Source organism: Rhizobium sp. 25PS6, assembly GCF_032464655.1.
GTDB lineage: Bacteria > Pseudomonadota > Alphaproteobacteria > Rhizobiales > Rhizobiaceae > Rhizobium > Rhizobium laguerreae.
This window is the reverse complement of the sequence record NZ_JAWDIV010000006.1, coordinates 1-57369: the sequence shown is the minus strand read 5'-3', so window position 1 is coordinate 57369 and position 57369 is coordinate 1. Positions and strand designations below refer to the sequence as shown.

Here is a 57369-nt window from a genome sequence, read left to right as displayed (position 1 = left end):
ACGATGGCGCGGCTTGCCGGCATCGTCGCGATCGAAGAGCTCGGCCGCGGCAAGACGGACGCGCGTCGGGATCTGTTCCGACTGGCGGAAATAGACGCCGGCAATTTCTTCCAGCGTAGTGCCGTCGAGCGCGACAATGCCTTGGTAGGGCTGGCTGAACTTGCCCTGGTCGATGGTGAAGGCGAGAATGCCTTTGCCGAGCAGTTGCTCCGGCTCGGTTTCGCCTGACTCGATCGCCTTGTTGAGCAGCGCCTGATCGAAACGGGCATAGGCGCGGACGTTTTCCGGCGTCGAGAAATCGGCGACGAGAAGATCGACCGGGCCGTCGCCCTTGGTCTGCACCGTGAACTTGCCGTCGAACTTCAGCGAGGTGCCGAGCAGCACCGTCAGCACGACGACTTCGGCAAGCAGCCGGGCAACGGGTGCGGGATAATGATGGCGCTCGAGGATCGCATCGAGCATAGGGCCGAGCTGGACGGCGCGGCCGCGCACATCCAGCCCCTCCACCTGGAAAGGGACGACATGGTCATCGCCGGCGAAATCGAACTGGCCGAGGGCGGCTGCAGCTTCTGCCATGGCTTTCACTCCTAGTTTCCGAGCGATGGGCCAGCGTGCCCTTCGCTCGCGCGGTCGCGAGTTTGTGACTCGCGACGTCCGATTATGGTTCAGATCGCGCCCAGGCACCAAGCAAGAATCGACTTCTGCGCATGAAGACGGTTTTCCGCCTCATCGAAGACTACGGATTGCGGACCGTCGATCACATCATCAGTCACTTCCTCACCGCGATGGGCGGGCAGGCAATGCATGAACAATGCATCATTGCCGGCTTTCGCCATCAAGGCCGCGTTGACCTGATAAGGCTGGAAGACATTGTGACCCCGGGCCCGATGTTCCTGATTCATGGAGACCCAGGTATCGGTCACCACGCAATCGACGCCGGCGACCGCACGGTCGGCATCATGGCAAAGCATGATTTCGGCGCCCTCATTGCGGGCCCAGTTCAGATAGTGATCCTTTGGCTCCGAGCCAAGGGGCACGGCCATGTTCATGCGATAGCCGAAACGCGCGGCACCCTCGACCAGCGAATGCAGCACATTGTTGCCGTCGCCGGTCCAGGCGATGGTCTTGCCCTTGATCGGGCCGCGATGCTCTTCGAAGGTCATGATATCGGCCATGATCTGGCAGGGATGGGTGTCATCCGTCAGCGCATTGATCACAGGCACGGTCGCATGCTGGGCAAGCTCCAGCAGCCTGGAATGCTCGGTGGTGCGGATCATGATCGCATCGACATAGCGCGACAGCACCTTGGCGGTGTCGCCGATCGTCTCGGCGCGGCCGAGCTGCATCTCGGTGCCGGACAGGAAGAGCGTTTCGCCGCCGAGCTGGCGCATGCCGACGTCGAAGGAGACGCGGGTGCGCGTCGACGGCTTCTCGAAGATCATCGCCAGCATCTTGCCCGCGAGCGGCTTGTCGCCCGTGCCTGCCTTGAAGGCCTGCTTGCGGGTGAGCGCATCGTTCATGATCGTTCTGAGATCGGCGGATGTGACCGCCGAAAGATCGAGGAAGTGTTTAGGGCTCATATCGTCTACTTACCTGTACCTGTGCTGCGCCCGAAGCGGCAATTTCTTCAAGCCGTCTTCTTGACCTTGGAAGCGCGGATGCTCTCGGCGGCGCGCTCGACGCGGGCAAGGCCCTCGCGGGCTTCCTCGGCGGTGACCACGAGCGGCGGAAGAAGGCGGATGACGTTGTCGCCGGCGGGCACGCCGAGCAGATGGGCGGCGCGGATCGCCTGCAGCAGTTCGGCTGAGGGAACGGCAGCCTTGATGCCGAGCAAAAGCCCCTCGCCGCGCACGTCTTCGATCACATCGGGATAACGATCCTTCAGCGAGGCGAGACCCTGGCGGAAGACGAGTGCTACGTCGCGCACCTGCTGGAGGAAGCCATCGGCAAGGATGATGTCGAGCACGGCGCTGCCGACGGCCATGGCAAGCGGATTGCCGCCATAGGTCGAGCCATGCGTACCGGCCTTCATGCCGGAGGCGGCCTCTGATGTGGCAAGGCAGGCGCCGAGCGGGAAACCGCCGCCGATGCCCTTGGCGACCGCCATGATGTCGGGTGTGATGCCCGACCATTCATGGGCGAAGAGCTTGCCGGTGCGGCCGACGCCGGTCTGGACCTCGTCGAGAATCAGCAGCAGGCCGTTGTCGTCGCAGAGCTGGCGAAGCGCCTTCATGAACTCAGGCGTGGCGGGACGGACGCCGCCCTCGCCCTGCACGGGCTCGATGAGGATGCCAGCCGTCGCCTCGGTGATCGCGGCGCGGACCGCTTCGATGTCGCCGAAAGCCACCTGATCGAAACCTGGCGCCTTGGGGCCGAAGCCTTCGAGATATTTCTCCTGGCCGCCGGCGGCGATCGTCGCCAGCGTCCGTCCGTGGAAGGCGCCTTCGAAGGTGATGATATGGAAGCGCTCGGGATGGCCCTTGGAAAACTGATAGCGGCGCGCCGTCTTGATCGCGCATTCGAGTGCCTCCGCACCCGAATTGGTGAAGAACACCTTATCGGCGAAGGTGGCGTCCGTCAGGCGTTTTGCCAGACGCTCCTGTCCGGGGATCTCATAGATGTTCGACAGGTGCCAGACCTTGTCGGCCTGCTCCTTGAGTGCACCGACCACATGCGGATTGCTGTGGCCGACGGACGTGACGGCGACGCCGGCGCCGAAATCGAGATATCGCTCGCCACTTTCGGTGATCAGCCATACGCCCTCGCCTCGCTCGAACCGCAGCGGGGCACGAGAATAGGTGTCATAAAGCGGCGCGGCTTCAGCCATGGCGCGATCTCCATCAAAGTTGCCGGGCAATGACTCCGGCTAAGGAAACCAAGCCCGAAAAATCAAAAATGCCGCCTTGCGGCGGCGAGTGGCACTATTTCCTTTTCGCGCTGCAATGTCAACAAAACGGCGCCCTTAGCGCATGCAGCAAGGGTGTACAGCGGCATTTTCAGTCATCAACAGGCATTATTGCAGAAATGACACGCAGGGGCAGCAAGTTGGGGAAAACTACGAATTCGATTCATCCGGATTCATGCGACTCTTGTCACGGAGTCAGCCTCACACTAGGTTAAAGATCAATTACTAGACTGCATGCGGCGGAACTAGTCACCAAAATTGATCAAGCGTTTCTTGTTTCGGAGCTCCCGGGACAACGGTGAGGGATTCTGCCATCACCAACGCAAAAGGTGGAGACAGGGCATGAACTGGACAGACGAGCGGGTCGAGAAACTCAAGAAGCTTTGGGCCGAAGGACTGAGCGCCAGCCAGATTGCTGCGCAGCTTGGCGGGGTCAGCAGAAACGCGGTCATCGGCAAGGTGCACCGACTGTGCCTTCCCGGCCGTGCCAAGGCCGGCGGCACCAACACTGCGGCGCGAACGCCGAAGCGCAACACATCGGCGCCGCGCGCGCCGAACTACGCCTCCCGGATCACGACCCGCACCGTCACCCGCCAGCAGGGCGCGACGATGCTGAAGGAAGAGATCGAGATCGAAACGATCGAGGAAATGGAATACGTGCCGAGAGGCAATGTGGTGGTGCCGATTTCGCGCCGCCTCGGCCTGACGGAACTGACCGAACGCACCTGCAAGTGGCCGGTCGGCGATCCGCTGAAGGACGACTTCCATTTCTGCGGCTGCGAATCCCCCGACAATTCGCCTTATTGCGGCTATCACCAGAAGCTCGCCTACCAGCCGGTCAACGAACGCCGCCGGGCAGCGGCGCGGGCCAGCTGAACGCGGGCAACCATCGCCAGAATGTGGAAAACGGGCCGAGAGGCCCGTTTTTTTATGCGAGTGGATGGGAGCGCTCGGGCATCCGGATTGCTGGTAAGGTGTCCTCCGTCATGCTCGGCCTTGTGCCGAGCATCTGACCACCCCTACTACTTTTACCAAAAATCCTTTATTTTCAGATGCTTAATTTGGCGTACGCAGATCCTCGGCACAAGGCCGAGGATGACGTCGCAGGTTTTGCCAGGGCTTTGTCAGCAGGCTCAGAACGGAAGCCCTCAGGCTTCCATCGAGTAACCGGCGCCGCGGACTGTGCGGATGACGTCCTGCATGTTGGAAAAATTCAGCGCCTTGCGCAGGCGGCCGACATGGACGTCGACGGTGCGCTCGTCGACATAGATATCGTGGCCCCAGACGCCATCGAGAAGCTGCGAGCGGGAGAAGACCCGGCCCGGCGACGACATCAGGAATTCCAGCAGGCGGAATTCGGTGGGGCCGAGGCGGACTTCGCGGCTCTTGCGATGGACGCGATGGGTTTCGCGGTCAAGCTCGATATCGCCGCATTTCAGCACGGTCGACAGCACCTCGGGACGGGCGCGGCGCAGCATCGCCTTGACGCGGGCAACAAGTTCCGGGGTCGAGAAGGGCTTGACGACATAATCGTCGGCACCCGTCGATAATCCGCGGACACGCTCGCTCTCCTCACCGCGCGCCGTCAGCATGATGATCGGCAGTCGCTCGGTTTCCGGCCGCATGCGCAGGCGCCGGCAGAGCTCGATGCCGGAAACACCAGGCAGCATCCAATCGAGGATGAGAAGATCGGGCGTGCGCTCCTGAAGCCTCATCTCGGCTTCGTCGCCACGAAGGATGGTATCGACCTCGAAGCCTTCCGCTTCGAGATTGTAGCGAAGAAGCACGCTGAGGGCTTCCTCGTCTTCAACAACTGCAACTCTCGGGATCATGCGTGTCGGTCTCCTCGCGCATCATCCTTAAATCAGGGGTGATTTAAGCAATTCATCCTGCGCAAATTCAGAAATTGGCTGCGACCTCTTTGCGCGCCCCGGACGGGCGCGCACGCAATTGACTGGTCCGGCGACTGGCCCGGGCAGTTATTCCGTCACCGCGCCGACGGTGTTGGCGCTGTCGTCCTTCGGACGATCGCCTTCCGGCTGTGCGCCGGTCGTCATGTAAAAGATCGTCTCGGCGATGTTGGTGGCATGGTCGCCGATGCGCTCGATGTTCTTGGCGCAGAAGAGAAGATGCGTGCAGCTAGTGATGTTACGTGGATCCTCCATCATATAGGTCAGGAGTTCGCGGAACAGCGAGGTGTACATCGCGTCGATCTCGTTGTCGCGTTCACGGATCGCATTCGCCTTGTCGGCTGAACGATTGGTGTAGACATCGAGCACTTCCTTGAGCTGGACGAGCGCCAGCTCGGACAGATGCTCGAGGCCGCGGGCGAGCTTACGGGGAACGCCGGTGCTTTGGACGGCGATGACGCGCTTGGCGGTGTTTTTGCCGAGGTCGCCGACGCGTTCGAGATCGGCGGCGATGCGGATCGAACCCATGATTTCACGCAGGTCCGAGGCCATCGGCTGACGGCGGGCGATGGTCACGATCGCCTTGTCGCCGATTTCGCGTTCGGCGTGATCCAAGATCACATCGTCGGAGATGACCTTCTGCGCCAGCGCGGTATCGCCGTTGACGAGGGCGCGGACGGCTTCGCTGACCATCTGCTCGGCCAGGCCGCCCATTTCGGAAATCCGCCTGGACAGGAACTTCAGATCATCATCGTAGGCAGAAAAAATATGTGTCGATGCCATGGGGCTTTATCCTCGAATAACGGGAAGGCTTGGTGTCGCCAAAATCAACCGAAGCGACCCATGATGTAGTCCTGGGTGCGCGGATCGTCGGGATTGGTGAACATCTTGTCGGTGTCGTTCTCCTCGACGAGATTGCCGAGGTGGAACATGGCGGTGCGCTGCGAGACACGCGCGGCCTGCTGCATAGAGTGGGTGACGATGACGATCGTGTAGTTCTCGCGCAGCTCGTGGATCAGTTCCTCGACCTTGGCGGTGGCGATCGGGTCGAGCGCCGAGCAGGGCTCGTCCATCAGGATGACTTCAGGGCTGACGGCGACGGCACGCGCAATGCAGAGGCGCTGCTGCTGACCGCCCGACAGGCCGGTGCCGGATTCATGCACGCGATCCTTGACCTCGTTCCAGAGGCCGGCGCGCTGCAGGCTGGTCTCGACGATCTGGTCGAGATCGGCCTTCGACTTGGCAAGGCCATGGATGCGCGGGCCGTAGGAGACGTTTTCATAGATCGTCTTCGGGAACGGGTTCGGCTTCTGGAAGACCATGCCGACGCGGGCGCGAAGTTCGACGACGTCGATATCGGGATCATAGACATCGTCGGTATCAAGCGTGATCTTGCCGGTGACGCGGCAGCCGTCGATCGTGTCGTTCATGCGGTTGAGGCACCGCAGGAAGGTCGACTTGCCGCAGCCGGACGGGCCGATCAGGGCGGTTACGGTGTTTTCGCGGACGTTCAGGTTCACATCGAAAAGCGCGCGCTTCTCGCCGTAGTAAACCGAGACATCCTTTCCGATCATCTTATAAGGGACGTTGCTCATCTTCTGATCCAGCGCCTTTTCAACTGCAGCTTCCGTCAGCATATTCATGATGTTTAACTCCGTTTACCAGCGGCGCTCGAAGCGACGACGCAAGAGGATGGCGCCCATGTTCATGACGATCAGGAACAGGAGCAGGACGATGATGGCACCCGAAGTACGCTCAACGAAGGCACGTTCTGCCTCGTTGGCCCACATATAGACCTGTACGGGCAGAGCCGTCGAGGGATCGAGCGGTGTCGTCGGCGCGTTGGCGACGAAGGCGACCATGCCGATCAGGAGCAGCGGCGCGGTTTCGCCGAGCGCGTGCGCCAGGCCGATGATCGTGCCGGTCAGGATGCCCGGCATGGCGAGCGGCAGCACATGGTGGAACACCATCTGCATCTTCGAGGCGCCAAGACCGAGTGCTGCGGCGCGGATCGACGGCGGCACGGCGCGCAGTGCCGCACGCGTCGCGATGATGATCGTCGGCAGGGTCATCAGCGTCAGCACCAGGCCGCCGACCAACGAGGCCGAGCGCGGCAGGCCGATGAAGTTGATGAAGACGGAAAGACCGAGCAGACCGTAGACAATCGAAGGGACCGCGGCGAGGTTGTTGATATTGACCTCGATCAGGTCCGTCAGCTTGTTCTTCGGCGCGAACTCCTCGAGATAGATCGAGGCGGCGACGCCGATCGGCAGAGCGAGCACGAGCACAATCAGCATCAGGTAGAGCGAGCCGATCAGGGCGACGCCGAGGCCTGCGGCCTCCGGACGGCTGGAATTGCCGTTGACGAAAAGGCCGGTGTTGAACTGCTTGTGGAGAGCGCCGCTCGCCTTCAGCTCGTTTATCCAGCCGATCTGCTTGTCGTTGACCTTGCGGTTCTTCTCATCGACCGAGAGGTCGATCTGGCCCTTGTTGGCGCTGTCGACATTGGCGTCGGCGAGAACCGTGACATTGACCGTCTTGCCGATGATCGACGGATCGGCCATCACCATATCGCGCAGCTGGATCGGCGCGCTCTTCGACAGCATGGCGGATGCATCGCGCACGTCGGGACGGCTCGAGGCATTGATGTTCAGCTGCTTGACGATCGCGTCACGCAGGAGAACCGGATAGTTGGCGGCGATCAGCGCCGAGGGATCGGTCGCACGCTTATTGTCGGGGTCGATCGTCTTCTCGACGAATTCGATCGGCAGGGTGATCGCCGTCTGCTGGAAGGCGGTGTAGCCTTTGCCGATCACCGTCCACAGCAGGATGAAGAGGAAGACGAGACCGAAGGTGATGGCGGCGATGCCATAGGCCTGGAACCGGCGCTCGGCGGCATAGCGGCGCTTGATGCCGATATCGCGGCGCGCTGGCGCCTTGGAAACGGTGGCGCCTGATGTGGGAGAAACAATATCCGTCATTCGTACTGCTCCCGGTATTTGCGCACGATGTAGAGCGCATAGATATTGAGGCAAAGCGTGATGCAGAACAGGGTGATGCCAAGGGCAAAGGCAACCAGCGTCTGCGGCGAGGTGAACTCTAGGTCGCCAGTCAGCTGATTGACGATCTTGACCGTCACCGTCGTCATCGGCTCGAAGGGATTGATCTGGATGCGGGCGGCCACACCGGCGGCCAGCACGACGATCATGGTTTCGCCAACGGCGCGCGAGGCAGTCATTAGCAATGCGCCGACGATGCCGGGAAGGGCTGCGGGCAAGACCACCTTCTTGATGGTTTCGGAGCGTGTGGCACCAAGACCGAGCGAACCGTCACGCAGTGACCGCGGCACGGCGGTGATGATATCGTCCGACAGCGAGGACACGTAGGGGATCAGCATGATGCCCATGACGATACCGGCCGTCAGAACGCTCTGCGCCTGAATGAAATTGCTGTAGTTGCCGGACAGAAGGCCGCTGACCTGGGCGGAAAAGTCGCGCAGGAACGGACCGACGGTGACGAGCGCGAAGAAGCCGTAGACGATCGTCGGAATGCCGGCGAGCACTTCCAAGAGCGGCTTGGCGACCCCGCGCACCTTCGGCGAGGCGTATTCGGCCATGTAGATGGCGGCAAACAGGCCGACCGGCACGGCGACCAGCATGGCGACCAGGCCGATATACATCGTGCCCAGCAGCAGCGGGATCAGGCCGAACTGACCGAAGGACGAGCTGCCGGCGCCGGCAAAGCGCGGATCCCAGACGGTGCCGAAGAAGAAGTCCATGGCGGGAACGGCCGCAAAGAAGCGGGCGGCTTCCGACAGCATGGAGAGCACGATGCCGATCGTCGTCAGAATGGCGATCGAGGAGGCGAGCAGCAGGCCCCAGAGCATGACGCGCTCGACCCGGTTGCGGGCGCGGAAGCGCGGAGCGATGGAGCGCAGCGCATAGAAGGCGCCGGCAACGGCCAGGATGAAGACGACCGCCGTCATGGCGATGCGGCTCGTCATGCTCATGGCGTTGAGCGTCCTGGCGGCGTCGACCATGTAAGGCAGCGGCTGGCCGGCGAGCGGCACGCCCTTTTCGAGGAGCTTGGCCTGCAGCGCAGCCGGATCGTTGCCGACCGCCGCAGTTTCATCCGAGGTCAGCATCGTCAGGCCGCGGGCGACCGTCGCCACCGTCGAATAGCCAAGATCCTGCTCGACCGAGACTTGAGCCTTGATGTCGTCAGGGAAAGTGCTGCGAACCGAAGACTGGATGATGCCGGGGCTGATGGAGAGCCAGAGGCCAAGGACGATGAGGGCGGGAAGAACTGCCCAGATCGCCGCATAGGCGCCGTAATAGGCCGGCCGTGAATGCAATGCGGAAGACCGGCCTCCGGCAAGCGCCGTGGCACGGTTGCGCGCGACCAGATAGGCGGCGACTCCGATCACCACAAGGCACAAAAGTATGATGGATGTGCTCATTCGTTACGTCCCCAGGCCCATAGCCCCAAAAAGCCCGGCAGCTTCGTCAGCTGCCTTCAGCTTCCAATCATGGAGAAGGAATTCAACCCTGCAGCGGACATGCCGGCGCAGGGACATAAGCAATGCCGGCGCGGGATGAAAGGCACCGCGCCGGCAAAAGTCATTACATAGCCTTACCGGCTTCGACTTCCTTGCGGATCGCTTCACGCTCGGCATCCGGAGCGGCAACGAGGCCGTATTCGGCGAGCGGGCCGTCAGGGCCGATCATCTGGTCGGACACGAAGAAGTTGACGTATTCCTTCAGGCCCGGAACTGCGCCGAGATGTGCCTTCTTGACGTAGAAGAACAGCGGGCGGGAAACCGGGTAGGTGCCGTTGGCGATCGTTTCGGTGGACGGAACGATACCGCTCATGGTCGCAACCTTGAGCTTGTCGGCGTTGTTTTCATAGAAAGAAAGGCCGAATACGCCGACGCCGGTCTTGTTGGCGGCGATGCGAGACAGCGTTTCGGTATAATCGCCGTCGATATCAACAGCAACGCCGTCTTTGCGAACAGCGATGCAAGTCCTGCCTTGAGCCGCCTTGTCCGACACTGCGGCCTTGATGACTTCTACGGCGCCCGATGCTTCGCAGCCCGCTGCCAGGACTTTTTCCTCGAAGACTTCACGGGTGCCGTGCTTTTCGCCCGGGATGTAGGCAGCGATATCAACAGCCGGAAGCTTCGGGTTGACTTCCGACCACTTCTTGTAGGGGTTGGCGACGAGCTTGCCATCAACGACGACCTGGGCTGCGAGGGCCTTGTAGATGTCAGCAGGAACGTAAGCGACGTCAGGGTTGGAAGCGTCGGTTGCGAAGACGATGCCGTCGTAGCCGATCTTGACTTCCTGGATGTCGGTTACGCCGGCAGCCTTGCAAGCGTCGATCTCGCTTTTTTTGATAGCGCGGGAAGAGTTCGCGATGTCAATGGTGTTTTCGCCAACGCCCTTGCAGAATTCCTTCAGGCCGGCGCTTGAGCCGCCAGATTCGATGATTGGCGTCTTGAAGTTGGTGAAGGTTTCGCCGAAGGACTCGGCAACGATCTTTGCGTAAGGCAGGACGGTGGACGAACCAGCGACCTGAACCTGGTCGCGGGCGACGGCAGCGCCAGCGAAAGCAGCGGTTGCAGCGAGCGCGGCAACGGTGAGTTTGAAGGTGTTCATTTGAATCTCCCGGCATTTGGGCTTGTGTGAGTGCGGCCTTAGAGAGGCCCTCGCATTGCCTTTTTTCATCGGCGGGACTCTCTTAGCTCTTGAAGCCTCGTCCTTTTATGTCAAATCGATGAAACATTTGTGACAATATAAGTTATTGATTTAAAACAATAAAATTATGCAACGTAAAAGTGTTGCGACATATCGTCAGAAACGGACGGTAAAATCGGTGCCCTTGCCGACTTCCGACTTGACGATCAGCCGCGCCCGGTGGCGGGTGAGGATGTGTTTGACGATCGCAAGGCCGAGGCCGGTGCCCTTTTTTGAGCGGCTGTCCTCGATGCTGACGCGATAGAAGCGCTCGGTCAGGCGCGGCACATGTTCGGCCGGAATGCCTGGGCCCTTGTCGACGATGCTGACCTCGACCGGCTGGCCGGTGCCGTTCTTCAGCCAGACATCGACGATCTCGCCCTCCTGGCCGTATTTGCAGGCATTTTCCATCAGGTTCTCGAAGACCTGGACGAGTTCGTCGCGGTCGCCCAGCACCTCGACCTTGCCGTCGGGCAGATGCAGTTTGATGTCGACGCCGACATCCCTGGCCAGCGGTACAAGCGCATCTCGGACATGGCCGAGCAGCGGCACCAGATCGATCTTCTCATCCGGCGCGATGTGCGATTTCAGCTCCAGGCGCGAGAGCGACAGCAGGTCATCGACCAGCCGGCTCATGCGCGTCGTCTGGTCGAGCATGATGTTGAGAAAACGCGCCTGCGCCTTCAGATCGTTCTTCGCCGGCCCCTGGATGGTCTCGATGAAGCCGCGCAAAGAGGCAAGCGGTGTGCGCAGCTCATGGCTGGCATTGGCGACGAAATCCGACCGCATGCGGTCGATGCGGCGGACCTCGGAAATATCGCGGAAGGACAGGATGAAATAGCGCTCATGCGGACCGTCATCGGCCGCGAATTCGACGGGCGCGCTACGCACGATATAGACGCGCTCGGACGGCAGCCGCTCGGAATGCTCGATCTGGTTCGGCGCATTGGTGGCGATGGTTTCGCGCACCATGTCGAGCACGCCGGGCGAGCGCATACGGGCCGATATATGGGCGCCGAGCGCCACCTCGCCGAAGGCCTTTTCGGCAGCGCGGTTCTGGAAGAGCACCGAGGCATCGTCCGAGAGCACCATGACGGGGATATCGAGGCCGGCAAGCGTGGCCGAAACTTCAGGCAAGCGGCTTGGCGGCGCCTCCGGCTCGATCTCCACTGGCAGGGCGGGGTCTGCCTTGATGATCGGCGCCTCGTTGAAAAGCGCGGTGAAGATCATGACCAGCAGCAGGACAAGCACCACCCACTTATTCATGCCGGCGGCAAGCGCGGCGAGCGCGCTGAGGATCGCCGCAAGCAGCACTGGCCGCTCGCGCCTTATGCGCGCCAACAGGCTTTTTCTCCACGGAGTTTCGTCTTGCAAGTGCCCTCGCGGCGTCGATTCGTTTTTCTCTATATTGAACTCTGCCTGATAGCGGCAATTCATGACAGAAGTTTTCGGGCTACCGCACCGCAAGCGAAAGGCCGCAGCCGAAACCCACGAAATGATCGGCCGCCCGTGAAAGATTTGATTTTCAACGGTAACTATGTTCGCCTGCGGAAGAGAACAATCAGGCTGAGGAGGACCATATGGGCGAGACCGTCGAAAGCAGGGCCGTGGAGCTGGAGATCCACGGAAAGAAGCGCATCTTCGACGTCGACGATCCGGTCCTGCCAGCATGGGTGGACGAATATTCGCTGGCATCCGGCGATTTTCCCTACAAGAAGAAGCTCAAGGAAGAGGACTATCTGGCGCAGCTGGAAAAGCTGCAGATCGAACTCGTCAAGGTGCAGTTCTGGCTGCAGGCGACCGGCAAGCGGGTGATGGCGCTGTTCGAAGGGCGCGACGCTGCCGGCAAGGGCGGCGCGATCTCGGCCTCCTCGGCGCATATGAACCCACGCCTCGCGCGCGTCGTGGCGCTGACCAAGCCGACCGAGCGCGAGCAGGGGCAATGGTATTTCCAGCGTTATGTCGCGCAGTTTCCGACATCAGGCGAATTCGTGCTGTTCGACCGCTCCTGGTACAACCGCGCCGGCGTCGAGCCGGTCATGGGCTTCTGCACGCCGCAGCAATATGAGGATTTCCTCAAGCAGGCGCCGCAGCTCGAAAAGATCATCGCCCATGAGGGCATCTTCTTCTTCAAATTCTATCTCGATATCGGGCGCGAGATGCAACTGAAGCGCTTCCACGACCGCCGGCACGATCCGCTGAAAGTCTGGAAACTGTCGTCGATGGACATCGCGGCGCTGACGAAATGGGGCGATTACAGCGACAAGCGCAACCGGATGCTGAAGGAAACCCATACGGATTTCGCGCCCTGGACGGTGATCCATGGCAATGACAAGCGGCGGGCGCGCCTCGAACTCATCCGCCATATGCTGAACAAGATGGATTATGACGGCAAGGACAGACAAGCGCTCGGCACGGTCGACGCGGAGATCATCGGCTCAGGGCCCGGCTTTTTGAAATAGAGCTTTCGGAACAGGCTGGCTTGCTGAAATCGAAGCCGGGGTCACCGGCCCCGCCGGGACCGAGGTCACCGGCTCCGCCGGGACCGGCCTTACTGCCCCGGCAGGATGCGGATGGCGAAGAGATTGATGCCGCGCGCCTTGCCGTCGAGATCGCTGTTGATCGTCAGCGTGCCCGGCGAATTCGGCGCGAGCGAGCGGTCGAACTTCACCTGCAGCAGCGCATCCGACTTTTCCCGGGTGACGTTGAAGCGGTGACGGGCGCAATTGCCGAGCGTCTGGAAATTGCATTCGACGGTGATCTGCGTCGGCTCGTCGGTGGTGGATTGCAGCGTCAGCGCGATCGTCGAGGATTTGCCGGCCAACTGCTGCAGCACCGATGGCGGCACGCTGATCGAGACATTGCCATCGGCTGCACCGCTTTCGGAAATCAGCCGGACGGCGGGGCCGTCATTCTCGGCGATTTTTTCGATGCGCGCCCGCGGGCCGCTGCTGATTTTGTCGGCGTCCTCAGGCTTGAACAGCGGGATCCAATCGGCCGAGAAACTGTTCTGCGGATCGATGGTGACCGGCTGGTCGGTGTGAGAGTCCGCATTTGCGGCGCTGTCGTCATTGCCAGTAAAATCCTCGGGCTGGGTGCTTGCCGGCGGATTGGCAACGCTGGTGTCGCGCTCGGCCGCCGTCATCAGCAGGCCCGACGTATGCGCCCACCAGGCGCCGATGCCGATGAAGGCCAGCAGCACGCACCAGACGAGCAGCCGCGAAAAGAATTTGCGCGGCTTGCGGCGGCCTGCCGCCCGCTCCGGGCGGAAATCCATATTGGTGGCGCGCTGACCGCGGGCAAGGCGTTCCTCGCCGACGGGAGCGGCAGCCAGATGATCGGCATTGCCGGCATGCACGTCGTGGAGGCTGGACTCGTCGCCGCGGCTGAAGGCCACCCCGGGGGTGCGGGTTTCGCCCACAGGCACGGGATTGTCGATAAGGCTGTCGATATCGGCCACATCACCGCGCGGAACCGGCGGCGCAGGCATTTCCACGACCGGCGGCACGGGCACTTCCGGCGGTCTCTGGCGGGGGTGAAGACGGTCGCGCTCCTCGCCTTCGATGGCGTGGATGGTGCTTTCGAGGCGATGGCGGTGATGGGCGACGACCTCGGTGTCGGTGATATCCTGCTTGCGCAGACCGGCTTCCAGCGCCTGGCGGGCCGACTGATAGATCCTCGCTCGAACCTCCGGATTGTCGCGATCGGAATTTTCGAGCGCTGTTCTGATGGCCGTTTCTAATCCGCTCACATCCAGTCCTTCACCTTGAACTCGGCATCGGACTGCAATCCCCTGCCGTTCTCCATCAAAATTCGGTAACGGCAAGTGCGGCAAACCGCAAGTCTTGCGAGGGCCGGCCGCGGTCGATCGGCGGGGATATCGGCAGCTTTCACCGCTTGCGGGCCTTATTATATGAGCTTTCTCGGACGTATATATTCGGGCCGAAATCGACGAAGGCATGGCAGCCGGTCTTTTATCGCCTTTTCTTCTCTGTTATGAGATTGACGTTTTCGTAAACGTCAATGGAGGTGATGACCATGGCCCTGCCCCCGATCCTGAGGGATAGATTGAGACTGCCGGTCATCGGCTCGCCGCTCTTCATCATCTCGCATCCGACGCTGACGCTGGCGCAATGCAAGGCGGGCATCGTCGGCGCCTTTCCGGCGCTGAACGCCCGGCCGGAAAGCCAGCTCGACGAATGGCTGGCGGAGATTACCGAGGAGCTCGCCCGCCACGACGCCGCCCATCCCGAGCGGCCGGCCGCGCCCTTTGCCGTCAACCAGATCGTCCATATGTCGAACAAGCGGCTGGAGCACGACCTTACGCTCTGCGTCAAATACAAGGTGCCGATCGTCATCTCCTCGCTCGGCGCCGTGCCGGAGGTCAATGCCGCCGTGCATTCCTATGGCGGCATCGTGCTGCACGACATAATCAACAACCGCCACGCCCATTCGGCAATCCGCAAGGGCGCCGATGGGCTGATTGCGGTGGCGGCCGGCGCCGGCGGCCATGCCGGCACGCTTTCCCCTTTTGCCCTTGTCCAGGAAATCCGCGAATGGTTCGACGGGCCGCTGCTGCTGGCCGGCGCCATCGCCACCGGCGGCGCCATCCTCGCCGCAGAAGCGATGGGCGCCGACATGGCCTATATCGGCTCGCCCTTCATCGCAACGCAAGAAGCCCGCGCCGCGGACGCCTACAAGCAGGCGATCGTCGAAGGTGCCGCCAGCGATATCGTCTATTCCAATTACTTCACCGGTGTGCACGGCAACTATCTCAAGCCCTCGATCGTGGCTGCCGGCATGGACCCCGACAACCTGCCGCTTGCCGATGTCTCGAAGATGGATTTCGAGCAGGCTGTCGGCGGCGCCAAGGCCTGGAAGGACATATGGGGCAGCGGCCAGGGCATCAGCGCCATCAAGGCCGTCGAGCCGGTGGCCAAACTCGTCGCCCGGCTGGAGGCCGAATACAGGGCGGCGCGCGCCCGGCTGACGCTGTGAGGCGCTCTCCCGCGCCTCCCCTCTTTTTTGCCAAAGCCATGACAGGGTGCTTGAAATCTTCCAACAATGCCTGTATCAGCGCCATGCAAATCGCAGGCCGCATGCTTCGGCCGTGAAACGCCGCTTTAGCTCAGGTGGTAGAGCACATCATTCGTAATGATGGGGTCGCAGGTTCGAGTCCTGCAAGCGGCACCATTTATCTTTTCACGACCTTAGATTCTCCGGGAAAACACGCTGTTTCCCTTGGTTTTTGGTAACCACCAATGGGTAACGAGCGACGGTACCTATCTGTCGTTGGCGATGCATTTCGCCCTCTTTGCTCGTCATGGAGTCGACGATAGTTTCAACGGATGTCTGGCACATTGAGCACCGTCGCGAGGTGCTGGAGCTGTACGGTAAGGTTTCCGTGCGATGGGCGGCGCTTGATCTTCTGCTGGTCGGCGTTCTCAGCATAGCTCTCGAAAACCGGCCGGCCGCCCACGACCTGATCTTCAACGCAGCAGGATCTGGAAAAACTCGATTGGATGCGTTCAATCGCGCAATCGGCGCCTCCCGCTTCACACGGGAGGAAAGAGCTGCCTCACTCGAACTCACAAGAAAGGCCGCTGATCTACTTAGCGCGCGGAACGAGATCATTCATGCGCCACTGGTTATCGGCCTCTCTATTGATGGGAGCAAGATTACACCGACGCTGAACAAGCTCGGCAGGCAAGGCAAGGAACAGCCTCTAGCCGTATCGAAGATCGAGAAGCACGTTAAAGCGATCGGTGACATCCTCAGCAAGCTTGAACGTTTGGCGGAGAGCTTGGACTTAAAATACGACCCTATAGACCCTGATGATCTGTAGTTAGCTGAAAGGCAGCCTCACACACGGCCGTGTGTTTCGCCACTCCGAGCTGGTGACGATCACTGTCAAGGCCTTGACGTCAGCATCGCGCATTGGAAGTGACAAGCATCAATATCCGTGGACGGCAAAAAACTACGTGCGGCGTGCGACTGGTACAAGGACCACGCCGGAGAACTTTATAGGGACAGTCAAATGGAATTTCGTCTTGTTTTTGACGGAGACCTCCGTCCACGAAAGCGATCAAACCTTCAAGACATTCATCAGATCCGGATGACAATTCATCCTCAGATGGAGGCGTTGTGGCAACACGAGCCGCTCTCTGACCTTCCCGCGTGGCAAGATGAGAAGAATCCAAGCAATCTGAGCGCTAGAACCGTAATTGACGAACAAGTTTTCATTTCGATCGTCTCAAAAGGCCTCTTCATACAAGCTGAGCTAGATATCCTACTCTTGCGCGCTCAGCCGCCTGGTATGCTCGTCTCAAACGTGGGAGATATAGATAACCGCATCAAGACACTTTTCGACGGCTTGAGAGTGCCAACCAAAAGTGAGGTAAACAACCTCAGGGCAAGCGGTGCGATAACGAAGCAGAAAATCTTCTGCCTGATGGAAGACGATAACCTAATCAGCAAACTCAGTGTTTCCACTGATCGTCTGCTCGGGGAATCGAAAGACACTAATCGCACCCTTGCGATCATAAATGTGAAGCTTCGTCCGACACGAGTCACTATGGGGAACTTGGCCTTGATCGCATGACACAGGTTGACTTCTTTGAGACTCCAGCAGGGCAGGTCTTGGCGGGCGCGCATCGCTATTTATGCGCTGCGAAGGAACTCCGTGATTCCCTCACATGGACGGAACGAGCGAAACTTCTGCAGGCGCCAACGATCCATCTACTGGCGCACGGCGTAGAGCTCCTACTGAAATACTCATTGCTCTCATCAGGTTTGTCACCTGACGACGTCCGAAAGCAATACGGCCACGACCTGGTGAAGCTCTGGAACCACGATGCGAACAAAGTTGTGCGTCCGATGGTGCTCGCAAGAGCCGACGAAGCGTGGGAAGAGGCTCGCGTATCAGGAAGATGGCAGGCTGATAACTTTGACCGCGATCCGAAGGCAGAGCTGAACTCCGCGCTTGATCAGTTAAATTTCTTGCACGGACGGGACAGCGGTTTTGCACTCCGGTACCTCGTTGCGCCAAACACCCGGGCGCCCAGGCCGGCATTTCTGATTGACGTTTTCGGCGCTGTCGCCGAGAGGGGAGCCAAAAGCCCGCGGTCTCTCACAGAGACTTGGTAATAATCATCAATCAAAAGCAGTTCGCACTACGACATGAAAGTGGATCAATGAACGTTTGGCAAACCGGTTTTCTGAGGACATCCTGCTCTCGGTCGCGAAATCATTTGGTGATACGAAGTTTTCCACCTTGGATAGGGAACTCGAATCAGTGGAAATGCAGGATCGATGGATGAAGATCACGGCCTGGCCCTCAATTCAGCGAGGCGGATTTCAAGGAACTCGATCTGATCTCTGATCGGAAAAGCGTCCCAATCAAACGACCGTGAAAACCGCAACCCCGCCAGGAACAATGCCACCCCCGTGCCGGTTTCCTCCCGTGAGACAACAAGCATGGAGAAAAACATGTCCTGCAAGTTCAGCGCGATATCACTGCTTTCGATCGGTCTGGCCGGCTCGGCGCTGGCGCAGACGGCTGGGGGTGCGGATGCCAATGGGCGGCTTTCGGTGGCGCCTGTAATCGGCGGATCGGGGAGTTCGGGCGCCGGTTCCGCAGGCGCCGGGTCAACTGGCACTGGTTCTGTCGGCGGCGGTGCAACGGGCACCGGGTCTGTCGACACCGATTCCGGCACCACCGGCAGCACGACCGGCACTGGCGGCGTCAATCTCAACAGCGGCCGCAGCACGATCAACCCCGGCGGGGTCAATCCCAACCTGCAGCAGACACCGGGTTGCACCAGCGGCAGCGCGGATACCGGCTCGCTCGGCGAGGCATGCCCGCAATGAGGATGAGGTGATTGTTCACCTTACCTTCTGACAAAACGAAGGCCCGGAGCGGAATGGCGCCGGGCCTTTGCTTTCGGCCGAAACTTCCCTGACATCACGCGAAAACAACAGGTGCTGTCAGAAACCGATCGCGGCCTGCTTTACCGGCGGGGCTTGAGGTCGTAAAAGGACGGCATCACTCCGCAAGCGGCACATCGCCCCACATCTCGCCAGCCTGCCGATATTTCCGGCATCTGCGGAGCACCCGAAGAGGATCGTCATGTCGAATGCAGCGCAACGCTCGAACCGCGTGCTTATCGTCGCCACTATCATGCTCGCGACCTTCATGGTGGCGATCGAGGCGACGATCGTGGCGACCGCGATGCCGCGCATCGTCGGGGAGCTCGGCGGATTTTCCTATTACAGCTGGGTGTTTTCGGCCTTCCTCTTGGCGCAGTCGACGACGACTGTTATCTACGGCAAGCTTTCCGATATTTTTGGGCGCAAGCCGGTGGTGATCGGCGGCATCCTGATCTTCCTCGTCGGCTCGCTGCTCTGCGGGCTTGCCTGGTCGATGATGTCGCTGGTGCTGTTCCGACTGCTGCAGGGGCTCGGCGCCGGCGCCATCCAGCCGGTGACGATGACGATCATCGGCGATCTCTTCAAGCTAGAGGAGCGCGGCCGCGTGCAGGGCGCGATGGCGACCGTCTGGGCGACCTCGGCCGTCGTCGGGCCGCTTGCCGGCGGCATCATCGTCGACAATATCTCCTGGGCCTGGATCTTCTGGATCAACCTGCCGATCGGCGTCATCTCGATCATCGCCTTCATGGTCTTCCTGAAGGAGGACGTGGCGCACAAGCAGGTAGAGATCGATTACCTCGGATCGGTGCTGTTTTCGATCTCGATCGTGGCACTTCTCGTCATCCTGACGGAAACCGATGCGAGCGCCTGGATCCTGCTTTCGCTTTTCGCCGTTTTCGTGGTCACGGGCCTGCTCTTTCTCGCCCAGGAGAAGCGGGCGCCGGAGCCGATCATTTCGATCCCGCTCTGGAGCCGAAGGCTGATTGCGACCAGCAATGCGGCGACGCTGCTGGCCGGCATGGCGCTGATCGGGCTTTCGACAATCCTGCCGCTCTATGTGCAGGGCGTGCTCGGCCGCTCGCCTCTTGTCGCGGGGTTCACGCTCACCATGCTCGTCGTCGGCTGGCCCTTGGCAGTGATGCTCTCCAGCCGCTTCTACAGGGCCTTCGGCATCCGCCGCACGCTACGCGTCGGCAGCCTGATGTTTCCTTTCGGCGCCTGTTTCCTGTTGTTCCTGACCCCTGAGAGTTCGCCGGTCGTTGCCGGCGCCGGCTCCTTCTTCATGGGCTTCGGCATGGGTCTCATCAGCCTCACCAGCCTCGTGCTGGTGCAGGACAGCGTCGAATGGTCGATGCGCGGCAGCGCCACGGCCTCGATCATCTTTGCCCGCAGCCTCGGCAATACGCTCGGCGCCACCGTGCTCGGCGCCATCCTCAATGCCGGCATCAATCACTATGCGAACGGCGAGGCGGCAGCGGGCCTGCACGAGGTGCTGAACCAGCCGACCGGGCTTTCAGCACTCGCCGGCGATCCGGCGATCCGCGCCGTCTTCAATGCGGCCCTGCACTGGAGCTTCTGGGGCGTGGTCGTCGTCGCGGTGCTGACCTTCTTCACCACCTGGCTGATCCCGGTCGGGCCAAGCCAGAAGCGCGAGGCGGCAGTCGTCGCCAGCGAGGCGGCTTCACATTAAAGCGGTTCAGCCGTTCGGCGCGACTTAGGTATGAGGCTCTGATGGTTTACGATCTTCACATCACCCGTAAAGTAAATTGGTTCGACGCGTCTCCGTCGATCACTCTCGACGATTGGCTCGAATTCGTCGCCAATGATCCGGAAATTCAGCGCCGCGGCTTTGCTGAAACTCCTACCGCCGATGGAGGTGTTCTACGGGTGGAACAGGCGGGCATGTGCGTCTGGAACGGATATTCACCCGGCAAAAATCGGGAAAACGCCGCATGGCTTTGGTGGAGCGGAGGCAACATCGTTGTCAAAAATCCTGATCAAGAAATCCGGCGGAAAATGTGGCTTATCGCCCAATCTCTCGAAGCCGAAGTCCAGGGAGAAGAGGGAGAATATTATGGCCGTGATGGCGAGAGCATCGTGACGCCGGCGAAAGCCATACTCGCGCCTAAGCCTTCGATGCCTTCCGATCCGAAGCGTCCACGGTGGAAATTCTGGTAGATTTGGAACGACGCTGTTCTGCGCTGCGTTGCTCCACCGGTGGATTGTGTTGGGAGAGTTGTCGAACGATGAGTGTTTTCGTTTTGCTCCTCAACAACCCGATCTTGCGGCTCCTCGACGAGGATGGAAGTGCGGTGTCGTCATCGACGCCACTCTCCCGCTCACCGTCGTTGTCGACGAGATTCTGAGGCTATCGCGTGCCTGTGATGACCGTTGCCGTCGAGCGAAGGCGAACCTTGCCATCGCTGACGGATTGGAGAGCCAGCTCCAGGACCTCGCCGCGGATTTTATCCCGTGTTGCCGCATCTGCCCTGGATAGTCCAGCGACAACCGGCGCGGCGACCTCGGTCATGAAGTCCCAGTAGCGCGCTGGGGTATCGTGCACCATCGTCGCCGACACCTCTTCCTCGGAGACATCGAGAAGGCCCGCCTCTCTGAAGGTCTCCACCATCATGCCTTCCCCCGCACAGCGGAACAAGCCCGGAGAGCCGGGTGGTGGCGAGGGCATTTCCACGTGGCGGGCGATCGTGCCCATGATGGTGGTCGCCCATGAATTTTTGGCAGGAGTGCTCCAGACTGCGGCGCAGACGCGCGCACCGGGCTTTGCTACGCGTGCCATCTCCCTGGCGGCGGCAGCGATATCAGGGAAGAACATAAACCCAAACCGGCACAGAACGGCGTCGAAACTGGCATCCGCAAAGGGCAACGCTCCCGCATCGCATAGGCGAGTTTCGAAGTTTTTGAGGCCACGTTTGGTCGCATTTTCTGCGGCAACAGTCAGCATATTTTCCGAGAGATCGGTTACGACAACATGGCCGTCCGGGATTGCCGCCGCCGCCGTCAGGCCGGGTTCGCCAGTGCCAGCGGCTATGTCAAGCACGCTAACGCCGTTGGAGAGATTTGCGCGCCGGAGCATGGTGTCACCAAACGGCGCAAGCCAGCCGAGAACCAAGCTGTCCCATTTCTTCCAGCCAGCGGAAAACTTGTCCCAGGTCTCACGTTGCTGGTTACGGATATCGTCGAGATTTGCTGACATGCACCGGCCCCCCTTACGTTCAACCGGCAAAGCCGGGAACGTCACTATGCGCCGCTGATGGTGGGATTCAATGGAAATAAGCGCCATCGGGCCAATCGCCAGGCATGACCACGCCTGTTGGGACGGAGTGATTGAATTGACCAAGACTATTGGAGCTTTTATACAATAGCTTTTGCGAAACTCCGGATTGGCCGAAAATAATCCTTATAAATCAACGGGCTTCTCCTGGATGGTGTCAAATCAAGAAAGCGGAACCAGCGGATTGCCGAAGCGATACAGCCCGGCTGTATGCATCAGCCATGGAGAAACAAAATTATAAAGATCATGGTCTTGCTGCACAGCGCCGATGGCATGGCTTGGCAGTCTCCCCCTAAAGGCACCAGCCTGAAGACATTGAACGAAGCCGAAGAGCAAGGCTTCATCTTGATCCGCGGGGAATTTCAGAAACGGCAATTCCGTTTGACAGAGCTGGGCTCCAACTATGTCGAGCGCGACAAGCGACGTCTCGAAGCGCGCAAGCTCTGAACCGATACCGCCTGCTAAGCGCGAATTAAACGCACAAGCCAGAGCCCCGACGGCCGAAAGGCGGGCCTGACAATGGCGCGTCGCAACGGGAGCGGTCATCCCCGCATAGGGAGTACCAGCTTACAGGCCATCCTGGATATCGAAGCGGACGATCTTTTCGCCTTCCATGCGGAAGATATGCGTCACCGTCTTGTCCTCAAGGCCATGACTTTGCCCTTCCAGCGGCCGGCCATCGAGGTCAAAGACCGACTGGATCACCTCGACAGCAACGGCGTCATCTGGCGTTTCTTCAAATGCCACCGGCTCGACGTGAGGACTGATGACGGCCCACTGGCGTGTCCAATAATCGCGCACGGCCTCACGGCCATGAACGTGGCCGCCATCCATGCCGTTGGCCCAGGCGACATTATCGGAAAGGACGGCAAGGACAGCGTCGATGTCTCTGGCGTTGAAGCTGGCATAGATGCGCTTGATCATTTCGACGTCGTTATGAGACATGTTGTTTCCTCTCTGGAGATTGAAACATTCGCTGTGCGGCATCGAAACGGCCTTGCCTCATTCCGCACCTCAATATACATACGTACATATATATCTCGCGGTCAAGCGCAGGCAAGGGGTGATCGGAATTGGACGAAGACGTGCTTTCTACGCCGGGGCATCTCATCAGTCTTGCGGCGCGGGGGTTCGCCCGCCTCAGCGAGTCACGCCTTAAACCGCTCGGCTACGGTGTCGGCCAGTTGCCTGTCCTGGTCGCGCTGCAGAATGGCAAGGCCAGCACGCAGCGCGACCTAGCCCGCTTTGCCAGGGTCGAGCAGCCGCCGATGGCGCAGATGCTCGCTCGCATGGAGAGGGATGGCCTGATCCAGCGGACACCCGATCCCGCTGACGGTCGCAGCAGCCGCATCGTGCTGGCGAAGGCTGCACAGGAACGCATGCCGGAGGCGATTGCCGCCTTGTTCGAAGGGAATAAAGAGGCATTGACCGGCTTCACGGATGCGGAAGCGGAGCAACTTGTCGATCTGCTCGAGCGGCTGATCGAAAATCTGGATCAGATTGCAAGTGCGCAATCCGCGGTGCAGTTTTAGAAGCACGACTGGGCTTATGAGAGGAAGGCTTATGCACAAAGGATCCTGCCTGTGTGGTGCTGTAACTTTCGAGATCGAAGGTGATCTTCGAGCGCCGGACGCGTGCCATTGCTCCAAATGCCGAAAACAATCCGGCCACTTTTTCGCTTCAACCGACGTGCCAAGACGTCAGATCACCATCCGGGGAGGCGAAGGTGTTACCTGGTATCAATCCTCAGAGAAGGTGAGGCGCGGATTTTGCGGGGTATGTGGGTCATCGCTGTTTTGGGATCCACCCCATCACGACTGGATTGCTGTCGCGATGGGCGCATTTGATGGCCCGACCGAAACCAAATTGAAAATACATATCTTTGCCGCTGACAAAGGCGACTACTACGACATCACCGACAACCTGCCCCAGAATGCGCAATAGGCAATGGTTGCTCGCCCGCGAGCGACCTTCAATTTCCATTCCGGGGCTGCGGCGCCTTATTCGAGATCGTGCTACCCTTCTGCGGGGAGCGGCGGTTCTCCAAGACGCGTGAGAGCAAGTTCCCCTTTCTCTTGCGCGGGATGAGATCGATATCGCTGACAAGCTTTGCACCGCCCCGGCGGCGCTCCAGGGTGATCTTGCGGCTATGGAAGGCTTCCAGCTCAGCGCGATGCGCGACGCTGATGATGGTGACATCAGGCAATTCATCGATCACCATCTGCATCATCTTGTCCTGGCTCTTCTCATCGAGTGCGGACGTTGCTTCATCCAGCACGATGATATCGGGTTGGTGCAGCAGGAGACGGGCAAAGGCCAGCCGCTGCTTTTCGCCGCCCGACAAGGTCTGGTCCCATGGCGCGTCTTCCTCGATCCTCTCTTTCAGATAATCCAGTCCCACCTTGTCGAGGGCCGACTTGATCTCATCCGGCGGCCAATTATCGGCGGCTCCGGGATAGGCGACGGCACGGCCAAGCGTCCCCGAAGGAATATAAGGTCGTTGCGGCAACATGAACAATCGCCTGTCGGCGTGGAAATCGACGCTGCCGCCACCCCACGGCCAGAGACCGGAGATGGCCCGCACCAGCGTGCTCTTGCCCGACCCGGATTCACCTGCGACGAGCACCCGCTCGCCGGGCTCGATCTCGACCCGGGTTTCCTTGACCACCGCAGTGCCATCGTCAAGCGACACGGCGAGATCGTTGAGGCTGAGCATCGCCTCGCCTTCGGTTTCGCCATGCTTGATGCGTCCGAGCGAGTCGCTCTGTTCGGCGCGCTCAAGGCCGTCGAGCGACATCATCAGCGAGGCGACGCGACGCGCGCAGGCGTTCCAGTCGGCAAGACGCGGGTAGTTGTCGACCAGCCAACCGAAGGCGGTCTGGACGATGGCGAAGGCAGAGGCTGCCTGCATGACCTCGCCCAGCGTCATGCTGCCTTCGAGAAATTTCGGCGCGCAAAGCAGGAGCGGCACGACAGGGGCAATCAGCATCGACCCATGCGACACGAACGTCGTGCGCATATGCTGGCGGGCAAGCAGCGCCCATTGCTTCAGCACATTGCCGAAGGTCTTGTGGAGGTCGTTGCGCTCCTCTTCCTCGCCGCCGAGCAGCGCGATGCTCTCGCCGTTCTCCCGCACATGCGTCAGCGTATAGCGAAATTCGGCCTCGACCTGGTTCTTGACCTCGGAAACCTGCACGAAATGGCGGCCGATCACGGCGATCACGCTTGAGGTGATCACGGCATAGAGGACCGCGGTGACGACGAGAAAGCCGGGAATGGTGATGGTCCAGCCTCCGATCGGCAGCGTCAAAGCGCCGCCGATCGTCCACAGCACGACGATGAAGGTCGAGGCCGACAGGAACGCCGCGATGACACCGGCGATGAAATCGACAGGGGCTTCGGTGGCGATCCTCAAATCCTCCGAGATGCGCGCCTCGGGGTTCTTGTGGTCGCCGCCGATGAGGTTCAGCTGGTAGTATCGGCCGTTTGCCAGCCAGCGCGCGATGACTGCGGTCGCCAGCCAGGAACGCCAGCGCCGCTGGATCATCATGCGAACAGCAACCTGCGTGGTGACAAGGGCGACGGTTCCGAGCACGAGCGGCACGAACACGCCGCTGAGGTAATAGACGGTGCCGGCGTCGTGCCGCTCTATGGCGTCGAAAATCGCGCGGTTCCAGCGATTGATCCCATACTGGAAGCCGACATTCATGCAGATCATGGCAAGCAGCCCGATCGACAACGGCCAGGCGAGCTTGTCCCCGCCACGGCCCCAGAAACGGCGCGCGCTGATCCAGAAGCGCTTGAGCAAATAGCGCTTGCGCGCGTGCTCGGCCTCCTCGGGCGTCAACTCCGGATCGGGTTCAATCATATCTGGCGGCGGCACGACCTCGACAGTCGATGCCTGCTCTTGGCGCGTCTTTTCGGCACCGTGCGGTTCGGTACCGTCGACCGATGTCGGATTGAGTTTAGCGTCGGCCATAAGCGCGATAACGGCTTACACATCGAAATGTTTCATAAGACTGATGGCTGTCCCGTTTGCACGAATGGCTGCCCCTCACCCTAGCCCTCTCCCCGCTCGCGGGGCGAGGGGACGTGCCCCGCGAGAGGCTGTGGGGAGCCGAGAGGTCGCAAAATATCCCCTTCGCCCCGCAAGCGGGGAGAAGGTGCCGGCAGGCGGATGAGGGGCTGGCATCGGCGATCTCTGGGCCGAGATGTCCCACCCTCAGGCGGTTTCGGTGGCGACCTGCGGCAGGGATTGCAGCAGGGTCTGGCGGGCGGAGTGCAGATGCGCTCGGCAGGCGGTTTCGATCGCTGCCTGGTCGCCGGATTCCAAGGCTGCGATATAATCCAGATGTTCGTGGATGGCGCGCTCGTTGCGCTGGCGGGCGGCGGTTTTGTTCCACTGGTAGTGATAGTGGAAGACGATGGCGATGGCGTCGTAGAAATCAGCGATGAAGCGGTTCTTCGAGGCGCGATGGATCAGCAAGTGGAAGCGCTCGTCGAGGACGGAGAAATCCTTGAAGCGCTGGTTGATGTCGGCAAGCATGGCGTGATGTTCGTCGCGCATAGCGGCAAGATCGGCCCAGCTCTGATTATCCCTGGGAAGCCGGCCGAATTCTGCGGCGGAATGCAGTTCGAACATTTCGCGCACATCGGCCAACTCAAGCGCGAATTCGCGGGTGAAGCCTTTGAGCGTCCAGTGGCTGTTCGGGCGTTTCTCGATGAGGCCGAAGCGGGAGAAGCGGATCAGGAATTCGCGGACGCTGGTGGTGCCGGTGCCGATCTCGCGGGCAAGCTCCAATTCGTTGATCTGCATGCCGGGTGCTGCATCATCGGCAAGGATGCGCTGCATGAAGCTGCGCTCGATGATATCATGCAGGGAGTCGGTTTCTTCGGAGGGAAAGAGGTCGTGGTCTGTCGGCTGGCGCAGCACGATCTTCTGGCGCTTGTTCCAGCGGATGATGCCCTCTTCGCTGAGCCGCGTCAGGATGGCGCGCGCCGTCGAACGGCTGACGCCGAGCTGGGCGGCGATCTCCGGTTCCGAAGGCAGCGCGGTATCCGTGCGCAGGGCTACGGCATACCTGTTATAGGCTTCCTTGAAGACCGTATTCTGCCTTGCCACCAGACCCCGCTTTCCGCCCTCGTATCCACCGCCCCACTTCAAAGCAGGACAGAACAGACCGGGGCTTGTTCAAACGACCTTTAGCTTATTTCCGGTCGCCTGCGGCTCATTGCCTCCCTCGTCCACAGGATCAATATTCCCGTTGACTTGAAAATGTTTATTGTAGATAAAAAACAAAATCAATGCGCATTCGCCGATGCAGCGAGCGTTTCCCAGGGAGAATAAATTGGACAAACTGCCTTGGATCATCCTTTCGGCCGGTGACAATGTCGCGGTCGCAACGGCGGCAATCGCGCCGGGTTCGACGGTTGCCGGCATTCAGACCCGTGAGAAGATCGACCCCGGTCACAAGGTGGCGATAGCGGATATTCCGCTCGGCTCACCCGTGGTCAAATACGGACAGGCGATCGGCCGCACCACGGCCGAGGTCAAGGCCGGCGACCATGTGCACAGCCACAACCTGCATTTCGAAAACGACCGGCTGGCGGCGACCGCCAATTCGGCACCTGAAACGGCCACTGCCGACGACGTCGGGCGCACCTTCATGGGGTATCGCCGCGCCGACGGGCGGGCGGCGACCCGCAACTATATCGGCATCATCGCCAGCGTGAACTGTTCCACCACGGTCTGCCGGGCGATCGCCGACGAGGCGAACCGGACGATCCTGCCGCATTATGAAGGCATCGACGGTTTCGTGCCGATCGTGCACGACCAGGGCTGCGGCATGAGCTCGACCGGCGACGGCATGAACGTGCTACACCGGACGCTCGCCGGCTACACAAGGCATGTGAATTTCGGCGGCGTGCTGATGATCGGCCTCGGCTGCGAGGTCAATCAGCTGACGCTTTACGGCCAAAGTGGTGCAGGCGCCTCAAAGCGGCATTTCAACATCCAGGATGCCGGCGGTTCGCGCCGTGCTGTCGAGCGCGCCATGGGCATGCTGCGCGAAATCGCCGCCGATGTCGGCAAGGAAAAGCGCGTACCGATGTCGGTCGGGGAGATCATCATCGGCCTGCAATGCGGCGGCTCGGACGGCTTTTCCGGCATCACCGCCAATCCGGCGCTGGGTGTCGCGGCCGACCTGCTGGCGGCAGCCGGCGGCACGGCGATCCTTTCGGAGACCTCGGAAATCTATGGCGCCGAACATCTGCTGCGCAGCCGCGCCGTCAGCGACGAGGTGGCAAAGAAGCTCGACGACAAAATCGCCTGGTGGGAGCAGTACGTCGCCCTGCACGGCGCCTCGCTCGACAACAACCCCTCGCCCGGCAACAAGCGCGGCGGGCTGACGACCATTCTGGAAAAATCGCTCGGCGCCGTCGCCAAGGGCGGGCGCTCGCCGCTGACGGCGGTCTATGGTTACGCCGAGCGGGTCACGGCCCCCGGCCTCGTCTTCATGGACACACCAGGCTACGACCCGGTCTCGGCGACCGGCCAGGTGGCGGGCGGAGCAAACATGATCGCCTTTACCACAGGCCGCGGCAGCTGCTTCGGCTGTCGGCCGGCGCCGTCGCTGAAGCTTTCCAGCAATTCGGCGCTCTATGCCTCGATGGAAGAGGATATGGACATCGATTGCGGCACGATCGCCACCGGCGACGCGACGATCAGCGGCAAGGGCCGCGAGATCTTCGATCTCATCGTCGATACCGCCTCGGGCAAGAAGACCAAGAGCGAGATCTTCGGCTACGGCGACAATGAATTCGTGCCGTGGCATCTCGGTGCGACGCTGTAATCTTTGTTTTTAGGCGATCCCGGACGGAAAACCGCTTCACACTTTTCCTGGGATTGCTCGAGATAGTTCAGCTTCTTCGAGAGGAGGAATGATGAAGACGAGACGGATCGGCAAGACCAAGCTGGAGGTGACCGAAATCAGTTTCGGCGCAGCCGCTCTCGGCGGTCTCTATCGCGCCTGCCCGCGCGAGCAGGCGATGGACACGCTGCAGGCGGCCTGGGACAGCGGCATCCGCTATTTCGACGTGGCGCCCTGGTACGGGCTCGGCCTTGCCGAACGGCGGGTCGGTGATTTCCTGCGCGACCAGCCGGACAGCTCTTACGTGCTGTCCACCAAGGTCGGCCGGCTGCTTCGACCGGTGCCGACCGGCACCGTGCCTGATTACAGCTATGTCGATCCGCTCTCCTTCGATGCCGATTACGACTATTCCTATGACGGAATCATGCGCTCGGTCGAATTCAGCTATGCGCGGCTCGGCCTCAACCGCATCGATATCCTCTATGTGCACGACCTCGGCGTCTACACACACGGCGCGGCGAAGAATGCGGTCCACCAGAAGCAGTTTCTCGATTCCGGCGTGAAGGCGCTGGAGGAACTCAAGTCGTCTGGCGCGATCTCCGCCTTCGGCCTCGGCGTCAACGAAGTGCCGGTCTGCCTCGACGTCATGCGCCATTCCGATCTCGACTGCATCCTGATGGCCGGCCGCTACACGCTGCTCGACCGCTCGGCCGTCGCCGAACTGCTGCCGCTTTGCCGGCAGAAGGGCACGTCGCTCGTCGTCGGCGGCGTCTTCAACTCCGGCATTCTCGCCACCGGCCCGGTGCCGGGTTCGCATTTCGACTATATGCCGGCTGATGACGACGTGCTTGCCAAGGTGGGCGCCATGGAGGCGATCGCCAAACGCCACGGCGTGCCGCTGGCGGCTCCCGCCCTGCAGTTTCCGCTGCGCGAGGCGATCGTCGCATCGGTGCTGATCGGCACGGCGAAGCCTTCGAGCCTGACGCGCAATATGGAGATCGTCGAGCCGCGGCTTGCCGACGAGATCTATGCCGAATTCGAACCCTATACGCTGGTCGCGCCGCCGCTCGGCGCCGAAGCCGTCCGAGTCTGAGGAGAGATTATGCTCAAGGGTATTCATCCGCTGCTTGGCCCCGACCTGCTCCATGCGCTGAAGACCATGGGGCATGGCGACGACATCGTCATATCGGACGCCAATTTTCCCTCGGGGTCGATGGGCCCGCCGGTCATTCGCGCCGACGGCGTCAGCGCCACCGACATGGCCAAGGCCATCCTGACGCATATGCCGCTCGACACCTTCGTGCCGGAAGCGGCATGGCGGATGGAGGTGGTCGGCGATCCCGATGCGGTGCCGGAGGTCTGCGCCGAATTCCAGAAGATCGTTTCCAAGCACGCCGGCGATTTCCGCATCGTGCCGGTGGAGCGTTTTGCGTTTTACGCAATGGCGCGCAAGGCCGCCTACATCGTCGCGACGACGGAATTCCGACTGTACGGCAACCTAATTTTGAAAAAGGGCGTCGTCCATCCGCACGAGATCGACATGGCCTGATCCCTATTTTAGGATATCATGGTATTGGAATAAAATCAGTTGCTTGGCGGGAGTTTACCAAAGAAAAAAAGCCGGTTTGGCGCTCTTGCAATTTGATTGCGCCTCGGCTAGCTTCACCTGGCAAATGTTTTTTATCGATAAAAATCGTCCGCCTGCGTTCAACGGCCGATTTATTTGGAGGAGAACGCACCCTGAGAGGAGAACCCTTATGAGTATCGTGAAATCCCTTCTGTCCCGCCGCGCCTTTACCGCGCTCGCGGGCGCCGCAGTCATCGCCACGGCGATGCCGGCACCGTCGTTTGCCGCCGACGTGACGATCCCGATCATCGTCAAGGACACGACGTCCTTCTACTGGCAGATCGTTCTGGCCGGCGCCCGCAAGGCTGGCCAGGATCTCGGCGTCAACGTGCCGGAACTCGGCGCACAGGCCGAATCCGACGTCAACGGCCAGATCAGCATTCTGGAGAACGCCGTCGCCGGCAAGCCGGCCGCTGTCGTCATCTCGCCGACCGAATTCAAGGCGCTCGGCAAGCCGATCGATGAAGCCGCCAAGTCGGTTCCGATCATCGGCATCGACTCCGGCGCCGACTCCAAGGCGTTCAAGTCGTTCCTGACGACCGACAACGTCCAGGGCGGCCGAATCGCAGCCGACGGTCTGGCTGCCGCCATCAAGGGAATGTCGGGCAAGGAAGAAGGCGAAGTCGTCATCCTGACCAATCTTCCGGGCGTCGGCTCGCTGGAACAGCGCCGCGAAGGCTTCCTGGATCAGGTGAAGACCAAGTATCCGGGCCTGAAGGTGATCGCCGACAAGTACGGCGACGGCCAGGCAACGACCGGCCTCAACATGATGACCGACCTGATCACGGCAAACCCGAACCTCGTCGGCATCTTCGCCTCGAACCTGATCATGGCGCAGGGCGTTGGCCAGGCGATCGCCGAAAACAAGCTCGGCGACAAGATCAAGGTCATCGGCTTCGACAGCGACGACAAGACGGTCGGCTTCCTCAAGGATGGCGCGATTGCCGGCCTCGTCGTTCAGGACCCCTACCGCATGGGCTATGACGGCGTGAAGACCGCGCTTGCCGTCTCCAAGGGCGAGAAGGTCGAAGAAAATGTCGACACCGGCGCAAACCTCGTCACCAAGGCGAATATGGCCGATCCGAAGATCGACGCGCTGCTGAACCCGAAGATCAAGTAACAAAGACAGACAGGCCGCGCCGGCTTCAAAAACCGGCGCGGCCTTTTCCATCCGTGCTATGTTTTGCGGGGGATGGAGAGAGACGCGACACAAGGAGGAGAGGTCCCATGATCGGACTGGAAGAGGTCAGTCATCGCCATGATGACAGTGCGACGCTGAAAGAAGCCAATCGAATTCCCGCCGGATCGCCTATCCTCGAACTCAAGGGCCTGCAGAAGAACTACGGTCATGTGCAGGCGCTGAAGCCAGCGACGCTGACCTTTCTCGCCGGTGAAATCCACGCCATCGTCGGCGAAAACGGCGCCGGCAAATCCACCCTCATCAAATTGCTGACAGGCGTCATCACCCGCACGGCGGGCGAAGTGCTGTGGTGCGGCCAGCCGGTGGGGCTGTCGACGCCGAACGAGGCGATCGCCCGCGGCATCAATGCCGTCCACCAGGAGGTCGTGCTCTGCCGGCACCTGACGGTCGCCGCCAATCTCTTTCTCGGCGACGAGGTCAACCGCTTCGGCCTGATGCGCAAGAAGCAGATGGAGAAGATGGCGCAGGCCGTGCTCGACGATCTCGGCTTCGGCCTGCCGGCCGGTGCGCTGTTGAGCTCGCTGACGATCGGCCAGCAGCAACTGGTGGCAACGGCACGCGCGGCGATGCGCGGCACGCAGTTCCTGATCTTCGACGAACCCACGGCCTATCTGACTCGCCAGGAATCGGCGCAGCTCTTCAAGCTGATCCGCCGGCTGCAGGGCGAAGGCGTCACCATCGTCTATATCAGCCACCGCATGGAGGAAGTCTTCGAGCTTGCCGACCGTGTCTCGGTGCTGCGAGACGGAACGCATGTCGGCACGCGCCTGATCGGCGAGACCAACGATGCCGAACTGATCTCGCTGATGATCAATCGCTCGATCGAACAGATCTACCACAAGGAAGAAATCGCGATCGGCGAGACGATCCTCACGGTCAACGGCCTCTCCGGCCCGGGCTTCGAAGATGTGTCGCTCAGTGTCAAGGCAGGACAGATCGTCGGGCTCTACGGCCTGATCGGTGCCGGGCGCAGCGAATTCGCCCTCGGGCTCTACGGCCGCCAGCCGACGACATCGGGCGATGTCGAATGGATGGGCAAACGTGTCGACATCCGCAACGAACGCACGGCGATGGAGCTCGGCATTGCGCTGGCGCCGGAAAGCCGGCGCGACCAGGGGCTTTGCCTCAACCTGCCGATCGGCCTCAACATCAACTTACCGGTGTTCGGGCGGCTGAGCCACGGGCCTATCATCAATCACGCGCGCGAATCGGCCAATGCCGACCAGCAGATCCGCAATCTCAGCATCAAGACGCCGAGCCGGCGCGTTCCGGCCTCCAGCATGTCGGGCGGCAACCAGCAGAAGATCGTCATCGGCAAGTGGCTGAGCCATGGTGCCCGACTTTTCATCTTCGACGAGCCGACCGTCGGCGTCGACGTCGGCACCAAGGCGGAAATCTACCGGCTCTTCGCCAAGCTTCTGAAGGAGGGCGCCGGCATCATCCTGATCTCCTCCTACCTGCCCGAGGTCTACGAACTGGCCGACCGGCTGCACGTCTTCCGCGCCGGCAAAATCGTCGCGAGCCATGATTATCACGCGGCGACGCATGAAGAAGTGCTCAGCGAAGCGATCGGCGTCTGAGCCAAAAGAATAAGAGGGAGAAAATTCATGACTGCCACCCCCACCGAAATCGTCGCGCCGCCGCCGCGCCGGAAAATGAACATCCTGTTCGGCCTGACGCTGATCGGCCTGCTGATCTTCCTCTGGATCGTGCTTGGCGTCGTCACCCCGAGCTTCTGGACGCCGCTCAATATCTCCAACCTGCTGCGTCAGGGTGCGATGACGGCGATCCTCGCGCTCGGCCAGACCTTTGTCATCATCACCGCCGGCATCGACCTTTCGGTCGGCGCCATTGTCGGCTTCTGCACCGTGATCATCGCCTGGCTGCTGCAGGCGGGCGTGCCGGTCTGGGGTGCGATCGCGCTGACGCTGCTGATGGGTGTGGCGATCGGCGCCTTCCATGGCTTCGGCATCGTGCATATGGGCCTGCCGCCGTTCATCATCACGCTGGCAACCCTGACATCGCTGCGCGGCATCGGCCTCTTGATCACCAACGGTTCGACGATCAACATCACCAATGAGGGCTTCAGCAATTTCGCCCGCGCCGATTTGCTCAGTATTCCCAGCCTGTTCTGGATGGTCATCCTGGTGGCGGTCCCATCCTTCATCTTCCTGCATCTCAGCCGCTGGGGCCGCTATCTCTTCGCGGTCGGTTCGAACGCCGAGGCGGCGCGCCTTTCCGGCGTCAACGTCAAGGGCATGATCTACCTTGCCTATATCCTGTCTGCCTCCTTCGCCGCCTTCGTCGGCGTGCTGCTTGCCTCGCGCATCGCGATCGGCAATGCGACGCAGGCCGACGGCTGGGAACTGCAGGCGATTGCCTCCTCCGTCATTGGCGGCACCAGCCTGTTCGGCGCGGTCGGCTCGGTGCACGGCCCGCTGATCGGCGCCTTCATTCTCGCCACCATCAACAACGGCGCGAACCTTCTGAACGTCAACTCCTTCTGGCAACGTATTATCACCGGTCTGCTGATCATCGTGATCGTGTTCTTCGACCAGCTGCGCCGCCGCCGGAGCAATTGAGCGACAAGAGGCAGCCGGCCTGAACAAGCCGGCTTCTTCCATTCCAGGAATGCGAGATCCGTCATGAAAGCAGTTCTTTGCCGGGAGCCCGGCGTGCTCGATATCGTCGAGCGTCCTTCGCCAGCGGCTCCCGCCGCCGGCTGGGTGCGGCTTGCCGTCAGCCATGTCGGTATCTGCGGCACCGACTATCATATCTTCGAGGGCAAACATCCCTTCCTCGAATATCCGCGGGTGATGGGGCATGAGATCTCGGCAACGGTGCTGGAAGCCGGCGACGGCGTCACTATCGCGGTCGGCACGCCCGTTATCGTCAATCCCTATCTCTCCTGCGGGCAGTGTATCGCCTGCCGCCAGGGCAAGCCGAATTGCTGCACCAATATCAAGGTGCTCGGCGTCCATACTGACGGCGCCTTCTGCGAGGAGATTTCGGTTCCGGCCGAAAACCTCTATGCCGCCAAAGGTGTAAGCCTCGAAGCGGCGGCGACGACCGAGTTCCTGGCGATCGGCGCCCATGCGGTGCGCCGCTCGATGACCGGCGCCGGCGCGCGGGCGCTCGTCATCGGTGCCGGACCGATCGGGCTTGGGGCGGCGATCTTCTCGCGCATCGCAGGCCATCAGGTGACGCTGCTCGATACCAGCACCGAGCGGCTGCAGATGGCGTCGGAGCGCTTCGGCTTCACCTCCGGCATCATTGCCAACGAGGCGACAGCGGATGCCGTCCGGGAGAAGACCAATGGCGATGGTTTCGACGTGGTCTTCGACGCGACCGGTTACGGCCCTTCTATGGAGAAGGCATTTTCCTTCGTCGCCCATGGCGGCGCGCTGGTGCTGGTCAGCGTCGTCAAGGACGATATCCGCTTCTCCGATCCCGAATTCCACAAACGCGAGATGATGGTGATCGGCAGCCGCAACGCCACCCGCGTCGATTTCGAGCACGTGGCGGATTCGATCGCCAAAGGGCTAGTGCCGGTGGACAAACTCATCACCCACCGCACGACGCTTGCCGATGCGCCGCGCGATCTCGCGCGCTGGGCGCATGAGAAGAATGGGCTGATCAAGGCGGTGATCAGTATTGGGGACATGCCCCGTAAGGGGTAGGAGGGGAACGGAGAGGTCGCGGCATGTTCTCTTCTCCCCTCGGGGAGAAGGTGCCGGCAGGCGGATGAGGGGGCCATAGGCACATCCTTCACCTAAACCTATTCCACCAAGCCGATGGCAAGCGCCTGAACACGGTCAATCCGATACCGGCGCGGTCGAAGTCCACATAGGCGTTGTAAAAGACCGGCTTCGCCGGCCCCCTCATCCGCCCTACGGGCACCTTCTCCCCGCTGGGGAGAAGAGGGAATCGAGATGTTGCGGCCTATCCTTCTCCCGCAGTCGGGCTAACACGCCGCCTCAATCGCCCTGCGCATCTGCCTCACGACGGCGACATCCGTCTTGTTCGTGCTTCTCGCCTCGAAACCAAAAGCGACGGCGCGCGGATCGGCGCTTTCGACCGGTGAACTGCAGGAACCGTGGACCTCGCGGGCGCCGGTCGCCTTCAATATCTCGCCGACATTGGCGGGGCGGATGCCGCTGCCGGGCATGATGGCGATCCGGCCGGCGGCCTTTGCCGAAATGCGCTTCAGCGTTTCGATACCATCCGATGCCTTCAGCGCGCAGCCGGAGGTCAGGATGCGTTCGCAGCCGAGTTCGACCGCCTGTTCCAGCGCCTGATCGGCATTCGGCACCAGATCGAAAGCGCGATGCAGCGTCGAGCCGAGGCCTGCGGCATGCGCCTTCAAACGATGGATCAACGGCATGTCGAGCATGCCATCCGGCCGGTTGGCGCCGATGACGACGCCGGCAAGGCCTGATGTGCGCACGGCATCGATATCGATCATCATCGCCTCCTCGTCTACCCCGTCGAAGATGAAGGGGCCGGCGTGAGGGCGGATCATCGCGTAGATCGGGACGGGCGCCCTGGCGGCGATCCGCATGAGGCTCGGCAGCGGCGTCAGGCCGCCGAGTTCCAGCGCCGAACAGAGTTCGATACGCCCGGCGCCACCTTCGATCGCGGCGGCAAGGCCTTCGGCGCTGTCCACGCACACTTCCAGCAAGATCGTCACGCTGCGGTCTCCCTAACTCCGCCGGGGCTTAAGCCACGGCTGCGGTTTTGACGACCGCTTCCGACGTAATTCTCGCCGCCGCCTCGATGATGACAGTGCAGGCATCGGCGGCGGCTTTGCGATGGTTGAAGGCGACGTGATAGGACATCGGCAGATGCTGGTCGAGATCGACGATACGCACCTTGTCGGCAATCGGCATGGCGCTGACGCGGCCGAGGAAGGAAACGTAGCCATGATTGGCGACGAGGTCGACGATGACAGGCAGCGAATCCGCCGCGGTGATATCCTGGCCGCGCAGGCGCCGGTTGGGCGCGCGCTCGTAGCTGAAGGCCATGGCCGCATGGCCGAGGCCGGTGCGTGGGCTCGGCATACAGATCGCGTGGCCGGCGACGAGATCGGCGACGCTGGTCTCGGTACTGTCAGGCGGTGCGATCACCACCATGTCGGTCTGCAGCAATTCGCGATGGCGCAAGCTTTCCAGCCCGAAGACGGAATCCAGGATAGCGACGTCGATGCGGCCGCTCTTCAGCGCCTCGCGCAGATCGTCGGCGGTCATCGAGACCAGCGAGATGGCATTGTTGTTGCGGCGCATATTCCATTCCGCCACCAGCGTGCCCAGGCAGCGGGCCACCCAGCTTTCCGAGCCGGTCGGGATGATCGAGCCGATGCGCAGCGACCGGGCGGTGCGCCGATACCGTTCGTCGGCCGATGATTTGAGATCGTTCCACGCCTGGCTGATCGCCATGAAGATCTGGTAGGCGTGCCTGCCCTCCTCCGTCAGCACCGAACCCTGCGCCTGCCGCTCGAACAGGCGATGCCTCAGAAATTTCTCAAGATTGGCAAGCTGAAGCGAAAGCTGCGGCTGACCGAGGCGAAGGCGGCGGGCGGCCCGGTTGATGCTGCCCTGGTCGGCAACTTCGAGAAACCGCTCCATCGTGACGATCTTGACCGGAATGCGCGATGCCCAGGCCTCGTCGATCTCGGCGGTGGCGCCGTCGTGACCGGCCCATTGGCCGATCTCAGCGATCGCAGCCATGATCGGCTCCAGGCCTTCCAGCACCCTGCCGCTCGCAATCAGCGTCGCGAGCTCGCCGGAGGCGCGTTCCGTCAGCTTCATCGCCAACTCGGTCTCGAGATTGTGGATGGCCGTCGAGACGGTGGAGGGCGACAGCTGGAAGCGCCGCGCGGTCTCGCGGACCGAACCGGAGGTCAGGACATGACTTGCGATGAACAGGGCGCCAAGATGCAAACGGCCGTCTCCGGAAAACGCTGGAAAAACCGGACGATATGATGTGTTCATGAAAAAAGATATCCCTGCCTCCGGAGAGGCGCGCTATCGTTCGATCATAGAAAAATCCGGGCGGCGGGAATCCGCAACAGAGCCGGGAAATATCGTGGAAACACGCAAGGGAACAAAAACAAATCGCGCCGGCCTTGGAAAAGGGAGTGCGTTTCCGCGCGCGGAGGTGCATTCGCCGCCATAATCGTGCCGCGACTGCAAATACTGGAGGGGGCTTGCATCGATTTTTCGGGCATGCACGCTATTTCCATCACGCACGCAATTCCGGCATGATGGCGGCTTCACCGCCTTCGCCGGCGGATTTCCTATGCGCAGGCCTCCCGCCTGGGGCTGGGCCACTGCATAATTCCTTAAATCGGTATCGATTTAAGATAAAATTATGCAGCAATTCAAAGTGCTACAACGTCCCTGCACGTCCGAAAGACGTGCAGCGCTGTAGGTCAACGGTTTTTGAAAAAGGGGACTTTCCATGCTGAAGAAACTCGCACTTGCCGTTTCGCTCTCCGCCTTCGCAGCGGGTGCGGCTCATGCCGCCGACATCGTCGTCTCGTCGAAGATCGACACGGAAGGCACGCTGCTCGGCAACGTCATTGCGCTCGCGCTCGAAGCGAACGGCATCAAGACGCAGGACCGCATCGCGCTTGGCGCGACACCGGTCGTGCGCAAGGCGATCACATCAGGCGAAATCGACATCTATCCGGAATATACCGGTAATGCCGGCTTCTTCTTCAACAAGGCCGATGACGCCGCCTGGAAGAACATCGACCAGGGCTATGAGCTGGCGAAGAAGCTCGATTACGACGCCAACAAGATCGTCTGGCTGACGCCGTCGCCTGCCAACAACACTTGGGCGCTTGCCGTGCGCAGCGACGTCGCCGGCCCGAACAACTTGAAGAGCCTCACGGACTTCGGCAAATGGGTTGCCGGCGGCGGTGCCGCCAAGCTTGCCGCCTCCGCCGAATTCGTCAATTCGGCCGGCGCGCTTCCCGCCTTCCAGACGACCTACGGCTTCCAGCTGAAGCCCGACCAGATGGTCGTTCTTTCCGGCGGCGACACGGCGGCAACGATCAAGGCGGCCGCCGATCAGACGAACGGCGTCAACACCGCCATGGTCTATGGCACCGACGGCGCTATCGAAGCGGCCGAACTGACCGTTCTCGAAGACGACAAAAACGTGCAGCAGGTCTATGCCCCGACGCCGATCATCCGCGAAGAGGTGCTGAAGGCCAATCCGAAGATCGAGGAAGTGCTCTCGCCGATCTTCAAGAGCCTGACTGCCGACGAGTTGCGCAAGCTCAACGCCAAGATCCAGGTCGACGGCGAGCCGGCAAAGTCGGTCGCCGAAGCCTATCTGAAGGAAAAGGGCTTCCTGAAGTAGTTCATTGTCCGCTCCGCCCGGTTACGGGCGGAGCCTCCCTTTGCTGATGGGATTGGGCTGACAGGGTTGGCCAGACAGGATTGGGATTCATGGAAGATACCTTAGCGGTCCGCAGGGTGGACCGGCTCGGCGTGGTTCTGGTGGCCGGCGGCATCGCGGCGACAGCACTGATGCCCTTCATCTACGTGAAGGCAAACCGCATCGCCGCCGGCAAGCCGATGCTGCTGATGCAGCTTCTTCCCCAGTCTTCCGTCATCATCCTGACCGTGCTTCTCCTTCTCACCGCCTTCGCCACGCTGTTCCTACGCCATGCGATCGTGCGGCTTGTCATCGCCACACTCTGCCTTGCGGCGCTGATCGTTGCGATCGGCCTCGTCTCGGCCGCGGCAACGCCGCCCGGCAGCACGGTGGCGCGCATGACGCCCGGCGGCGGCTTCTGGGTGCTGTTTGCCGTGATCGGCCTCGTCATATCCGATGCGCTGGTGAAGATCCGGCTGGCGCCCTGGATGCGGGTCGCAGCCCTTGCCGCCTATACGGCGCTGCTCTTCATCTCGCTCTCCTCCGGCCTGCTCGACAGCCTTTCGATCATGAAGGAATTCTCGACGCGGGCCCCGCAATTCGAGACCGAAGCGATCTCGCATCTGCTCTTGGCGTTCGGCTCGCTTGCCATCGCCATTGTTCTCGGCCTGCCGCTCGGCATCCTCTGCTTTTGGGTGCCGAAGCTGCGAGCCATCGTACTGCAGGGCCTCAGCCTCATTCAGACGATCCCGAGTCTGGCACTCTTCGGTCTGTTGATGCTGCCGCTCGGTTATCTCGCCACGCATGTGCCGCTCGCCGCCGCGATCGGCATTCGCGGCATCGGCACGGCGCCTGCCTTGATTGCGCTTGTGCTCTATTCGCTGCTGCCGATCGTCGCCAACACCGTCGTCGGCCTTCAGGGCGTCGATCCCTCGGTGCGGGACGCCGCGGCCGGCATGGGGCTGACACGCTGGCAGATCCTTGTTGGAATCGACATGCCGCTCGCCTTTCCCGTTATCCTCACCGGTATCCGCATCGTGCTGGTGCAGGCGATCGGCATGGTGACGATCGCCGCACTGATCGGCGGCGGCGGCTTCGGCATCTTCATCTTCCAGGGGCTCGGCCAGACGGCCATGGACCTCGTCCTGCTCGGCGCCGTGCCGACCGTCTTCTTCGCCTTCTCATCGGCCGTCATCCTCGATGCGGTCATCGAAAGCATCCGGGGATCTGCCGCATGACTATGATCGAGATCAGGAACGTCACCAAGCGCTATGGCGCGGCCACCGTCGTCGACGACGTCTCCATGCGCGTCGAGAAGGGCGAGATTACCGTCATCGTCGGCACGTCTGGCTCCGGCAAATCGACGCTGATGCGGATGATCAACCGGCTGGTGCCGATCACCGAGGGTGAGATCTTCGTCCGCGGACAGAATGTGATGGACGTGCCGGTGACCGAGCTTCGCCGCAAGATCGGCTATGCCATCCAGGGGCACGGCCTCTTTCCGCACCGGACCGTGGCGCAGAATATCGCCACCGTGCCGCAGCTTCTCGATTGGGATTCCGCCCGCATCGCCAAACGCGTCGAGGAATTGCTCGGGCTTTTCAACCTCGATCCGGCAAGCTTTGCGGACAAATATCCGCATCAGCTCTCCGGCGGCCAGCAGCAGCGCGTCGGCGTCGCCCGGGCACTGGCGGCCGAACCGGAGCTGCTTTTGATGGACGAGCCCTTCGGCGCGCTCGATCCCGTCATCCGCGGCAAGGCGCAGGACGACCTGTTGGCGATCCAGAAGCAGTTCGGCACAACGGTCATCCTCGTCACCCATGACATGGATGAGGCCTTCCATCTCGGCAACCAGATCGCGGTGATGAGCGAGGGCAGATTGCTGCAATGCTCGACGCCGGAAAAGATCCTCACCGAACCCGCCGATCCCTTCGTGCAGCAATTGACCGGCACCTCCGACCGGGCGCTGAAGCTGATGTCGCTGCTGCCGCTGAAGGAAAGCATGGAGCCGGCCAAGAGCGGTCTCGCTTATGCCCTGCCGCAATCGCTCAGTCTCCGCGACGCGCTGGCCGAAATGATCTGGCAGGGGGTCGACGAGGCGGCGGTGCAGGATGGCGAGAAGGCGCCGGTTGGCTCGATCTCGATGACGCGGCTGCTCGAACTGGGCCGCAAGGCATGAAGCTCGTCGTCGCCAATCTCTTCCGCCTGGCGGCGCTCGCCCTGCTGCTCATCCTGCTGTTCAGGACGGAGTGGCTTTCCTTCCTGCTGGTGCCGCTGACCAGCAACAATGCGCCTGCCGTCTATACGCAGAACAGCCTTGCTTCGCTGGCTGGCGGCCATCTGCAACTGGTGATCGGCTCGATCGTCTGCAGCGCTGTGCTTGCCGTTATCGGGGGCATCTTCGTGACGCGGGAAAGCGGGGCTGACTTCCTGCCGCTGTCGCGCGCCATCGCTAATGCCGGGCAGACCTTTCCGCCGGTCGCGGTGCTGGCGCTCGCGGTTCCCGCCACCGGTTTCGGCGCCATGCCGACGCTGATCGCGCTCTTTCTCTACGGCCTGCTGCCGATCTTCGAAAACACCGTCGCCGGGCTGAAACAGGTTTCGCCGCAGGTTCTCGATGCTGCCGACGGCATGGGCATGAACGGCACGCAGCGGCTGTTGCGCGTCGAGCTGCCGCTTGCGCTGCCGCTGATCCTCGAAGGGCTGAAGGTCGCGACCGTGATCAATATCGGCACGGCGACGATCGGCTCGACGGTTGCGGCCAAGGGTCTCGGCGAAGTCATCATTGCCGGGCTGATCTCCGACAATACCGCCTTCATCCTGCAGGGCGGCCTGATCGTCGGCCTGATGGCGGTGCTGATCTATGACGCCATGGGTCTCGTCGAAGCGGCGATTACGCGAAGAATCGGCTTGCGCGCGGCGTAAAAGGACGGGTACCAAGGCTGCGGTGATCGGCACATTGGGAGGCAGACTTGGCGAAGATGATCCACTCCATGATCCGCGTTCTCGATGAGGCGCGCTCAGTCGAATTCTACGAGAGGGCATTCGGCCTTTCGGTCGCCGACCGCGTCGATTTCGAAACCTTCACGCTGATTTACATGAGCAATGCCGAGACCGGCTTCGAGCTGGAACTGACCGTCAACAAGGGCCGGACTGCGCCTTACGATCCGGGCAATGCCTATGGCCATCTCGCCGTCTCCGTCGAAGAGGTGGCGGTCGAGCGCGAGCGGCTGTCGAAGCTCGGGCTAAAGCCGGGTGAACTGGTGGAGCTCAACCGCGACGGCAAGCTCTTCGGCCTGTTCTTCTTCATCAGCGATCCCGATGGCTATAAGATCGAGGTCCTGCAGCGCCACGGCCGGTTTCTCTGAGGCATCGAACGCCGAACCACCGATACATTCCACACCACAGATAATCCCACAGCTTCAAGCGGCATGCATCAGGAGCCCGCCATGATCGAAAAGACTGCGCTCAATTCTGGCTGGACGCTCTCCTGTAACGATACAGCCAGGCTTAGCCTGCCGGCTACCATTCCCGCGACGGTGCCGGGCTGCGTGCATCTCGACCTTCTCGCCAACCGGCTGATCCCCGATCCCTATATCGACGTCAACGAGATTACCAACGACTGGATCGGCAAGACCGACTGGACCTATCGCTGCAGCTTCGAGGCGATCCCTGACGATGCCAGGGTGCAGGAACTGGTCTTCGACGGGCTCGATACGATCGCGGTGATCTCCCTCAACGGCGAAGAGATCGGCCGCACCTTCAACATGCACCGCAGCTATCGTTTCGATGTTTCCCGGCTCCTGAAGACTGGCCAGAACGAACTCACCGTCACCTTCCGCTCGGCTTACGCCTATGGTGCGGAGATGGAAAAACATTACGGCTACCGTCCCAACAACTATCCGGGCCCGGGCAATCTGATGCGCAAGATGGCCTGCAATTTCGGCTGGGACTGGGGCCCGACACTGGTGACGGCAGGCCTCTGGAAGCCTGTTCGGCTGGAAAGCTGGAATCGGGCGCGGCTTGCCGAGACGCGGGTATCGGCAATACTTGCCGGTGGCGATGGGCTGGTGACGGTTCATGCCCGGCTGGCGCGGCATGGCGACAAGACGCCGTTGAGGCTCGTCGCCGCAATAGGTGGCGCGACTAAGACGGTGACCATTGCCGCCGGTGAAGACACGGTTTCCTTCGAGCTTACCCTCCCCTCGCCACAGCTCTGGTGGCCGCACCATCTCGGCGCACAGCCGCTCTATCCGCTGACGCTCAGGCTGGTCGACGAGGCCAGCGACGATGTGCTCGACAGCTATCAACGCGAACTCGGTTTCCGCTCGCTGCGGCTCGATACTTCGGCCGACGAACACGGTTCGGCCTTTACCTTCGTCATCAACGACGTACCGCTGTTCATCTGCGGGGCGAACTGGATTCCAGACGATTGTTTTCCCCCGCGGGTCACGGCCGAGCGTTACGCCGCGCGGATCGGGGAGGCAAAGGCCGCCAATATTCATATGCTGCGCGTCTGGGGCGGTGGCATCTTCGAGGCCGACGAGTTCTATGAGGCCTGCGACCGCGCCGGCATGCTGGTCTGGCAGGATTTCCTCTTTGCCTGCGCCGCCTATCCCGAGGAAGAGCCGCTCAGAAGCGAGGTCGAGGCGGAGGTGCGCGACAATGTCGTGCGGCTGATGCCGCATGCCTCGCTCGTCCTCTGGAACGGCAACAACGAGAACATCTGGGGCTTCGACGAATGGGGCTGGCGGCCGATCATCAAGGCGGGCGAGAGCTGGGGGCTCGGCTATTATCTCGACCTACTGCCGAAACTCTGCGCCGAACTCGATCCGGACCGGCCCTATTATCCCGGCAGTCCCTATTCCAGCTCGATGGAGATCGAACCCAATGCCGACGAACATGGCTGCAAACATATCTGGGACGTGTGGAACGATGTCGGCTACGAGGTCTACCGCAATTATATCCCGCGCTTCTGCTCCGAATTCGGCTGGCAGGCGCCGGCCGCCTGGGCGACGATCGAAGAAAGCGTGCACGACGCGCCGCTGACACCGCAATCGAACGGCGTCTTCCACCATCAGAAGGCAACTGATGGTAATGACAAGCTGATCCGCGGCCTGTCCGGCCATCTGCCGGAACCCAAGACGATGGACGACTGGCACTTCGCCACCCAGCTCAACCAGGCGCGCGCCATCCGTTTCGGAGTCGAGCACATGCGCTCGCATCGCAATATCTGCAAGGGTGCTGTGGTCTGGCAGTTCAACGATTGCTGGCCGGTGACCTCCTGGGCGGCACTCGATTCGGCCGGGCGCCGCAAACCGCTCTGGTATGCGCTGAAGGCGGCCTATGATCCGCGCCTGCTGACGATCCAGCCGCGCGGCGGCGGGCTTGCCGCAATTGCCGTCAATGAACGAACGCTGTTCTGGCGGGCGAAGATCAGCGGCAGACGCATGACGCTCGACGGCACCGTGCTTGCCGAATTCGAATTCTGGCGCCTGCTCTGCGACCGCTTCGAGGCAAAGGAATTTCCACTACCCGAAGAGATCGTCACCCCCGACTTACCGAAGGACGAGGTCATCGTCGTGCAGATGCTGGACAGGCGGGCCTTGCATTATTTCGTCGAGGATATCGAGCTCAACCTTCAGGCGCCGCGGCTGACTGTCGATGTCGTCGGGATCGACGGCGGGTACGAGGTCAAGGTGACGGCGCAAAACTTCCTCAAGGATCTCTGCCTGATGGCCGACCGGCTGGATCCGGAGGCCGTCGTCGACACAATGCTGGTGACGCTGCTACCGGGCGAGAGCCATGTGTTTACTGTGAGGACGGCAAGGACGATTGAAGCAGGTGACATCACCGTCGGCACCGTGCTGCGCTCGGCCAATGATCTTGTTGCAGGGGACTAAAGAGGTCTCGCATCCGGGCTGTGTCGGCTTCCCGGTTGAAAAGGTGGAGCCGCTGTGTCCTCTACCTCCCTCATTCCTGTGCTCGTCACAGGAATCCAGCCACCGCGTGTCCGCGCGGTGAATTGACCCGATACCTCAAGCGAAAAAGTCTTCCGCGCCCAAGGACTTGGACGCACTGGATTCCTGTGACAAGCACAGGAATGAGGGTGAGCAAGCATCTGCCGGATCGAGTGCCCAATGACCTCGGGTAAGAGCGAAGCTCGTCGCCAAACACCAAAAAGGCCCCGCATCCGCGGGACCCTTCCAGCTCGGTCTATCGGACGACGTTACATCCAGTAGGGCGGCACGCCGTAGTAGTCATAGACCCGGCGGCCATTGTCGTTGTACCAGGTGTCGTCATCGTCCGAATAGCTCGGGGCGCCTTCGATCTGCTCCTTGGTCAGGTCGATGCGATAGCCATCCAGCTGGGTGTCATAGTTCAGCTTTTCCCAGGGAAGCGGATAGTGATCGTCGCCGATGCCCAGGAAGCCGCCGAAGCTCAGCACGGCATAGGCGACGCGGCCGTCGCGCTTTCCGATGATCAGGCGTTCAATCGAGCCGATATGCCTACCGTCGGCACCATAGACGCGGGTACCTTCGACACGGTCGCTGGCGATCAGCGACGGTGTATCCTTGACATTCGGGTCGCGGCGGTTGGCGTCGGTATCCTGGTTCAACATTGTGTACCTCCTTCTTGGTGTTCCTCATGATGAGTGTGCAGGATCAACGCCATGGCGGACTCAAAGTTCCCACTCTCCCCAAGATCGCGCGACATCGGAATGTTGACGTTTACGTCAAGGTTAGTATAGCGTCATTCGGCTTGAACCGTTCAGGCAATGGCATAAGCTGCCGGACTGGAAGATGGAGGACTCTTCCAGTCAGTTGCCGGCTCGGCGCCGGCGGTGACAGCAAGGGAGAGAGGACAAAGATGAACAGCATTTCCGTCCATCCGAACGGAGCCAAGCCCGACAAACCGTGGCTTGCCAGCTATCCCGATATCGTTCCGGCAGAGATTCCGCCGCTGGAATATGCCTCGCTTGCCGAACTGCTCGAAAAATCCTGCGCCCGTTACGCCGACCGGACCGCCTTTTCCAGCATGGGCAAGACGATGCGTTACCGCGAGCTGGAGAGCCAGACGCGCAAACTCGCCGCCTGGCTGCAAAGCACCGGCCTTCAGAAGGGCGACCGCGTTGCCGTGATGATGCCGAACGTGCTGCAGAACCCGATCGCGACCTATGCCATCCTGCGCGCCGGCCTCGTGGTGGTGAACGTCAACCCGCTCTATACGCCGCGCGAGCTCGAACACCAGTTGCGGGATTCCGGCGCCAAGGCGATCTTCGTGCTGGAGAATTTTGCCCGCACCGTCGAGCAGGTCCTCAACAAGACCGACCTTCGCCATGTCGTCGTCACCTCGCTCGGAGAAATGCTGGGACCGAAGGGGCTGATCGTCAATTTCGTCGTGCGCAAGGTGAAGAAGCTCGTTCCCTCCTGGTCGATCCCTCAGCACAAGAGCTTCGGCCAGGTGCTGCGCGAAGGTGCGGGAAAAGAGCTCCAGCCGCTTACGCTTGTTGGCAGCGATATCGCCTTCCTGCAATATACCGGCGGCACGACGGGCGTTGCCAAGGGCGCGGTGCTGACGCATGAGAACCTGCTCGCCAACAAGGCGCAGCTGTCACTTTGGCTGCGATCGGCCTTCGAGCGCAAGAAAGAGCCGGAGGTGCTGAATTTCCTCTGCGCCCTGCCGCTCTACCACATCTTTGCGCTGACGGTGAATTCGCTGATGGGCATGTCGCTTGGCGCCCACAATATCCTGATCGCCAATCCGCGCGACATTCCCGGTCTCGTCAAGGAATTCGAAAAATCGAAGGTGCATATCTTCCCCGGCCTCAATACGCTGTTCAATGCGCTGATGAACAATGCCGATTTTGCCAAGCTCGATTTTTCCTCGCTGATCATGTCGCTCGGCGGCGGCATGGCCGTCCAGCGCCCGGTCGCAGACCGCTGGCTGAAGATGACGGGTACAGCGGTGACGGAGGGTTACGGCCTTTCCGAGACATCGCCTGTTGCCACCGCCAACCGCTTCGATTCGCCGGAGTTCACCGGCTCGATCGGGCTGCCGCTTCCCTCCACCGACCTCGATATCCGTGACGAGGAAGGCAATTCGCTGCCGCTCGGCGACGTCGGCGAGATCTGCATCCGCGGGCCGCAGGTGATGGCCGGCTACTGGCAGAAGCCGGAGGAGACGGCACGAGTGATGACCGACGACGGCTACTTCCGCTCGGGCGACATGGGTTTCATGGACGATCGCGGCTATACCAAGATCGTCGACCGCAAGAAGGACATGATCCTGGTCTCCGGCTTCAACGTCTATCCGAACGAGATCGAGGAAGTCGCCGCCATGCATGCCGGCATCCTCGAAGCCGCGGCCATCGGCGTGCCGGACGGACATTCGGGTGAGGCGGTGAAGCTCTTCGTCGTCAGGAAGGATCCGAACCTGACGGAAGCCGAAGTGAAAGCCCATTGCATCGCCAACCTCACCAACTACAAACGCCCGCGCTTCATCGAATTCCGCACCGAGCTGCCGAAGTCGCCGGTCGGCAAGATCCTGCGCAAGGACCTGCGCGGCTGAATTGGCAAATTCAAAGTGTTACAGCGTCCTTGGCACGTCTTTCGGACGCGCGGCGCTGTCATGAAATTGACAGCCATCCGCTTGCCGCGGGTGGCTTTTTTCTATTTCGGCAGGTGGCTGAACTTGATTTGCGGGTGAGAAAGCGAATAGTTTCCGCAACCTTTCCGCCTCCAAAGGAGCCTCCCATGAACGCCATCGTCGAACAGCTGAAAAGCACCGCTGATGCCACCAAGGCAACCGATATCCGTGCCGCCTTCGCCGCCGATTCGCAGCGCTTTTCGCGCTTTTCCGTCGCGCTTGACGACCTGCTGATGGATTTTTCCAAGACGGCGGTGAATGACGACATCCTCAAGCTCTTGGTGAAGCTCGCCGAAGAAGGCGGTGTCGAGACGAAGCGCGAGGAAATGTTCTCCGGCAAGGCGATCAATTTCACCGAGGATCGCGCCGTTCTGCACACCGCATTGCGCAACCGTTCCAACACGCCGGTTCTGGTCGAAGGCAAGGACGTCATGCCCGACGTCAATGCGGTGCTTGCCGCCATGGGCAAGTTTGCCGACGACGTCCGCTCCGGCACGCTGAAGGGTGCGACCGGCAAGGCGATCACCGATGTCATCAATATCGGCATCGGCGGCTCGGATCTCGGGCCAGTGATGGCGACGCTGGCGCTTGCCCCCTTCCATGACGGTCCGCGCGCGCATTTCGTCTCCAATATCGACGGCGCCCATATCGCCGATATCCTCAAGCTGGTGCAGCCGGAGACGACGCTGTTCATCGTCGCCTCGAAGACCTTCACCACCGTCGAGACGATGACCAATGCGCAGACGGCGCGCAACTTCATCGCCAAGGCGCTCGGCGAAGCCGCCGTCCAGCACCACTTCGCCGCCGTCTCGACGGCGCTCGACAAGGTCGCCGCCTTCGGCATCGACAGCGCCCGCGTCTTCGGCTTCTGGGACTGGGTCGGCGGCCGTTACTCGATCTGGTCGGCGATCGGCCTGCCGCTGATGATCGCCGTCGGCCCTGAGAATTTCGGCAAGTTCCTCGACGGCGCCCATGCCGTCGACAATCATTTCCGTAAGGCACCGATTACCGAAAACCTGCCGATGCTGCTCGGCCTGATCGGCTTCTACCATCGCAACGTGCTCGGCTACCCCACCCGCGCCATCCTGCCCTACGACCAGCGCCTGTCGCGTTTCCCGGCCTATCTGCAGCAGCTCGACATGGAATCGAACGGCAAGGGCGTCACCATCGACGGCACGCCGGTCGAAGGCAATTCCGGCCCGGTCGTCTGGGGCGAACCCGGCACCAACGGCCAGCACGCCTTCTACCAGCTCATCCATCAGGGCACGAGCATCATCCCGGCCGAATTCATGATCGCCGCCAACGCCTTCGAGCCGGAGCTGCGCCACCAGCACCAGCTCTTGATCTCCAACGTTCTCGCCCAGTCGGAAGCGCTGATGAAGGGGCGTACCTTCGCAGAAGCCAAGAAGCAGCTGACCGACAAGGGCATGGACGACAAAAAGGCCGATTTCATCGCGCCGCACCGGGTCTTTACCGGCAACCGGCCGTCGATCACCTTCGTCTACGACAAGCTGACGCCCTATGCGCTCGGCCGTTTGATCGCGCTTTACGAACACCGCGTCTTCGTTGAAGGCGTGCTCTTCCGCATCAACTCCTTCGACCAGTGGGGCGTCGAGCTCGGCAAGGAACTGGCGACGGGCCTGCTGCCGGTCGTCGAAGGCAAGGAGAGTGCCGCATCGCACGACTCCTCGACGCAGGGCCTGGTTGCGGCACTGGCGAAGCTTGCGAAGTAAGTATTGAGGGTGCGAGAGGCCGGTGGAAACGGCAAGGTTGCCGCGAAATCCCTTCTCCCCTCAGGGAGAAGGTGCCGGCAGGCGGATGAGGGGGCCTTACGGCACAACCCTTGCGTAAAAAACTATTCCGCAATGCCGTGCCTCAACGCCCTGAACACGGTCGAGACGATTCCAGCGCGGCCGAACCGCCAACATCGTCATTGCGGCCGCAAACGACGCACTGATATCAGCGGGCGCGGTGCATCCGCACGATGGGCTTCGTCATGCGAAACCGGATTGAACGTTCTCCTAATCAAAAATTGTAGAATGAATTCTTTCAATTCGTTGGAATCGCCCTAGATTCAAGCAAAATCTGTGCAGAAAATGCTCCGTTCGTTGCTCCCCTTTGGCCGCTCGCGTCCGGGTCGGCTCGTCGATGTCGGCGCCTTCACTGCATGGTCCCTGCCCAAGTTCAGGAGATGTCTCAAGTCGCTCGTCACACAGCGTTTTCATGTCCCATCTTCACCAAAGGAAGCTCATGAGCCGTCTTGTCGTCGTTTCAAATCGTGTTCCCATGCCCGCCAAAGATGGGAGCGCCGCCGCCGGCGGCCTGGCCGTCGCGCTGCAGGCAGCCCTGCAGGAGCGTGGCGGCATCTGGATGGGATGGTCGGGAGAATCGAGCGGGGACAGGGAACCTGGCCCGTTGTCGCAGCTGCAGAAGGGCAACATCACCTATGCGCTGACCGATCTCACCGACACCGACGTCGAGGAATATTATCGCGGCTTCGCAAACCGCGTTCTCTGGCCCATCTGCCATTATCGGCTGGACCTCGCCGAATATGGCCGGAAGGAAATGGCCGGCTATTTCCGCGTCAACCGCTTCTTCGCACACAGGTTGGCGCCGATGATCGAGCCGGACGACATCATCTGGGTTCATGATTACCACCTCATTCCGCTGGCGGCCGAACTGCGCCAAATGGGGCTGAAGAACCGGATCGGCTTCTTCCTGCACATTCCCTGGCCGCCAGCCGACATTCTCGTCACGATGCCCGTTCATGAAGAAATCATGCGCGGGCTCTCGCATTACGATCTCGTCGGCTTCCAGACCGACTACGACCTCCAGAACTTTGCCGGGTATCTCAAAAGGGAGGGAATTGGCGACGACCTCGGAAATGGATTGTTCGATTCCCATGGGCGGATATTCAAGGCCGGCGCCTATCCGATCGGGATCGAAACTGCAGGTTTTGCTGAGTTCGCCGAGAGAGCCGCAAACAATATCATGGTACAGAAGACCCGGCGCAGCATTGAAGGCCGGGACATGATCATCGGGGTCGACCGCCTCGATTATTCGAAGGGCATCATTCAGCGGCTGGAAGCGTTCGAACGCTTCCTCACCAGCAACCCTGGCTACCAGAACAAGGTCACCTATCTGCAGGTCACGCCGAAGTCGCGATCGGAAGTTCCCGAATACGAGCATATGCAGAAGATGGTCGCCGAACAGGCCGGCCGCGTGAACGGTGCCATTGGAACGGTCGACTGGGTCCCGATCCGCTATGTCAACCGATCGATCAGCCGCAACGTGCTTGCCGGCCTCTACAGGCTGGCGACGATCGGGCTGGTCACGCCGTTGCGCGACGGCATGAACCTCGTCGCCAAGGAATATGTCGCCGCCCAGGATCCCGATCGCCCAGGCGTATTGGTGCTATCGCGCTTCGCCGGCGCGGCTCGCGAATTGAAGGGTGCGCTGCTGGTCAATCCTTACGATATCGAAGGCACTGCCAATGCCATCGCCCGGGGCCTTTCCATGTCGCTGGAGGAGCGTCGCGACCGCTGGAGCATGACGATGGAGCATCTGCTGTCTCACGACGTCTCACTTTGGTGCAAAAACTTCCTGCGGGATCTGGTGCCTGCTCCCGAGCTTCGTTCGGAGCGTGACCCCGGATAGTCTCCTGATCGATCGACGTCGACTGGTCCTTCGGACCCGAGAAGGAAGAGGGAGTCGAGACGTAGCGGCAAGGAGGAGGTACTTACGGGCAAGATTCCGCGCGACCTGCTGCGTGATGTGGCGGATGACTGTCACCCGCCGTTTCAGTTGCGTTGACGCGTCTCAACCCTCGCCTTGGCACGATCGTGTGTGGCAGCTTGATCGCCGAAGCCAGACCGAGCTTTGCCAGCAGCCCGATGAAATACCAACCGAGATCCAGCTGCCCCGGCTCGATGCCGAGCCGCGCCGAATCCGGAAAGGCGTGATGGTTGCCATGGAAGCTCTCGCCAAAGGTCACCAGCCCGAAACGCGGCAGGTTATAGCCCTGCACCGCGACATCATCGACACTCCAGCCCTGATGGCCGCTCCGATGCGCGAAATGACCAACCAGCCAGTGTCCGGTCAGCGACACCGATATCCGCACGGCAACACCACAGACCACCCATGGCAGTCCGCCGAGCGCAAAGAGCGCGAGCCCCAAGGGGATCTGCTGCGCCATCCATGTCGCCTCCAGGAAACGATAGAAGCGGTCGCGCCGCTCGCGCTCTTCGAGGACGAAACGCGGTGGATGGTCCAGCGCCACAATGCAATGCATCTGCCAGAAGGCATCGATGAAGAAAGACCGCCGATGGGCATAGAGGTCATGGCAGTCTCGCTGCCGTTGCGCCCAGTCGCGAATGTCGTGCGCGTAGATCATACCGAAGGGGCCGGCCATGCCGACCAGCGTACCGAGATAGACGAGAAAGTGCTCGATCCAGATATGAGTGCTGAATGAGCGATGGATCAGCAGCCGGTGCATACCGACCGAATGACCAAGGCAGATCGTGATGGCGGTCAAGAGGATAAAGACGGCAAAGGCGCTCCAGGTGAAGGCCAGCGGGCCACCAATGACGGCAATCAAGGTCATGGCGGTGATCCAGATCGACTTTGCGGGCATCCAGGCCACTCTGCCCTTCACCGGATCGCTGCTGTTGTCGATCATTCGTCCAGTGGAAATACTGCTCATGGCAAACTCCTTCCCGTCGGGTGCATTCTCCTCTTGAACATCACCCACCAATTCATTAATTAAGCAATTACCTAACTACTTTGCACGAACGGAAACAATTAAGCAATGCATTAATTGCTTAATTGACCAATGGATCGATGCGATGATGCCGCAGGCACGGAGACCGGACTTGGACGAAGAGACTTTCGATGACACCGTAGAAGGCCGCTCCGTCAGCGCCGCCCAGCGAGTATTCCACGCGCTTTCCAGTGCGCCGCGCCGGAAGATCCTCGCCTATCTCTCGGCATCGGGTCTGACCGCTGGCGAGATCGCTGACCGCTTCAGCATGTCCAAGCCAGCCGTTTCGCAGCATCTTTCCATTCTCGAAGCTGCGGGTCTGATCAGACGAGAGAAACAGGGCCAGTTCGTCCACTATTCCCTGATCGAGAACAATCTCGTCAACACGCTCAACGGCTTCGTGCAGGAGGTCTGCCCGGTCGGTCGACCGATCAAGAAGGAAAGCCAGGCGCGGACCCGCGCGAAAGAGTAGGCTTGAGCACAGGATGTCAAGACGATGCCGGCGCGGTCGAAGCTCGCATGGGTATTGTTGGAAAGACCGGCTTCGCCGGCCCCCTCATCCGCCCTACGGGCACCTTTGCCAGGGTTGAGCCACCGGTCTCAACCCGTCCTTCGGACCCCCGCTGGGGAGAAGAGGGAATCGAGATGTTGCGGCAAGTCTCTTCTCCCCTCGGGGAGAAGGTGCCGGCAGGCGGATGAAGGGGCCGCACGGTACACCCTTCCCATATTGACGTGTCTCGCGCCGCCAGCGGCAAGCGCGAGGGGCAGAGGCTGGCTCGACCGTTAAAGCCCAATCTCGCGCGCCCAGGGTGGATTGGCGCCGGCGCGGGAGACGGTAATGGCGGCGGCTTTGGCGCCGAGGGTCAGGGCATTGCGCAGCGCCTGCTCATCCAGCGAGGCGACTTGGCGCTTGGTCAGCAGATTGTCCATCTTCAGCGAAGCCAGGATGCCGGCATCGAAGGTATCGCCGGCGCCGACCGTGTCGACGACGGTGACGCGCTCGCTCGGCACCGTTACCTTGCGATCCCTGGTATAACCGGAGGCGCCTTCCGCGCCCTTGGTGATGACGACGAGCTTGGCGCCGTGGTTCAGCCAATGGGCGGCGAGCGTATCGTGATCGCCCTGCAGGCCGAACCATTCGAGATCCTCGTCGGAGAATTTGACGATGTCGGATTTGCCGGCCATGCGCTTGATGCGGGCCATATGCGACGGCTTGTCCTTGATGAAACCGGGACGGATATTCGGATCGAGCGAGATGACGCGGTGAGCTGCTTCGCGGTCGAGCAGGGCTTCATAGGTTTCGCCGCAGGGGCTGGGGATCAGGCTGATCGCGCCGAAATGCAGCGCTTCGCAATCATCGCCGAGAATCGGCAGGTCGGCCGTAGTGATCATCCGGCCGGCAGTGCCCTCGTCGTAGAAGGCATAGGTCGCCTGGCCGTTCACCAGCTTGACGAAGGCGATGGTCGAGGGACGCGGAGTGATGGCGCATGGGCTGTAATCGACATTGCTCGCCTTCAGCGTCTCCAGCAGGATTTCGCCCATCATGTCGTCGGCAATGCCGGTGAAGAAGGCCGTCGGGATGCCGAGGCGGCCGAGCGCGATGGCGGTGTTGAAGATCGCGCCGCCGGCATAGGGGGCAAAGCCCTTTTCGCCGAGGGTGGTATCTCTCGGCAGCATGTCGATCAAGGCTTCGCCGCAGCACAAAATCATCGTATTCCTCCCAACAGGACTTCCACGTTCATCAACCGATTAAGCGAGCTTTTGTCAACTAGCTAGAGCGAAAGCTCACTAACCCCACCATTCCTTCCCGACCAGGCCAGCGGCGCATCGAGGAAGGCCTCGACCTCCGACAGCGTCTTGTCGTCGAAGAGCTTCTGCGCTTTGGCGACGGCCAGAACATTCCGCCAGGTGGCGATGTGATGCAGCCGGACCTTGCCGTCGGCAAAGCGTTGTTCGCCGAAGATGCCGTAGAAGAAGAGCGCGATGCCGTGATCGACGATGCCGCCGGCGGCACGGATGGCATCGATGAACTTGAACATGCTGCCGCCTGCTGTCGTCAGGTCTTCGATGACCAGCACCCTCGACCCTTCCGGCATATTGCCTTCGATCTGGGCGTTGCGGCCATGGCCCTTCGGCTGCTTGCGGACATAGATCATCGGCAGGCCGAGACGATCGGCCAGCAGGGCGGCGAAGGGAATGCCGGCGGTCTCGCCGCCGGCGATGCAATCGAACTGCTCGAAGCCGGCATCGCGCAGCAGGGTGCTGGCGGCGAAATCCATCACCGTCGAACGGATGCGCGGGAAGGAGAGCAGCTTGCGGCAATCGATATAAACAGGGCTCGCCATGCCGGAAGAGAGTTTATAGGGCTGGGCGGCATTGAAATGCACCGCCTTGATCTCCCAAAGCATCTTGGCCAGCAATTCGGCCATCACGGCGCGGTCGGGAAATGTGGTCTGGATCATGCGGCTCTCCTTTGGCTTGGATCCTTGCGGGAATAGCAGCAAGAGCCCGCCGTTTCCAGACGAAAGGCGGGGCTATTGCTGCAGCAGGCGGCCGATATCAACGATCTGCATCTTCTTGAACAAGGCGACTGCCTGAGCGCCCTCTTCCGCATCCAGCGACACGGCATAACGCACGGCGGCAGCAAGCAGCTGCATCGTCAGCCGGGCGATCGCGAGCAGTTCCTTCCGGTCGCGATCCGGCCATAGGCGGATAAGGACCGCGAGAAATGCCTGGGCATGGAATTCCATGTCCTCGGCATCGACCTGTTGCAGCAGCTTGTCGGTATGCGTCGCATGCCAGATGTCGCGCATGACGGGCTCGCGGCGGAAGAAGGCGTAATATTCGTCGACGATATTGGCGAGTGCGCCCTGCAGGGCCGCAGCGTCGGTCACCTTCGCCAGTTCCTCTTCGACGCACCGCCTGCCCTCTTCGTTGAAGCGCTCAGCCAATGTGCGGATGATTGAGGTCTTGTCCGGGAAATATTGGTAGAGGGCGCCGAAGGAGAGACCGGCTTTCTCGACAATCTCGCTCATCTTCAGGCCGTCGCTGCCATGGCTCTCGATCAACTGCGAGGCAACGGCGAGGATCTTTTCGAAGCGCTCGCGGCCGCGCTGCTGGCTGGGGATGCGGCGCAGCTGGCCGGTGGACTCCTGCTGACGCCTGCGCGTCGCGACCGGCTGTTCCGACATGCTTTCTCCTTTCCACGTTGACAAACAAAATAAGAGACATTATCTCATTTTGCAAATGAGAGAGTTTCTCTTGTTTTCAAAGTTTGGGAGGAGTTTTGACATGCAGACTTCCGAAATCGTCCTCGTCGGTGGATCGGGAAAGACCGGCGGCCGCATCATCAAACGCCTTGAAGAGTGCGGCCTCACCGTCCGCGCCGCATCGCGCTCCAGCGCACGGCCGTTCGACTGGGAGGACAGGTCGACCTGGCGCGGTGCGCTTGAGGGCGCATCGAGCGCCTATGTCGCCTTCCAGCCGGATCTTGCCGTCGCCTGGGCGGCGGAAGCGATCGAAGCGCTCGCCAAGGTCGCTGTGGAATGCCGTCTCGAGCATATCGTGCTGCTTTCTGGCCGCGGAGAAGAGGGCGCACAGCGGAGCGAAGCGGCACTCAAGGCCTCCGGCATAAACACCACCATCCTGCGCGCCTCCTGGTTCTGCCAGAATTTCAGCGAGGGCGCCTTCCTGGATCAAATCCTCGCGGGCCGCCTGCAATTGCCGGCGGGCGAGATCAGCGAACCCTTTATCGATGTCGACGACATCGCCGAGGCCGCGGTCGCCGCCCTGACCGATCCCGGCCATCGCAACAGGACCTACGAACTGACCGGCCCGCGAGCGCTGACATTTCGCGAGGCGGTGGCCGAAATCGCCGCGGCCACTGGGCGGCCGATCGAATATGTGCAGGTGTCGATGGCGGATTTCACCGGCGGGCTTGCGGATGCCGGCTTGCCGCAGGGCCTGGTCGATCTTCTGGAGGAGCTCTTCGGTCAGGTGCTCGATGGGCGCAATTCCAGCGTGATGGGCGGTGTCGCCGAAATTCTAGGCCGTCCCGCCACCGATTTCAGCGAATATGCCCGCCGGACCGCGGCAACCGGACTCTGGAGCGCCTGACCATGCAGATCATTCTCATCCCCTCACTCGTTGCCGCGGCGATCGGCAGCGGCCTCGTCGCCGGCATCTTCTTCGCCTTCTCGACCTTCATCATGACCGCCTTCTCGCGCATCCCGACGGAGCAAGGCATCGCGGCGATGAACTCGATCAACGTGACGATCGTCCGCTCGCCCTTCATGGGCCTCTTCGTGCCGACGGCGATCCTCTGCCTCGTCATCGCCGTGCTCACCCTGATCGACTGGCGCGGCGGGGCATCCTTTCTGATGCTGGCGGGTGCAGGCCTCTATATCTTCGCCGCCTTCCTCTCGACCATCATCTTCAACGTGCCGATGAACGATGCGCTGGCAAAGGTCGGCGGCAACGGGACGGAAGCGGTTCAGCTCTGGACCACCTATCTCAGGGACTGGACGTGGTGGAACCATGTGCGGACCATCGCCTCGCTGCTTGCCTCGGTGGCCTTCGTGCGGGCGTTGATGATCGTCTGAGGAAGGCGGAGGCATTCAAGGAGCAGCGTGGCGGCGTGTCCTTCGAGGAGATCCTGCGGATCGCGCCTTGGATGAGGCAAATTGGAGGGGCGCAGCTTCGCTCCCGCTTCGGTCACCGGCTCCGGAAAGCGCGCCAGGCGGAGATCACGGCGAGCAGCAAGAACAAGCCTGCCAAACCAGCCCACAGAGAACCGCCTTGCGTCAGGTTGTCACCCTCGGGAGTGAGGCAGCTGGATAAGGCTTGCGATATGCAATCTCGGAACTTCCAGTACCTTTCATAGAACAGCCATCCGAAAAAAATCGACAGAAGCGTTAAGACGAAGACTGGAAGGTATTTCATTTTGCTCCTCTCGGCAGGCATGCCCGCGACCCCATGGCTCCGGCGTTGCGTCCTTGTCTAGACTGGATAGCTATGGCTAGCGCCAAGAATGACGGAATGCGCGGTGACGTTCCAGCCAAACTCGTCGCCGGCGCAACGGGATACGGGGAACGGAGGCGGTCACCCA

General features: G+C 61.2%; 53 protein-coding genes and 1 tRNA gene (1 of these 54 only partly in view). 32 read left to right on the top strand and 22 right to left on the bottom strand.

The window, feature by feature from the left end; all coding sequences use genetic code 11:
* From RWK44_RS10510 to RWK44_RS10500, 3 genes are all read right to left on the bottom strand, one after another.
* Nucleotides 1-576, bottom strand: partial view of an Hsp33 family molecular chaperone gene (locus RWK44_RS10510; RefSeq protein WP_168283807.1) — the 5' portion only. 417 nt of this gene lie to the left of the window's left edge; the window shows 576 of its 993 coding nt (coding positions 1-576); it begins with the start codon at nucleotides 574-576; its stop codon lies off the left edge, out of view.
* Nucleotides 577-665: 89 nt separating this feature from the next.
* The gene (gene argF, locus RWK44_RS10505; RefSeq protein WP_077977477.1) at nucleotides 666-1580 is read right to left on the bottom strand and encodes an ornithine carbamoyltransferase; all 915 of its coding nucleotides are present in this window, start codon (nucleotides 1578-1580) and stop codon (nucleotides 666-668) included.
* A gap of 47 nt (nucleotides 1581-1627) precedes the next feature.
* On the bottom strand, nucleotides 1628-2827 hold the full coding sequence (locus tag RWK44_RS10500; protein ID WP_316028766.1) for an aspartate aminotransferase family protein: 1200 nt from the start codon (nucleotides 2825-2827) through the stop codon (nucleotides 1628-1630).
* A 420-nt stretch (nucleotides 2828-3247) separates the two neighbouring features.
* Between RWK44_RS10500 and RWK44_RS10495 the strand changes: the two genes are divergently transcribed.
* Nucleotides 3248-3781, top strand: coding sequence for a GcrA family cell cycle regulator (locus tag RWK44_RS10495; RefSeq protein ID WP_025393034.1), 534 nt, complete (start codon nucleotides 3248-3250; stop codon nucleotides 3779-3781).
* A 272-nt stretch (nucleotides 3782-4053) separates the two neighbouring features.
* On the opposite strand, the gene phoB is transcribed toward RWK44_RS10495, so the two are convergent.
* From phoB to phoR, 7 genes are all read right to left on the bottom strand, one after another.
* Nucleotides 4054-4737, bottom strand: coding sequence for a phosphate regulon transcriptional regulator PhoB (gene phoB / locus RWK44_RS10490; protein WP_010068798.1), 684 nt, complete (start codon nucleotides 4735-4737; stop codon nucleotides 4054-4056).
* Nucleotides 4738-4884: 147 nt separating this feature from the next.
* Nucleotides 4885-5598, bottom strand: a complete 714-nt coding sequence (gene phoU, locus RWK44_RS10485) for a phosphate signaling complex protein PhoU (RefSeq protein WP_003556199.1) — start codon at nucleotides 5596-5598, stop codon at nucleotides 4885-4887.
* Between the two features lie 44 nt (nucleotides 5599-5642).
* Nucleotides 5643-6458 carry a phosphate ABC transporter ATP-binding protein PstB gene (gene pstB / locus RWK44_RS10480; RefSeq protein WP_017958848.1) on the bottom strand — a complete coding sequence of 272 codons (816 nt, stop codon included), beginning with the start codon at nucleotides 6456-6458 and terminating at the stop codon, nucleotides 5643-5645.
* 15 nt (nucleotides 6459-6473) lie between these two features.
* Nucleotides 6474-7796 (bottom strand): phosphate ABC transporter permease PstA, encoded by a 1323-nt coding sequence (gene pstA / locus RWK44_RS10475; RefSeq protein WP_168283804.1) that lies wholly within the window; start codon nucleotides 7794-7796, stop codon nucleotides 6474-6476.
* Nucleotides 7793-9274 (bottom strand): phosphate ABC transporter permease subunit PstC, encoded by a 1482-nt coding sequence (pstC, locus tag RWK44_RS10470; RefSeq protein WP_316028765.1) that lies wholly within the window; start codon nucleotides 9272-9274, stop codon nucleotides 7793-7795. The genes pstA and pstC overlap by 4 nt, the downstream gene beginning before the upstream one ends.
* 163 nt (nucleotides 9275-9437) lie before the next feature.
* Complete coding sequence (locus RWK44_RS10465; RefSeq protein ID WP_168283802.1) at nucleotides 9438-10472, bottom strand: substrate-binding domain-containing protein; 1035 nt, start codon at nucleotides 10470-10472, stop codon at nucleotides 9438-9440.
* A 195-nt stretch (nucleotides 10473-10667) separates the two neighbouring features.
* Complete coding sequence (gene phoR / locus RWK44_RS10460) at nucleotides 10668-11891, bottom strand: phosphate regulon sensor histidine kinase PhoR (protein WP_316028764.1); 1224 nt, start codon at nucleotides 11889-11891, stop codon at nucleotides 10668-10670.
* A gap of 239 nt (nucleotides 11892-12130) precedes the next feature.
* On the opposite strand from phoR, the gene ppk2 reads away from it, so the two are divergent.
* Nucleotides 12131-13012: a polyphosphate kinase 2 gene (gene ppk2, locus RWK44_RS10455; RefSeq protein WP_316028763.1), complete on the top strand. Its 882-nt coding sequence runs from the start codon at nucleotides 12131-12133 to the stop codon at nucleotides 13010-13012.
* Nucleotides 13013-13101: 89 nt separating this feature from the next.
* Here ppk2 and RWK44_RS10450 read toward each other — a convergent pair whose 3' ends face one another.
* Nucleotides 13102-14301 carry a regulator gene (locus tag RWK44_RS10450; RefSeq protein WP_316028762.1) on the bottom strand — a complete coding sequence of 400 codons (1200 nt, stop codon included), beginning with the start codon at nucleotides 14299-14301 and terminating at the stop codon, nucleotides 13102-13104.
* 287 nt (nucleotides 14302-14588) lie between these two features.
* Here RWK44_RS10450 and RWK44_RS10445 point away from each other — a divergent pair, with 287 nt between their 5' ends.
* The 7 genes from RWK44_RS10445 (at nucleotide 14589) to RWK44_RS10415 (ending at nucleotide 20657) form a co-directional block, all read left to right on the top strand.
* Complete coding sequence (locus RWK44_RS10445) at nucleotides 14589-15548, top strand: NAD(P)H-dependent flavin oxidoreductase (protein ID WP_316028761.1); 960 nt, start codon at nucleotides 14589-14591, stop codon at nucleotides 15546-15548.
* Nucleotides 15549-15667: 119 nt separating this feature from the next.
* Nucleotides 15668-15743 (top strand) — tRNA-Thr (locus tag RWK44_RS10440).
* Between the two features lie 121 nt (nucleotides 15744-15864).
* Nucleotides 15865-16395, top strand: a complete 531-nt coding sequence (locus tag RWK44_RS10435; RefSeq protein ID WP_131619448.1) for a hypothetical protein — start codon at nucleotides 15865-15867, stop codon at nucleotides 16393-16395.
* Nucleotides 16396-16587: 192 nt separating this feature from the next.
* A complete protein-coding gene (locus RWK44_RS10430; protein ID WP_131619449.1) occupies nucleotides 16588-17151 on the top strand; it encodes a hypothetical protein in 564 nt (187 codons plus the stop codon).
* 887 nt (nucleotides 17152-18038) lie between these two features.
* On the top strand, nucleotides 18039-18419 hold the full coding sequence (locus RWK44_RS10425; protein WP_316028760.1) for a hypothetical protein: 381 nt from the start codon (nucleotides 18039-18041) through the stop codon (nucleotides 18417-18419).
* A 259-nt stretch (nucleotides 18420-18678) separates the two neighbouring features.
* Nucleotides 18679-20169, top strand: a complete 1491-nt coding sequence (locus RWK44_RS10420; protein ID WP_316028759.1) for an MDR family MFS transporter — start codon at nucleotides 18679-18681, stop codon at nucleotides 20167-20169.
* 41 nt (nucleotides 20170-20210) lie between these two features.
* Nucleotides 20211-20657, top strand: coding sequence for a hypothetical protein (locus tag RWK44_RS10415; RefSeq protein ID WP_316028758.1), 447 nt, complete (start codon nucleotides 20211-20213; stop codon nucleotides 20655-20657).
* Nucleotides 20658-20847: 190 nt separating this feature from the next.
* Here the strand turns inward: RWK44_RS10415 and RWK44_RS10410 are convergent, their stop codons facing one another.
* Complete coding sequence (locus tag RWK44_RS10410) at nucleotides 20848-21693, bottom strand: class I SAM-dependent methyltransferase (protein ID WP_131663044.1); 846 nt, start codon at nucleotides 21691-21693, stop codon at nucleotides 20848-20850.
* Nucleotides 21694-22017: 324 nt separating this feature from the next.
* On the opposite strand from RWK44_RS10410, the gene RWK44_RS10405 reads away from it, so the two are divergent.
* On the top strand, nucleotides 22018-22218 hold the full coding sequence (locus tag RWK44_RS10405; protein WP_038613687.1) for a hypothetical protein: 201 nt from the start codon (nucleotides 22018-22020) through the stop codon (nucleotides 22216-22218).
* 120 nt (nucleotides 22219-22338) lie between these two features.
* On the opposite strand, the gene RWK44_RS10400 is transcribed toward RWK44_RS10405, so the two are convergent.
* A complete protein-coding gene (locus RWK44_RS10400) occupies nucleotides 22339-22716 on the bottom strand; it encodes a nuclear transport factor 2 family protein (RefSeq protein ID WP_131663043.1) in 378 nt (125 codons plus the stop codon).
* Between the two features lie 128 nt (nucleotides 22717-22844).
* Between RWK44_RS10400 and RWK44_RS10395 the strand changes: the two genes are divergently transcribed.
* Both RWK44_RS10395 and RWK44_RS10390 read left to right on the top strand, forming a co-directional pair.
* Complete coding sequence (locus RWK44_RS10395; RefSeq protein WP_131663042.1) at nucleotides 22845-23303, top strand: MarR family winged helix-turn-helix transcriptional regulator; 459 nt, start codon at nucleotides 22845-22847, stop codon at nucleotides 23301-23303.
* A gap of 31 nt (nucleotides 23304-23334) precedes the next feature.
* Nucleotides 23335-23715 carry a GFA family protein gene (locus RWK44_RS10390; RefSeq protein ID WP_222009992.1) on the top strand — a complete coding sequence of 127 codons (381 nt, stop codon included), beginning with the start codon at nucleotides 23335-23337 and terminating at the stop codon, nucleotides 23713-23715.
* A gap of 28 nt (nucleotides 23716-23743) precedes the next feature.
* Here RWK44_RS10390 and RWK44_RS10385 read toward each other — a convergent pair whose 3' ends face one another.
* Both RWK44_RS10385 and RWK44_RS10380 read right to left on the bottom strand, forming a co-directional pair.
* Nucleotides 23744-25750: an ABC transporter ATP-binding protein/permease gene (locus RWK44_RS10385; protein ID WP_316028757.1), complete on the bottom strand. Its 2007-nt coding sequence runs from the start codon at nucleotides 25748-25750 to the stop codon at nucleotides 23744-23746.
* Between the two features lie 243 nt (nucleotides 25751-25993).
* Nucleotides 25994-26893, bottom strand: a complete 900-nt coding sequence (locus RWK44_RS10380; protein ID WP_003556178.1) for a GntR family transcriptional regulator — start codon at nucleotides 26891-26893, stop codon at nucleotides 25994-25996.
* A gap of 226 nt (nucleotides 26894-27119) precedes the next feature.
* Between RWK44_RS10380 and RWK44_RS10375 the strand changes: the two genes are divergently transcribed.
* From RWK44_RS10375 to RWK44_RS10345, 7 genes are all read left to right on the top strand, one after another.
* Nucleotides 27120-28622, top strand: a complete 1503-nt coding sequence (locus RWK44_RS10375; RefSeq protein WP_131627949.1) for a UxaA family hydrolase — start codon at nucleotides 27120-27122, stop codon at nucleotides 28620-28622.
* A gap of 91 nt (nucleotides 28623-28713) precedes the next feature.
* Nucleotides 28714-29733, top strand: coding sequence for an aldo/keto reductase (locus RWK44_RS10370; RefSeq protein WP_316028824.1), 1020 nt, complete (start codon nucleotides 28714-28716; stop codon nucleotides 29731-29733).
* Nucleotides 29734-29742: 9 nt separating this feature from the next.
* Nucleotides 29743-30189 carry an RbsD/FucU family protein gene (locus RWK44_RS10365; RefSeq protein WP_316028756.1) on the top strand — a complete coding sequence of 149 codons (447 nt, stop codon included), beginning with the start codon at nucleotides 29743-29745 and terminating at the stop codon, nucleotides 30187-30189.
* A gap of 208 nt (nucleotides 30190-30397) precedes the next feature.
* Nucleotides 30398-31387, top strand: a complete 990-nt coding sequence (locus tag RWK44_RS10360) for an ABC transporter substrate-binding protein (protein ID WP_020048315.1) — start codon at nucleotides 30398-30400, stop codon at nucleotides 31385-31387.
* A 107-nt stretch (nucleotides 31388-31494) separates the two neighbouring features.
* Entirely contained in the window at nucleotides 31495-33048 is a 1554-nt protein-coding gene (locus RWK44_RS10355; RefSeq protein ID WP_168283785.1) for a sugar ABC transporter ATP-binding protein, read from the top strand.
* A 27-nt stretch (nucleotides 33049-33075) separates the two neighbouring features.
* On the top strand, nucleotides 33076-34050 hold the full coding sequence (locus tag RWK44_RS10350) for an ABC transporter permease (RefSeq protein WP_003545129.1): 975 nt from the start codon (nucleotides 33076-33078) through the stop codon (nucleotides 34048-34050).
* A gap of 63 nt (nucleotides 34051-34113) precedes the next feature.
* The gene (locus tag RWK44_RS10345; RefSeq protein WP_316028755.1) at nucleotides 34114-35148 is read left to right on the top strand and encodes a zinc-binding alcohol dehydrogenase family protein; all 1035 of its coding nucleotides are present in this window, start codon (nucleotides 34114-34116) and stop codon (nucleotides 35146-35148) included.
* 284 nt (nucleotides 35149-35432) lie between these two features.
* Here RWK44_RS10345 and RWK44_RS10340 read toward each other — a convergent pair whose 3' ends face one another.
* Nucleotides 35433-36158: a copper homeostasis protein CutC gene (locus RWK44_RS10340; protein WP_131663036.1), complete on the bottom strand. Its 726-nt coding sequence runs from the start codon at nucleotides 36156-36158 to the stop codon at nucleotides 35433-35435.
* 28 nt (nucleotides 36159-36186) lie between these two features.
* Nucleotides 36187-37407: a LysR family transcriptional regulator gene (locus RWK44_RS10335; RefSeq protein WP_316028823.1), complete on the bottom strand. Its 1221-nt coding sequence runs from the start codon at nucleotides 37405-37407 to the stop codon at nucleotides 36187-36189.
* A 49-nt stretch (nucleotides 37408-37456) separates the two neighbouring features.
* Here RWK44_RS10335 and RWK44_RS10330 point away from each other — a divergent pair, with 49 nt between their 5' ends.
* The 7 genes from RWK44_RS10330 to RWK44_RS10300 all read left to right on the top strand — a co-directional run bounded on the left by RWK44_RS10330 (nucleotide 37457) and on the right by RWK44_RS10300 (nucleotide 44757).
* Complete coding sequence (locus RWK44_RS10330; RefSeq protein ID WP_316028754.1) at nucleotides 37457-37642, top strand: acetyltransferase; 186 nt, start codon at nucleotides 37457-37459, stop codon at nucleotides 37640-37642.
* 285 nt (nucleotides 37643-37927) lie between these two features.
* Complete coding sequence (gene osmF / locus RWK44_RS10325) at nucleotides 37928-38836, top strand: glycine betaine ABC transporter substrate-binding protein OsmF (RefSeq protein WP_131663034.1); 909 nt, start codon at nucleotides 37928-37930, stop codon at nucleotides 38834-38836.
* Nucleotides 38837-38925: 89 nt separating this feature from the next.
* Nucleotides 38926-40092 carry an ABC transporter permease gene (locus tag RWK44_RS10320; RefSeq protein ID WP_316028753.1) on the top strand — a complete coding sequence of 389 codons (1167 nt, stop codon included), beginning with the start codon at nucleotides 38926-38928 and terminating at the stop codon, nucleotides 40090-40092.
* The gene (locus RWK44_RS10315; RefSeq protein ID WP_316028752.1) at nucleotides 40089-41033 is read left to right on the top strand and encodes an ABC transporter ATP-binding protein; all 945 of its coding nucleotides are present in this window, start codon (nucleotides 40089-40091) and stop codon (nucleotides 41031-41033) included. The genes RWK44_RS10320 and RWK44_RS10315 overlap by 4 nt, the downstream gene beginning before the upstream one ends.
* A complete protein-coding gene (locus RWK44_RS10310; RefSeq protein ID WP_222382110.1) occupies nucleotides 41030-41779 on the top strand; it encodes an ABC transporter permease in 750 nt (249 codons plus the stop codon). The genes RWK44_RS10315 and RWK44_RS10310 overlap by 4 nt, the downstream gene beginning before the upstream one ends.
* A gap of 47 nt (nucleotides 41780-41826) precedes the next feature.
* Nucleotides 41827-42222: a VOC family protein gene (locus tag RWK44_RS10305; protein ID WP_018484671.1), complete on the top strand. Its 396-nt coding sequence runs from the start codon at nucleotides 41827-41829 to the stop codon at nucleotides 42220-42222.
* Between the two features lie 81 nt (nucleotides 42223-42303).
* Nucleotides 42304-44757, top strand: a complete 2454-nt coding sequence (locus RWK44_RS10300) for a glycoside hydrolase family 2 protein (RefSeq protein WP_222062691.1) — start codon at nucleotides 42304-42306, stop codon at nucleotides 44755-44757.
* 326 nt (nucleotides 44758-45083) lie between these two features.
* On the opposite strand, the gene RWK44_RS10295 is transcribed toward RWK44_RS10300, so the two are convergent.
* A complete protein-coding gene (locus RWK44_RS10295) occupies nucleotides 45084-45476 on the bottom strand; it encodes a PRC-barrel domain-containing protein (protein ID WP_168283781.1) in 393 nt (130 codons plus the stop codon).
* A 248-nt stretch (nucleotides 45477-45724) separates the two neighbouring features.
* Here RWK44_RS10295 and RWK44_RS10290 point away from each other — a divergent pair, with 248 nt between their 5' ends.
* The 3 genes from RWK44_RS10290 (at nucleotide 45725) to otsA (ending at nucleotide 51160) form a co-directional block, all read left to right on the top strand.
* A complete protein-coding gene (locus tag RWK44_RS10290) occupies nucleotides 45725-47425 on the top strand; it encodes a long-chain fatty acid--CoA ligase (protein ID WP_222062694.1) in 1701 nt (566 codons plus the stop codon).
* 185 nt (nucleotides 47426-47610) lie between these two features.
* Nucleotides 47611-49236, top strand: coding sequence for a glucose-6-phosphate isomerase (gene pgi, locus RWK44_RS10285; protein WP_222062696.1), 1626 nt, complete (start codon nucleotides 47611-47613; stop codon nucleotides 49234-49236).
* 517 nt (nucleotides 49237-49753) lie between these two features.
* A complete protein-coding gene (gene otsA / locus RWK44_RS10280; RefSeq protein WP_131661703.1) occupies nucleotides 49754-51160 on the top strand; it encodes an alpha,alpha-trehalose-phosphate synthase (UDP-forming) in 1407 nt (468 codons plus the stop codon).
* 82 nt (nucleotides 51161-51242) lie between these two features.
* On the opposite strand, the gene RWK44_RS10275 is transcribed toward otsA, so the two are convergent.
* Nucleotides 51243-52205, bottom strand: coding sequence for an acyl-CoA desaturase (locus RWK44_RS10275; RefSeq protein WP_316028751.1), 963 nt, complete (start codon nucleotides 52203-52205; stop codon nucleotides 51243-51245).
* A gap of 169 nt (nucleotides 52206-52374) precedes the next feature.
* On the opposite strand from RWK44_RS10275, the gene RWK44_RS10270 reads away from it, so the two are divergent.
* On the top strand, nucleotides 52375-52734 hold the full coding sequence (locus RWK44_RS10270) for a metalloregulator ArsR/SmtB family transcription factor (protein WP_020048299.1): 360 nt from the start codon (nucleotides 52375-52377) through the stop codon (nucleotides 52732-52734).
* Nucleotides 52735-53045: 311 nt separating this feature from the next.
* On the opposite strand, the gene RWK44_RS10265 is transcribed toward RWK44_RS10270, so the two are convergent.
* From RWK44_RS10265 to RWK44_RS10255, 3 genes are all read right to left on the bottom strand, one after another.
* Nucleotides 53046-53972: a carbohydrate kinase family protein gene (locus tag RWK44_RS10265; protein ID WP_316028750.1), complete on the bottom strand. Its 927-nt coding sequence runs from the start codon at nucleotides 53970-53972 to the stop codon at nucleotides 53046-53048.
* Nucleotides 53973-54034: 62 nt separating this feature from the next.
* The gene (locus RWK44_RS10260; RefSeq protein WP_003545085.1) at nucleotides 54035-54724 is read right to left on the bottom strand and encodes an orotate phosphoribosyltransferase; all 690 of its coding nucleotides are present in this window, start codon (nucleotides 54722-54724) and stop codon (nucleotides 54035-54037) included.
* A gap of 72 nt (nucleotides 54725-54796) precedes the next feature.
* Nucleotides 54797-55453: a TetR/AcrR family transcriptional regulator gene (locus RWK44_RS10255; RefSeq protein WP_131661706.1), complete on the bottom strand. Its 657-nt coding sequence runs from the start codon at nucleotides 55451-55453 to the stop codon at nucleotides 54797-54799.
* A gap of 100 nt (nucleotides 55454-55553) precedes the next feature.
* Here RWK44_RS10255 and RWK44_RS10250 point away from each other — a divergent pair, with 100 nt between their 5' ends.
* Entirely contained in the window at nucleotides 55554-56378 is an 825-nt protein-coding gene (locus RWK44_RS10250) for an NmrA family NAD(P)-binding protein (protein WP_131663025.1), read from the top strand.
* Between the two features lie 2 nt (nucleotides 56379-56380).
* On the top strand, nucleotides 56381-56863 hold the full coding sequence (locus RWK44_RS10245) for an anthrone oxygenase family protein (protein WP_131639847.1): 483 nt from the start codon (nucleotides 56381-56383) through the stop codon (nucleotides 56861-56863).
* Nucleotides 56864-57369: the final 506 nt, after the last annotated feature.

Bases quoted from the DNA above. Each gene is read 5' to 3' on its own strand.
- argF (WP_077977477.1), bottom strand. From the start codon at position 1,580: ATGAGCCCTAAACACTTCCTCGATCTTTCGGCGGTCACATCCGCCGAT.
- RWK44_RS10500 (WP_316028766.1), bottom strand. From the start codon at position 2,827: ATGGCTGAAGCCGCGCCGCTTTATGACACCTATTCTCGTGCCCCGCTG.
- RWK44_RS10495 (WP_025393034.1), top strand. From the start codon at position 3,248: ATGAACTGGACAGACGAGCGGGTCGAGAAACTCAAGAAGCTTTGGGCC.
- phoB (WP_010068798.1), bottom strand. From the start codon at position 4,737: ATGATCCCGAGAGTTGCAGTTGTTGAAGACGAGGAAGCCCTCAGCGTG.
- phoU (WP_003556199.1), bottom strand. From the start codon at position 5,598: ATGGCATCGACACATATTTTTTCTGCCTACGATGATGATCTGAAGTTC.
- pstB (WP_017958848.1), bottom strand. From the start codon at position 6,458: ATGAATATGCTGACGGAAGCTGCAGTTGAAAAGGCGCTGGATCAGAAG.
- pstA (WP_168283804.1), bottom strand. From the start codon at position 7,796: ATGACGGATATTGTTTCTCCCACATCAGGCGCCACCGTTTCCAAGGCG.
- pstC (WP_316028765.1), bottom strand. From the start codon at position 9,274: ATGAGCACATCCATCATACTTTTGTGCCTTGTGGTGATCGGAGTCGCC.
- RWK44_RS10465 (WP_168283802.1), bottom strand. From the start codon at position 10,472: ATGAACACCTTCAAACTCACCGTTGCCGCGCTCGCTGCAACCGCTGCT.
- ppk2 (WP_316028763.1), top strand. From the start codon at position 12,131: ATGGGCGAGACCGTCGAAAGCAGGGCCGTGGAGCTGGAGATCCACGGA.
- RWK44_RS10445 (WP_316028761.1), top strand. From the start codon at position 14,589: ATGGCCCTGCCCCCGATCCTGAGGGATAGATTGAGACTGCCGGTCATC.
- RWK44_RS10430 (WP_131619449.1), top strand. From the start codon at position 16,588: ATGGAATTTCGTCTTGTTTTTGACGGAGACCTCCGTCCACGAAAGCGA.
- RWK44_RS10425 (WP_316028760.1), top strand. From the start codon at position 18,039: ATGTCCTGCAAGTTCAGCGCGATATCACTGCTTTCGATCGGTCTGGCC.
- RWK44_RS10420 (WP_316028759.1), top strand. From the start codon at position 18,679: ATGTCGAATGCAGCGCAACGCTCGAACCGCGTGCTTATCGTCGCCACT.
- RWK44_RS10415 (WP_316028758.1), top strand. From the start codon at position 20,211: ATGGTTTACGATCTTCACATCACCCGTAAAGTAAATTGGTTCGACGCG.
- RWK44_RS10410 (WP_131663044.1), bottom strand. From the start codon at position 21,693: ATGTCAGCAAATCTCGACGATATCCGTAACCAGCAACGTGAGACCTGG.
- RWK44_RS10405 (WP_038613687.1), top strand. From the start codon at position 22,018: ATGGTCTTGCTGCACAGCGCCGATGGCATGGCTTGGCAGTCTCCCCCT.
- RWK44_RS10400 (WP_131663043.1), bottom strand. From the start codon at position 22,716: ATGTCTCATAACGACGTCGAAATGATCAAGCGCATCTATGCCAGCTTC.
- RWK44_RS10390 (WP_222009992.1), top strand. From the start codon at position 23,335: ATGCACAAAGGATCCTGCCTGTGTGGTGCTGTAACTTTCGAGATCGAA.
- RWK44_RS10385 (WP_316028757.1), bottom strand. From the start codon at position 25,750: ATGGCCGACGCTAAACTCAATCCGACATCGGTCGACGGTACCGAACCG.
- RWK44_RS10370 (WP_316028824.1), top strand. From the start codon at position 28,714: ATGAAGACGAGACGGATCGGCAAGACCAAGCTGGAGGTGACCGAAATC.
- RWK44_RS10365 (WP_316028756.1), top strand. From the start codon at position 29,743: ATGCTCAAGGGTATTCATCCGCTGCTTGGCCCCGACCTGCTCCATGCG.
- RWK44_RS10360 (WP_020048315.1), top strand. From the start codon at position 30,398: ATGAGTATCGTGAAATCCCTTCTGTCCCGCCGCGCCTTTACCGCGCTC.
- RWK44_RS10355 (WP_168283785.1), top strand. From the start codon at position 31,495: ATGATCGGACTGGAAGAGGTCAGTCATCGCCATGATGACAGTGCGACG.
- RWK44_RS10350 (WP_003545129.1), top strand. From the start codon at position 33,076: ATGACTGCCACCCCCACCGAAATCGTCGCGCCGCCGCCGCGCCGGAAA.
- RWK44_RS10345 (WP_316028755.1), top strand. From the start codon at position 34,114: ATGAAAGCAGTTCTTTGCCGGGAGCCCGGCGTGCTCGATATCGTCGAG.
- RWK44_RS10330 (WP_316028754.1), top strand. From the start codon at position 37,457: ATGAAAAAAGATATCCCTGCCTCCGGAGAGGCGCGCTATCGTTCGATC.
- osmF (WP_131663034.1), top strand. From the start codon at position 37,928: ATGCTGAAGAAACTCGCACTTGCCGTTTCGCTCTCCGCCTTCGCAGCG.
- RWK44_RS10320 (WP_316028753.1), top strand. From the start codon at position 38,926: ATGGAAGATACCTTAGCGGTCCGCAGGGTGGACCGGCTCGGCGTGGTT.
- RWK44_RS10315 (WP_316028752.1), top strand. From the start codon at position 40,089: ATGACTATGATCGAGATCAGGAACGTCACCAAGCGCTATGGCGCGGCC.
- RWK44_RS10310 (WP_222382110.1), top strand. From the start codon at position 41,030: ATGAAGCTCGTCGTCGCCAATCTCTTCCGCCTGGCGGCGCTCGCCCTG.
- RWK44_RS10300 (WP_222062691.1), top strand. From the start codon at position 42,304: ATGATCGAAAAGACTGCGCTCAATTCTGGCTGGACGCTCTCCTGTAAC.
- RWK44_RS10295 (WP_168283781.1), bottom strand. From the start codon at position 45,476: ATGTTGAACCAGGATACCGACGCCAACCGCCGCGACCCGAATGTCAAG.
- RWK44_RS10290 (WP_222062694.1), top strand. From the start codon at position 45,725: ATGAACAGCATTTCCGTCCATCCGAACGGAGCCAAGCCCGACAAACCG.
- pgi (WP_222062696.1), top strand. From the start codon at position 47,611: ATGAACGCCATCGTCGAACAGCTGAAAAGCACCGCTGATGCCACCAAG.
- otsA (WP_131661703.1), top strand. From the start codon at position 49,754: ATGAGCCGTCTTGTCGTCGTTTCAAATCGTGTTCCCATGCCCGCCAAA.
- RWK44_RS10275 (WP_316028751.1), bottom strand. From the start codon at position 52,205: ATGAGCAGTATTTCCACTGGACGAATGATCGACAACAGCAGCGATCCG.
- RWK44_RS10265 (WP_316028750.1), bottom strand. From the start codon at position 53,972: ATGATTTTGTGCTGCGGCGAAGCCTTGATCGACATGCTGCCGAGAGAT.
- RWK44_RS10260 (WP_003545085.1), bottom strand. From the start codon at position 54,724: ATGATCCAGACCACATTTCCCGACCGCGCCGTGATGGCCGAATTGCTG.
- RWK44_RS10255 (WP_131661706.1), bottom strand. From the start codon at position 55,453: ATGTCGGAACAGCCGGTCGCGACGCGCAGGCGTCAGCAGGAGTCCACC.
- RWK44_RS10250 (WP_131663025.1), top strand. From the start codon at position 55,554: ATGCAGACTTCCGAAATCGTCCTCGTCGGTGGATCGGGAAAGACCGGC.
- RWK44_RS10245 (WP_131639847.1), top strand. From the start codon at position 56,381: ATGCAGATCATTCTCATCCCCTCACTCGTTGCCGCGGCGATCGGCAGC.